This is a genomic window from Paenibacillus sp. J31R34, assembly GCF_059383715.1.
The window spans coordinates 57,672-115,342 of record NZ_JBXENU010000014.1 but is presented as its reverse complement, the minus strand read 5'-3'; the positions used below and the strand labels follow the sequence as shown (position 1 = coordinate 115,342).

The window sequence follows — 57,671 nt, the reverse complement described above, 5'->3', positions numbered from 1 at the left end:
TCGCTGAGGCGCTGTTTGGAATGACAATCTGCTTGGCCTCTGCCGTCTTGGTTGGCTCTAATTGAAGCCACAAATAAATAAATGCGCCGCCCACCACTGTAGTGATGACGCCTAAAATGCTTAAAAATACGTAAAAAGCGATACGAACCTTGCTAGGCTTAGATGACTGCCTCTTTGCGTTGTCCAACCTGCTTTCCTCCTAATTCCCCAATACGTCGAGAAAAAGAGCGGTGTGCACCGCTCTTTTTCTCGATGTATACGTATAATAAAGCTTGCTTAAGGTCGCTCATCGCCAGCAAATAACAAATCGTCATAAGCTTCGGACGCCAGTTCCCATTCTTCATCATCCTCAATCGTTTCCAGCTCCGGCTCTTCGCCAAGCTCGCCAATGACGCGGAAAAGCTCCACTTCATCCTCGCCCTTCATCGCTTCCGACTGGAGCGCCGCATAGACGTAGGAACCGAGTCTAAACTCAGCCTTAATGACGAATGTTTCCATAACGCCGCCGCCCGCAAGCAGCTCGATTTGAGGACCGAAGGCTTCCCGCAGCCGCTCAAGCGGCTGCGGGATTAGTACCTCGCCTTGATCCATTAATTTTCTTCCTCCAATTCGCCGAGCAGCGTATTAAACGTCTCCTCCACGATGTTCCATTCTTCTTCGTCTTCAATCGTGTACAGCTGGAGATCATCGCCATCTTCCTCGTAGCGGAAGGCGTAAACCTCATCTTCCTCTTCGCTCTCGCCAACGAGCGGAACGACCATCATATATTTCTGATCAGAGCCATCCACTTCAAACTTCATGATGACTTCGAATTCTTCTTCATTGCCGTCTTCATCCGGAATATAAATAATTTCCGGCTCTTCGAACTGCATATCATCCTTTGTCATCTTAACCCTCACCTTTTCGTTTTGTAATTTGCGCCAAAATAGCTTTCGCTCCTGTTAACGCAAGCCCTTAGAATCGAGATAATTTTGTAAAATGAGCGTTGCCGCCATTTTGTCCACTACCAGCTTTCGCTTCTTACGGCTGACATCCGCTTCTATGAGAGTACGCTCTGCGGCTACAGTAGTCAACCGTTCGTCCCAAAGGTGAACAGGCAAGTGTAGTTTCTGTCGAAGCTGCTCTGCGAATTCAATACTAATTTCGCCTCGCGGACCGATGGTGTTATTCATGTTTTTCGGCAGTCCCAAGACGATTTCACTAACCTCATACTGCTGCGCAATTTCTGCGAGCCGATCCAATTCGCCATTGTCCCGGCGCTTCTTCACGACCTCAAGCCCTTGCGCAGTCCAGCCAAAAGGATCGCTTACCGCAACACCAATGTTGCGATCGCCGTAATCGAGTCCCATTGTTCTCATTGCTTGTCCGGCTCCTGACTATTATGTTTTCTTATTGTTCAAATAAAACCGGACAAGCTCTTCAATGAGTTCATCGCGTTCCTTCTTGCGAATCAGGCTCCTGGCGTTGTTGTGCCGCGGAATATACGCGGGATCACCGGAGAGCAAATAGCCTACAATCTGATTGATCGGATTGTACTCTTTCTCCAGAAGTGCCTCATGCACAGACAGCAAAATGTCCTGTGAGGAGGTTTCCAAACTTTCCGGCAACACATCAAACTTCATCGTTTTGTCCATGGAACTCATCGCCAGCACCTCGCTTTCCAACTACATTTCAATGAGATTACTATCGATACACATTCCTATCATATCACATTTGCTTGGGCGAGAACCAGTTCTTCCGCAAGTTTCAGTGCTTCTTCCAATTTGGAAGCGTCCTTGCCGCCAGCCTGCGCCATATCAGGACGGCCACCGCCGCTTCCGCCGCACACAGCTGCTGCTTCTTTAATAATTTTGCCAGCGTGAAGACCCTTCTTCACCAAATCGGCCGATACCGACGCTACAAGGCTGACTTTATCCTCTTGAACAGCGCCAAGAATAATAACCGCAGAAGGCAGCTTAAGCTTCAGCTCATCAGAAATGCCGCGCAGCGCGTCTATGGATGGTGCATTTACTTGAGCGCTAAGCACCGTAATTTCGCCGATCTGCTTCGCCTGCTGCTCAAGCGAGCCTGCTTCGATCCGGCTCAGCTTCGCTTGCAGCGATTCATTCTCGCGGCCAAGCTCCTTCACCTGTGCATGCAGCGCATCAATACGCTTAGGCACATCTCCATTGCTCGATTTCAGCAATGCTGCTGCTTGCCCCAGCAAATCAAGCTGGCTTTCAGTGTAGCTGTAAGCATGGCGGCCTGTAACGGCTTCAATCCGGCGCACGCCGGAGCCAATTCCGCTTTCGCTGATCAGCTTGAACACGCCGATTTGCGAAGTGCTGGCTACGTGGCAGCCGCCGCAAAGCTCAAGGCTGTAGTCGCCGACTTGCACGACGCGGACGACATCGCCATATTTTTCTCCGAATAAGGCCATTGCGCCCATTTCCTTCGCTTCTGCAAGCGACTTGTTCGTAATGGTCACATCGGTGCTGTTCCAAATTTGCTCATTGACACGGCGCTCGATTTCTACAAGCTCCTCATCGGTAATGCTGCCAAAGTGGGAGAAGTCAAAACGCAAACGCTCCGCCTCAACAAGGGAACCGGCCTGATTAACATGTGTGCCCAGTACTTCCTTGAGCGCTTTGTGCAGCAAATGGGTTGCGGTGTGGTTTTTAATGACATCCTCACGAACCGCTTTCGCAACAGCCGCCTGTACTTTCTCGCCCGTCTTCACGGTGCCTGATACAACGAGCGCATGATGCACGCTTTGGCCATGCGGCGCTTTCGTCACATCTTTCACCTGCAAGGAGAAGCCTTGGCCCGAAATGATGCCGCGGTCGCCAATTTGTCCGCCGCTCTCCGCATAGAACGGAGTACGGTCAAGCAGCACAAACACTTCGCTGCCTTCGCTTGCGCTGTCAATCAGCGCATCCTCTTGCACAATCGCCGTAATGGCCGATTCAATTACCAATTCATTATAGCCAACAAATTCGCTTTTAACCGTGAATTCGCCTAGTGCGCCACCTTGAATCTTCATGCCGCCCGTATCCTGGCGAGCTGCCCGCGCGCGCTCGCGCTGAGCTTCCATTGCTGCGTCAAAGCCTGCACGGTCAACGGTCAAGCCGTTTTCCACTGCAAAGTCCTCCGTCAGGTCAAACGGGAAGCCATACGTGTCATACAGGCGGAATGCATCCTCGCCGCCGATTTCCTTGCCGCCTGCTGCGCGAGCGGAATCTACCAGCGTCGTGAGCAAAGCCAGGCCGTCGGATAGCGTCTCGTGGAAACGCTCTTCCTCTGTACGAATAACCTTCTCAATAAATTCGCGCTTGGACACAACCTCATCATAGTATACGCCCATCACTTCGCCGACAGTAGCGGTCAGCTCATGCAGGAATGGACGGTCGATGCCGATCGATTTTCCGTAACGAACCGCTCTGCGGAGCAAACGGCGAATAATGTAGCCGCGTCCTTCATTAGAAGGCATAACGCCGTCGCCGACAGCGAAAGCAACCGTACGAATGTGGTCAGCGATAACTTTCAGCGCCACATCGTGCTCAGCGTTCACATGATATTTCACGCCAGCAAGCTCACACGTACGCTCGATAATTGGCATGAACAGGTCCGTATCAAAGTTCGAATCTACATCCTGCAAAATCGAAGCGAAACGCTCCAGACCTGCGCCTGTATCGATGTTTTTGTTAGGAAGCGGCGTATAGCTGCCGTCTTTATTATGGTTGAATTGCGAGAATACGAGGTTCCATACTTCCAGAAAACGCTCGTTTTCGCCGCCCGGCCAGCATTCCGGATCATTCAAATCGCCGTATTTGTCGCCGCGGTCATAGAAAATTTCCGTACATGGCCCGCAAGGACCTTCGCCGATATCCCAGAAGTTTTCATCCAGCTTGTAGATGCGCTCCTCTGGCAGGCCGATTTTTTTATTCCAGAACTCGTATGCTTCCTCATCCTCCGGGTAAACGGTAACCGATAGGCGCTCTGGATCGAAGCCGATCCACTCCTTGCCCGTTAGAAACTCCCAAGCCCACGTAATCGCTTCTTCCTTGAAATAATCGCCGATGGAGAAATTGCCGAGCATTTCAAAAAAAGTATGGTGGCGGCGCGTTTTGCCGACATTTTCGATATCGTTGGTGCGAATGCACTTCTGCGAATTCGTAATCCGTGGATTTTCCGGAATGACGCGTCCGTCAAAATAAGCTTTCAGCGGCGCCATGCCTGCGTTAATCCATAGCAGCGATGGATCGTTGTGCGGCACGAGCGATGCGCTCGGCTCGATTGTATGTCCTTTGCTTTCAAAAAAAGCAAGCCATTTTGCCCGAATTTCACTAGCCTTCATAGTTGATACGCCTCCAATAGGTTTCATTATTTACGCCTGCATTTTGCAGCTAAACCTGCTTTAAAACATCAAAAAGTCCCTGTCAGTTATGACAGGGACGAAAACTCGCGGTACCACCCTGGTTATCGCCAGCTTCAGCCTTGCGCTATTTCTAGCGGCACAGCCTTACGCAGCAATCTCCTCGTATGGACAATAACGGGTCCTCCCGGTGAAGTTCATTCACACTCCGAAAGCAGCTTTCAGCCATCCTTCGCCATAAAAGCTCTTGCAGCCAACGCCGGATAACGGCGAAGAAGCTTCCTCTCTGTTTGACGGTCTATAGCTTACTTCTTTTTCATCAACGATTTCCATTTAAAATATAAGAATTTATAAGTTTTGCACTTATAAATGGGCTTATATTTCATCGCGAAACGGAGGCTTTGCCTCCAAAGGACGGCGAAAGCCGTTTACGCTTGAGTTGTACTAAAAATGAGTATATCGGCAGCAAGGCCCGCTGTCAAATAATCTTTCTCCGCACATAATAGGCAAACATATGCTGGACGATGACCTTCAGCGCCGCGAAAATCGGAACGGCGAGAATCATCCCCGCGACGCCCGCTACCTCTCCTCCAACCAGCAGGGCAAAAATAATCGCCAGTGGATGCATATGCAGCGTCCTCCCCACCACCTGCGGAGAAATGATATTGCCCTCTAAAATTTGGCATAGCGTATTGATTACCGCGACGAGAATCATCATTTTGACCGATATGGTCGAGGCCATCAGAATTGCTGGAATCGCCCCCAGAAACGGGCCCAAGTAGGGAATAATGTTCGTAATCGCTACAATGCCGGCAAGCAGCAGCGCATATTCCATTCCGATAATCGTGTAGCCGATATAGGCAAGCACACCGACGATCAGACAGACGAGAAACTGCCCGCGTATGTAGCTGCCGAGCGCCGAGTCAATATCCTTCATCAGCCGGACGGTGTTTTGACGATGCGACTTGGGCACGTACGTAATGATCGTCCGCTCGAACACCTCAAAATCCTTCAAAATGTAAAATGCCAGAAACGGCACAATAAAGGCAATAAACACCGTATTCAGCACCGAACCGATATTGTTGATAAAATGGATCAGCGTTTCCGACAGCTTCCGCTCCATATGAAGCAGCGACTGGTTCATCCCATCGCGCAGGCTGTCCGGCAGAAACGATGTATTGTTGATATCCGTCACCAAATTTTGCGCCTTCATCGTCAGGTCTGGCACCCGCTCGTTGAGCTCCTGCACCTGCATGGCAAGCATTGGAATGACATTGACGAGCAAGACGGTCAGAGCTGTGAAAAATACCGTATAAATGAGCAGCACCGCCATCGTACGCGGAACTTTACGTTCATGCAGCATCGTCACTACCGGGTTCAGCACGTAGGAAATAATCATGGCAACGATAAATGGCGCAAGAATCGCCTTGAGGAAAAAATAAATATTCATAAACATTGGTTTGACCAATATAAGCAAATACAGCGCCAGCAAACCTAGAATAATGTATACCAGCCATACAAACAAACGGCTTTTTGTGAACCGCTCCACTTTCCCTCACCCCCGCTCGCTTACCAAGGTGAAACGGCTGTCGCCGTCCTTTGACGGCGGCTGCGCGTTTCAGTCCGAGAAATATAAGTCCATTTATAAGTGTGAAGCTTATAAATTCTTATATTTCAAAAGAGGCCCCTAGGCCAATCTGCTACAGTATATGTACAAGCGGGGAAAATCATCCATGCTGCTGGCCAGTTATTGTTTACGAGTGTTAAAACGGCTAATTTCCTTCAGCAGCTGATCCGCATGATCGGACAATTCTCTGGCCGCATCGGAAATATTTTCAATCGATAGCGACTGCTCCATTGTGGAGGATGCCGCTTCTTCCGTCGAAGCCGCACTTTCCTCTGCAACTGCCGCAAGCCCCGTAATCACATCAGAGACCTGTGCAGCACCCGATTTCAGCTCCGTAATGCCTGAGGTCACCGAATTAATTTTTAGAATAATTTCATCTACAGATTCCCGAATGCGGTCAAAAGAAGCCGCTGTCTCCTCCATAGAATCCAGCTGGGCTGCACTGTTCCGGCGGAACTGCTCAAGCTCAGCTGCACTTTGCTCACCCGCTGCATGCAACTCACTCAGCAGTTGATCGATTCCGCTCACCGATTGCGAGGACTGCTCGGCGAGCTTGCGGACCTCAGTGGCAACTACAGCAAAACCTTTGCCATTCTCGCCAGCGCGGGCCGCCTCAATAGCTGCATTGAGCGCCAGCAAATTCGTTTGTGCGGCAATGGCCTGAATGCTACCGGTAATTTTAGAAATTTCACCGATTTTACTCAGCAGCAGCTCATTGGACTCTTCCACCCGCTCGGTAGATTCCTTCCCAGCCTCCGAAAGATCCGTCTGACGGGCAATGGCGCCTTTGCCGCTTTCCATCGCTTGATTAACATCCAAAATCGTTACCGATGCTTGGCGGGTCTCATCCGCGATTTGGTCAATGACCGTATTAATTTCGGATACCATCTCGGCACCCGATTGCACAGATTGTGCCTGATCACCAGCTCCCTTGGCAATTTCCTCAATGACGGTCGATATTTGCCCAGCAATTTCATTGCTGCCCGAAGCATCCTTGTACATCGTCTTGGAGGATGTTTGTACGAGCTGCGCAGATTGATCAACCTGCTGAATAAGCTGATTGAGGGAAGCGCTCATTGCATTAAACGAAGAACCCAGCTGGGCAATTTCGTCCTTGCCCTTAACAGGCACCTGCACCGTAAGATCGCCGGCGGCCAGCAGCTGTGCACTCTTTTTCATATTAAGCAATGGCTTCAGCGCTTTAAGGGATATCAAATAGGCGACAGCAGCCAGCAGTAAGGTGAACACGACGATAAAGCTTATATAAAGCTGCTTGGAGCTCGTAAGCTCAGCAAAGGCCGCTGATTTGGAAATGGAGGTCGCTACTAACCAATTGGTGTTTGGAACCTTTTCAAAATACAACAGCTGCTTGTCATTGTTATACATGTATTCTGCCCGGCCGGAAGGCTCACCGAGCATTTGCTCTACCACATTTTTATAGTCATTTTGCTCCGCAAGCTGCGTGTTCAGCAGGCTTTGATCAGGGTGGGAAAGAACGACGCCCGTCCGGTCCAGCAAAAAGGTAAAGCCGTCTTCCGTTTTAATCGAGCTGATTTTTTCCTTAATGGAATCGAGAGAAATATTTTCTGAAATGGCGCCTTGGAAAGCTCCATTCTGGTCATGCAGCGGCACGCCGATAAAAATAGCCTGTACTCCCGCCTTCGTAATATACGCATCGCTATAAGTGAGCTTGCCTGATTCCTTAATCGCTAAATACCACGGACGCTGGCGAGCATCAAACGTAGCATCCGGAATAAAGCCCGCGCCATCCATATAGGTGCCGTCTTCCAGACCAAAATAGATCGTATCGATATCCTCTTTATTATCAGGCAGTTGAAAGGCCATCAAATGGTCCATGCCGATTTCGTTCAGCGGTACGGTATCCTCAATCACTTTGCCTACGGTCTCGATTACTTTGGCCTGTTTTTGCGCCCAGCCATCTACTTCAGCAACCGCTTTTTGGACGGAGCTTTGAATTTCTCCATTTACCGAACTCGTTGCCTGCTTTTCAATTACATACAGTGCAAAATAACTGAGCGGAGTTGCGAGCAAAATACAAATAGCCGTTACAAACACAATAATTTTCACTTTAAGCGTCATTCCTACGCCTCTTTTCTCATTTTGTATAGCCCTTAAAAATTCAATTAAACATGAAGGGACTATAAATATATCGACAATTTCCCCAGTACCTTTATAGCTGAGAATTGGAAAATCAAAATAACTGTTGAATGCTTGCTCGGACTTGTATTTGCAGGAAAAACAAGCACTTTCATTTCCAAAATACCCGATTTTCTTTAATGAAATTACCAGCAATGAACAAGGGATACTCAAATCCATTGACAAAAATGTTTCCCAGGAGCAATATTGTTTCATAGCACAAACAAATGCAACAGCCAACACATCTGAGCGTAAACGAAAGAAGGGTTTTTATGAGCACACAGTCCGATCAACTGGATAAAAAATCAGGCTGGCTCCGCGCGAGTGGAAATGTCAGCCTTGAAGAAGTGAACTCCTCTATTCATATACCGAAAAATGCAAGCGGCTTTCGAAAATTTCTCGCCTTCGCTGGCCCCGGCATGCTGGTCGCCGTCGGCTATATTGATCCCGGCAACTGGGCAACATCCATTGCGGGCGGCGCAAGGTTCGGCTATACGCTGCTGGCCGTTATTCTGATCGCCAATTTAATTGCGATTTTGCTGCAAAATCTGTCGGCAAGGCTCGGCATCGTTACCGGCCGCGACCTTGCCCAAGCAACCCGCGACTCCGTCGGCATGAAAGGCGCTGTCATCCTCTGGCTGCTGGCCGAGCTTGCCATTATTGCAACCGATCTTGCCGAGGTTATCGGCTCCGCCATTGCCCTAAATTTGCTGTTTGGCCTCCCCTTAATAGGCGGTATTCTTATTACGACGCTAGATGTATTTTTGCTGCTGCTGCTGCAGAAGAAAGGCTTTCGGCTTATTGAATCCCTTATTATTGTGCTGATGGCTACGATATTCGGGGTATTTGTATTCGAGGTCATTATTTCGCGGCCGGATATATCAGCGGTGCTTTCCGGCTATGTTCCGAAGTTTGAAATCGTGAGCAGCCCCGCCATGCTGTTCGTATCACTTGGCATCCTTGGGGCAACGGTTATGCCGCATAATCTGTATTTGCATTCCTCCATCATTCAGACGAGAAAATATGAGCGGACGGAGGAGGGACGGCGGGAAGCGATTAAGTATTCCCAATGGGATTCCGGCGTTTCGCTGACCATCGCTTTTCTGATTAATTCAAGCATCTTGATTCTGGGAGCTGCGGCCTTTTATGGAACGGGCCTGAATGTAACGGAAATCGAAGGCGCCTATCAGCTGCTTAGCCCAACGCTTGGCGTCAGCATTGCCAGCACCTTATTCGCTGTTGCCTTGCTCGCTTCTGGCCAAAGCTCGACGATTACGGGGACTTTAACGGGGCAAATCGTTATGGAGGGTTTTATTAAATTTTCGATCCCGCCTTGGCTGCGCCGTATTGTGACACGATTGCTTGCTGTCATTCCAGCGCTCATCGTCACCTGGCTGTTCGGCACGCGCGGAACGGGCGAGCTGCTGCTGTGGAGCCAAGTCGTCCTGAGCTTGCAGCTTCCATTCGCCATTATTCCGCTTGTGCTGTTCACAAGCAGCCAAGCCAAAATGGGTGTGTTCGCCAACAAGCCTTGGGTCAAAGTGCTTGCCTGGCTATGCGTAGGGGTTATTACAGCGCTAAACCTGTTCCTTGTGCTGTATTTGTTCGCCACTGGGCATGAGCTAGGGTAATGAGCCGCTATGCCCAGCAGCTTTAAATTATTCAGACTCCACTTGATTAGCCGCTATCCAGTCTAGCGCTTCCTTTGCTGCGGAAGCCTCTACCGGGGTATCCGGCTTTTTTTGTACCTGCTTCAGTCTTTCGATTACGGAGTCCTCCACTAATGCCGGGTTAATAATCGATATCGCCCAGGCTGCCCAGAAGCTCGGCTTCTCCTGATTTTGCTCGGCAGTCCAGATCTGCTGGAGCGGTTTAACACTTTCACTGCCTATTCTAACCAAGGTCAATGCGGCGGCCATACGCAGCTTCTCATTGTCTGCATCAAGCAGCGCCGCAACCTGTTCAGCCGCAGCTCCAGACAGCGGGCCCAGCTCGCCGAGCACAATAACCAGCATCGTCCGCACAGGATCTTTTGCAGCCCGCAGCTGCACAAGCAACTCGGGTACGATTTTTCCGCCTTCGTTTTTCAGCGCCTGGATCGCTGCAAGCGCATCTAGCGGATTTTCGCTTGCAAGCTTCGCTATTTGGGCCTGCACCTCATTTAATTCGGCCACTTTAACCCCTCCTCGCCCTTCTATATCATTAAAAAAGAGAACAGCCACATGACTGTTCCCTTCTAATTGTATGTCAGTATGTAACCATGCATAACACTAGGTTGCATGGATTTGTGGCATTTCATCTTCAAAAAACAGATCATCAAGTGAACTAAGCGTCCCATCTTCCTCCACTTGGTACACGGACATCTTCTCTCCGTTGACAGTCAGTTCAATGAAGCAGCCCCAGCAATAAAATTGATGGGAACCTATTTTTCCTATATCTTTCGAATTGCAGTTGGGACATCTCATCATCTTTCATTTCTCCCTATTTTTCGAATTGGAAGCTGCGACAGGCTCCAATTCTGCTTCACTGACAGCAGGAACGATAATCGCGTCTTCCCCGAGCAGCACGGCATCTGAATCTTCAGGAGCTCTGAGCCACTTGCGCCCTTCCATTAGATCCGATATAAAACCGTCCGTAAGCTCAAAGCCTACTATTGGTGTACCCATAAATGGATGAAAATAAACGTCCGATACTTGTCCAAGCATCACGCCGTGTACCGTCACCATAGGCATACCCTTGAGCTGGACTTTACTGGTGCAAAAGGTTCTGCCCAGCTGCTCAAGCTTTGTTTTCTGCACAGCTGCTTCGTCGGAAATAATTATCGCGTCTACGCCGCATGTCAGCACCGCATTCCAGTCCACCGTCTTGACGACATTAGCAAACCAGCCGTTGCTTTCGAGCACGAGTCCTGTAACATTCCAGTGGGAGTCGAAAATCGCATCCTTGATCGTGCCTTCGCGCTTGCCGGAATGAATAACCAGCACGGGCAGACCGATCAATTGCTGTAGTTTAATCACGGCCGGGAAGCCTCCTAGGCGTTATTACGGATGCGCTGCACAATCGTTGCAACTTTTTGCGCTGCGGCACCCAGTTCCTCCTTAGTATTCCCCAAACCGAAGCTGAATCTTACGGCGGAAGCCAGCCTTTCCTCCGGCAGCTTCATCGACCGCAGCACATGGGAGCGCTCCAGCGCCCCTGACGTGCAGGCCGAGCCGCTTGCGGCTGCAATGCCTGCCATATCGAGATTCATCAGCATCGTCTCGGTATCGATCCCGATAAAGCTGATATTGACGATATGCGGAAGTGCCTGCTCCGCCGCGCCATTGATGACTATATCTATATCCACATTTTTCCTGAGCAGCTCTACCCATACCATACGAAGCTCGCTCAGAAAAAGTTGCTTGTTTTGCGCTTCTTTCACACAAATTTCAACAGCTTTGGCGAAGCCGACGATGCCGGCGACATTTTCGGTGCCTGCACGGCGCTTGCGTTCTTGCGAGCCGCCCTGCGAGCTCGCCTCAAATGGCGTGCCAGCAGCGATATATAACGCGCCAACCCCTTGCGGGCCGTTGATTTTGTGGGCGGAAAAGCTCATTAAATCGATTGGCAGCCCACTTAGCTGATAGCTCGCTGTACCCAGTGCCTGAACGGCATCGACATGAAAAATAACGCCTCGCTCATGCGCCAGGCGCCCGATGTCTTCAATCGGCTGCATACTTCCTACCTCATTATTGCCGTGCATAATGCTAATCAGCGCCGTATTTGGCTTTATTGCCACCGCTACATCAGCAAGCGACACTTGACCTTGCTCATCAACGGGCAGCAGCGTCAGCTCAAAGCCTTCGCGCTCAAGCGCTTCGCAGGGATGCAGCACCGCATGGTGCTCAGCCTCCGCTGTAATGATATGGTTTTTGCCTAGCAGCGCCTGCGCGCGGGCAACACCCTTGAGCGCCATATTGTTGCTCTCTGTGCCGCCAGACGTAAATACGAGCTCAGCAGGCTTGCAGCCGACAGCTGCCGCGATCTGGTCGCGGGAGCGATTAATATGCTGCCGCGCCGCGCGTCCGAAGGCATGCATGCTCGATGCATTGCCTCCCGGACCCTGCATCACTTCCAGCATCGCGCGCGCGACTTCTGGATGCATTGGCGTCGTTGCGGCATGATCGAAATAGTGCATAGCTTGTCTAGCTCCTTCTATATTAAATGTAGAACATATAGCTGTCTGCTTTGCCTGGATCTTGGAAGCTGACCATGTCCTGAAGTGTGGTCGAATCTAATACGGAGGCGATGCCGTCGCGAATACGCAGCCACAGATCGCGCTTCGCCGGATCATCCTCTTCGGTAAAATCGACTGGGGAGATTGGCCCTTCCAGCACGCGGATCACATCACCAGCTGTAATATGCTCAGGCTCCTTGGACAAAATGTAACCGCCATAGGCTCCACGAATACTTTTTACAAGTCCAGCGTTGCGAAGCGGCGCAACGAGCTGCTCCAAATAATGCTCGGACAAGCTATTGCGTTCAGCTATGCTTTTCAAAGAGATCGGTCCCTCGCCAAATTTCCCCGCAAGCTCCATCATTATCGTTAGGCCGTAACGGCCTTTGGTTGATATTTTCATAAAAGGGCACCTCGTTTTCATTAGTTGTGTTGCCTTGCGCACCCATGACTCGGTTTAAATCATGGTATTCCCATATAGCTTCTATGTTAGCATATAGTGCGTTCAACATGCGAGAAAAGCTTGTTATTCTTCTTAAAAAAGTTTTTTGTGCAGCGATAAATATATGCTACAATGAGAGATACTCGTTTTAGAGTTTGAATACAAGGCGGTGTAAGCAAATGGAAAAATCCAAACAAGAAACTAGAGTCGTTGTCGGCATGTCCGGCGGTGTAGACTCTTCCGTAACCGCACTGCTGCTTAAGCAGGAAGGTTATGATGTTGTCGGCATTTTCATGAAAAACTGGGATGATACCGATGAATTTGGTCACTGCACAGCAGAGGAAGACGCGGAAGACGTTCGCCGCGTATGCGACCAGATCGGCATTCCGTATTATACGGTTAATTTTGAGAAGCAATATTTCGATAAAGTATTCACTTATTTTCTAGATGAATACAAGCGCGGCCGTACGCCGAATCCCGACGTCATGTGCAACCGGGAAATCAAGTTCGGCGATTTTCTCAAAAAAGCGAATGAGCTAGGCGCCGACTATTTGGCGACAGGCCATTACGCGCGCGTAGAACGAACGCCGGATGGCGAAACGAAGCTGCTGCGCGGCGTGGACAGTAATAAAGACCAGACTTATTTCCTCAGTGCGCTGAACCAGAAGCAGCTCGCGAAGGCAATGTTCCCGATTGGCCATCTGCCGAAGCCAGAGGTAAGACGGATTGCTGAAGAGGCAGGCTTGTACACCGCGAAGAAAAAAGACAGCACCGGCGTCTGCTTCATCGGCGAGCGCAACTTCAAGGAATTTCTGAGCGGCTATTTGCCAGCCCAGAAAGGCGACATGGTCGACATTCGCAGCGGTGAAGTCAAGGGCAAGCATGACGGCCTGATGTATTATACGCTCGGACAGCGCCAAGGCCTCGGCATTGGCGGCTCCGGCAATGGCGAGCCTTGGTTCGTAACGGACAAAGACCTTGAGCGCAACATTTTGTATGTGGTTCAAGGCGAGCAGCATCCGAGCATGTATTCGACTGGTCTAATCGCCAGCGGCATGAACTGGATTGCACCTCAGCAGCCGGAAGGTCCTTTTCGCTGCACGGCCAAGTTCCGCTACCGCCAAGCAGATCAGGGCGTTACCGTGACATCTGGCGCTGACGGAACCGCACATATAAAGTTCGATCAGCCGCAAAAGGCGATCACGCCAGGCCAAGCCGTCGTTCTCTATGATGGCGATGTTTGTCTCGCAGGCGGCACAATCGATATCGTAGAGAAGATTGAAGTCGACGAAGCGGCATTCCTTGCCGCTCGTTAAACATTACCCAGCTTGAACGACTAGCAGTCAGCAGTCTTTGAAACAAGAGCTTCAATCCCAATCAAACAGGGCAAGTTAAGGCAAGGCAAGGAACCTTTTCACTGATGGGCAGCGCCCGGAGGAGAAGGTTCCTTTTTTTATATGCACAGCGCCCTTACGTCCCTGTCCCCTTGCCGTCAGCATTACCAGCGTCTCCCTTCACATCCTCTTGCTCCTTGTCTGAAGGATAAGCAGCGAGCCGGCTCACGCGAATACGGGAAATGCGGTAATGATCCGTTTCCTCGATGACAAACTCGAAATGATTGGCTTCTTTTACACGATTGCCTTTGCGGGGCAGGTTTTCCAGTTGGGAATACATCCAGCCGCCAATCGTATCAAAGTTGTCACAGCTAATATTCGTGCCGAGGCAGCTGTTTACCTCCTCAATGAGCATCATCCCGCTAATCGAGTGGCTCCCTTCGCCGAGCTGCTCAATCATCGCTCGCTCCTCGTCAAACTCATCCTGAATTTCACCAACGATTTCCTCCATAATGTCTTCCAGCGTTACAATGCCTGACGTACCGCCATATTCATCTATTAAAATCGCAATTTGCGTTTTGCTCTCCTGCATTTGCCCAAGCAGCTCCCGTATGAAAATCGACTCCGGCACCGTCATAATTGGGCGCAAAATTTGCTCGATGTCGGTCAGCGTATGCTGCGCATCCTTCCATAAATCTTTGATATGGACAAAGCCGATAATATCATCCTTGTCGCTTTCACAGACGGGATAACGCGTATGCATTTCGGCAAGCGCCATCTGTTTATTTTCCGCAAGCGACAGCTGGGTGTACAAGCAGATGATCTCTCGCCTTGGAATCATAATTTCTCTCGCATGCGTTTCTGTAAATTTGAAAATATTATCAACAAGCAGCAGCTCCGTATGATGAATGTGTCCGCAACGCTGGCTTTCCTTGAGCAGCAGTCGAATGTCTTGACTGGAATATGCATGGGCTGTACCTGCGCCCACCCGGGCCTCACCATCCTGAACCATCCAGTTGGACAGTACGTCCAGCAGCCGTGCCAACGGATACATGATTTTATGAAAATAAAACAGTGGTGCGGCCGCGAGCGCAACGACCCGCTTCGCACGGTGTCCCGCAATGGCTTTCGGAACGAGTGCGCCGCAAACGCTGTGCAGCACGGCAGCCAGCAGCAAAGCGGCTGCGACAGCGCACACTTCCGCTACGATTGGAGCGATGGGGACTCGCCCACTCATTCCAGTCAGCCATGAATCGAAGAGCAGACGGAATGCCGGAATACCCATCCAGCCCATCCCCAGCGACGCGAGAGTTATTCCAAGCTGGCATATGGTTAAATAAGTTTGAGGCTCACGCAGCATCGCAGCAGAAGCAGTTGCCCTTTTTGATGAACGGCGCCCGCTCTGCAGCTTATGCAGCTGATCAGGCCGCAAACGCAGCATAGCCGTCTCCGCCGCTGTGAAAAAACCGTTAGCCAGCAATAACCCTGCAAACAGCACAAACTGAATCGTTTCACCCAATGCGGCTTCGCCTGCCCTGCCCCAGAATATGCTCCGGTGACGGTAGGCGCACCCCCTCGTCCATCTCTCGCCGTTTTTAAGTGACGGTAATTATGTTTATTCATCGTAGTCCGTACATTATTCAGCATAGACCTAGCGTTTTTTTGCAAAAGTTCATAAAGTCGCCTATAATTTGCCGCAGAGCAGGCCGTTTGTCACACCCCAATATCTGATATAATGCTAACAGCTTGCTACAACATACTTAAGCTTCAGCTTACAAGGAGGAACAATATGAAACGTATTATTCTAATTATGCTGGCTGTTATTTGGCTAGTTCCCGGTGCCGTTTTTGCCCATTCCAAAATCGAGCAGGCCACACCTGCCGTAGACGAGACGGTAACCGCATCACCTGCTCAAATCTCACTTTCTTTCAATACGGATATCGAAAAGCTCAGTACATTCAAGCTTTTGAACGCGGCTGGCGAGCAAATTGCCACCGATGAAGTAACTGTAGACGGAAAAACGATGAGCGGTGCGGTTCCAACGGCGCTGGAGAACGGGATATACACGGTGAAATGGGCGATTATCGGCGCTGATGGCCATGCGATTGAGGGCGACTACAGCTTCACCGTCAACGCGCCGGAAGCTGCTGCAAGCGAGCAGCCTGCATCGGCATCCCCTTCGCCTGAAAGCACATCAACGCCTGAAGCTGCGGCTACCGAGTCGCCTGTCCTTGAAACGGCAAGCCCTGCGGCAAGCGTTGCTCCAACAGCAGATCCTGCAGCCCCTACGGAAGGTAAGGATAGCAGCTCCACAACGAGCGTGATCATTATTGTCGTTGTCATTCTGCTTATTGCCGTTATCGCTGCCGCTGCGAGAAGACGTAAAAAATGATTTATTTGAGCGAGACGCTTCTTTATGTTTGCTTTGCGTTGTTAATGGGCGCATTTACTTTGCGTCTCGTGCCGGAGGGCAAGCGTCCGCAGGTTGTTGTCCCTGATCGCTTGCTGCTGGCCTGCACGCTTTCTATCCCTGTTCTTTCGTTTGTTCCGCTTGATCAAACGGCACGTACCTTCGCCGCCGACTTTGAACTTAGCTATGGGCAAATGATGAAAAGCCTGCTGCTTGATGCCGTAGCAGGCAAAGCCTTCGTGTGGACGCTGCTTAGCTCCCTCGGCCTGTCCGTCCTGCTCGCAATGAAATCCTTCCGGCAGGACCGCCATATGCCGAAGGTTGGGCTGTTCATAGCCTTGCTGCTGGCTGTATGGCTCGGTTATGCCAGCCATGCCTCAGCGCTCTATGGGCTGAAAGGGGTCGTCATTCACAGCGCCCATTTTATAGCCGTCACCATTTGGCTGGGTATTGTCGTTACGATAAGCTGGTTTTCGAAGGACGAAAACCATTGGGAGCCGTTTTTATCATGGTTTTCAACGCTCGCCTTCGGCTGTTTTTTCGTAACGATATCAGCGGGCATTACATTAATGACCTTTACGACACCAGAATATGTTAACGCCTGGATGCTGCCGTACGGGCAAATGCTGTTGATTAAGCATTTATTGCTGCTGCCGCTGCTGCTGCTCGCGTATACGAACAGCTTTGGCTACAAAAACAAGCTCAAGCAAGATGCCGCTTTCCGCCCGCTCCCTTGGTTAAAGGCAGAAAGCCTGATCGCCTTGCTGATTTTTATCGCCACAAGCGTGCTGGGCCAGCAGGCCCCGCCTCATGATGTGAAGGAAACGCTGCAAACAACAGCACCATCTTCTTTGTTCACAACGATTTATAAAGGAAGCTTCAGCCCTGATATTACGCTTCATTTTTCGCTTGGACTTGATAGCTGGCTGCTGCTTGCATCAGCTGCTATTATGATTGTCGGCTTTTTCCGGATGTACCGCAGCAATTCGCTGATGCCTGCTTTTGCGATGGGACTGCTGGCTGCCGCATTTGGCTACGGCGCACTCCTGTTTGCCATTGCGTAAGGCGATGGACCTCTGAAGCACTTATCGGTTTTATCGAAAAAAAGCAAGGACGCTGGCGGCATTAGCCTCGGCTTCCTTGCTTTTTTATACTGGTTATGATTCCAGAACCATTAGATTCGTCAAGTTGCCAAGCTTTTCGATTTCGATCGTAACATGGTCTCCTGCCTTGAGATAGCTTTGCTTGTCCACCGGATAACCGAGCATGACGCCTTCAGGCGTACCCGTCAAGATGACATCGCCCGGCGACAGCGTCATATGGCGCGAAACATAGCTGACGATTTCCTTGCAGTTAAAAATCATGTCGCTCGTGTTCGAGTGCTGGCGCACCTCGCCGTTTACGATACATTTCATCTCCAGCTCATTCGGATTGCCTACCTCGTCCGCTGTTACGAGATAAGGGCCGAGCGGTGCAAATTTGTCGCAGGTTTTGCCCAGCAGCCACTGGCCTGTCCGCATTTGCAAATCGCGAGCCGACAAATCATTGGCAGCGCAGTAGCCGAATACGTAGCTGAGCGCTTCCTCCTCCGTCACATGCTTCGCTTCTTTGCCAATGACAATCGCTAGCTCTGCCTCGTAATCCACCTTCTCGGAGGCAATAGGAAGCGGTACTTCTTCTCCATGGGCGGCGAGCGTATTGCTAAATTTGCTGAACAGAATCGGCACCTCGGGAATGGCCGCATTGGACTCCTCCGCATGCTTGCGGTAATTGAGGCCGATGCAAAGGATTTTGCCAGGGCTTGTCACAGCAGGGGCAAACACCAGCTCCGCTTCATCGAGAAATACCGGACCAAGCTCAGCGGCACGGCTTAACGCTTCGTCCGCCAGACGGTGAAGGGCTTCAACGGCCTCCGCCCCGCCTTCAATGACCTGATGGATATTTTGAGGTACGGATGCACTGCCTTTACAAGCTACGCTGGCTGCCGCCACATCGAGAATGCCTTGCTCCGTCTTTACTCCCAAACGCTCTGCACCTTGCTCCGTAAATGTTAACAGCTTCATAGGTTTATACAGCTCCTTTGTTTGGTATTATTTTGCGGTATCCGGGTCGGCGGCCCAGAAAAAGGTTTCTGCCGTGTCATCTTGGTCGCACCCGCGTAAAGTGTAGACCTCATCCCCACGATCCGTCTGCTTCGTTCCTATTCCTTCGCAGATCGTGCTTGGCCTGCCTAAATCGGAGCCAAACGCTTTTTTAAATACAGTGAAATAAAAAAATGAATGATGGATAGCGATGAACAAATAATAGAAATCGCTATATTCAAAAATATACTCGAATAGCTAGTAATAAAAGATACGACCACTGTATTCAGGATATAGAATATAATCGCTATTGGAGCTATTGCCTCTGCTTTTTTCACTATTAATAACAATAGTTGTACGAGTATAGAATAAAACATAAGAAAGAAACCAGGTAAAAAAAACAATATGGTTGTAATATCAGTAAAAAGCACGAACTCATTGTCATTGTAATTCGGGTAAAAAGACACCATCCATAAAGAAACTAAAAAAGATACAAGCAACCACATATAATATATTTTAAACACCTCAATATAATAATAAACCAAAGAGAAAAGAACAGGGAACGGGATACAACAGAGTCCACTCGACAAAGAGTTGTGGTTCTCGCTTTGCAATTTGCCTGAGCCTCCATACGAAGGCCGGCATTAGAAGGTTTCCATCCTATCCTTCAAACGGCTACTTCTTCCCCTTCGGACGCTTCCGCAGCTCTTGGTTTTGCCGGATTTTATCCTCCATGCCCTGCTCGGTTGCCTGATAAAAGCTCATTTCTCGCAGCTTGTCCGGCAAATATTGCTGCTGCACATAATGCCCCGGATAATCATGCGGGTACTTGTAGCCTTCGTGACCAAGCTGCGCCGAGCCTTTATAATGCGTATCGCGCAAATGCAGCGGCACTTCGGCTGCGCCCAGCCCCTCCATCATCGTCATCGCCTTGCCGATGGCCATCGCTGTTGCATTCGATTTTGGGCTTTCTACCGCGAACAAAATCGCTTGTGACACATTGTATTTCGCCTCCGGCCAGCCGATTTTGTGATAAGCATCCATCGCCGTTACCGCCTGCACCATCGCTTGCGGATTCGCAAGGCCAATGTCCTCGCTGCAAGCGACGATCAGCCGGCGGATAAACGTCATCGGGTCCATTCCCAGCTTCTCCACCGCGTACAAAAACCAGAACAGCGCTGCATCGCTGGAGCCGCGAACGCTTTTATGAAACGCTGACAGCACATCATATTGCGTCGATTGATCCGCTTTGACCGCACGGTTGCGTATCGATTCCTGCGCCACCTCCAGCGTAATATGTACCGAGCCGTCCGGCTCAGAAGGCGTCGTCACTGCGGCCAGCTCCAGTGCGTTCAAAGCGCGGCGAATGTCGCCGCCTGCCATATTCGCGATATGTGCCAGCGCCTCCTCGTCGCAGTGCAGCTCCATAAAGCCCAGCCCGCGGCCTCTATCGGCCAGCGCCCGCTTCATGGACTCCAGCGCATGCTGCGGACCGAGCGGCTCCAATTGAAACAGTGTCGAGCGTGACAGAAGCGCTCCATTTACATGGTGAAATGGATTTTCCGTCGTCGCGCCAATAAAAATGATGATGCCCTGCTCAACCGCTGGCAGCAGCGCATCTTGTCTTGCCGTGTTGAAGCGATGCACCTCGTCGAGGAACAAAATTGTTTTTTTGCCATACATCGTCTTGCTCAGACGGGCTTGCTCAATAACTTCGCGCACATCCTTCACCGAAGCGTCAACGGCGTTCAGCTTGACGAACTCGCCCGCTGTCCGCTTGGAGATAATGTTGGCAAGCGTCGTCTTGCCGCAGCCCGGCGGGCCGTACAGCAAAATGGACGACACCTGATCCCCTTCAATCGCCCGGCGCAGCAGCTTGTCCTCTCCAATGATATGCTCTTGCCCAATATATTCATCCAGCGTCTGCGGCCGCATGCGGTCGGCTAGCAGCCTCGCCCGCGGCGTCTCCGCTTCCTGATAAGAAAATAAATCCATATGCCTCACAACCTTCTTTTCTATTCCTATCGATCATAGCATATTCGCTTTTTATTGCGCCATGGGATTGGCTGTTGAGAAAGAAGGTTTTTTTGATTATAATAAACGGTAATTCATTGAAAAGGGGGTCGGTATGGATGGCAATAAGAGATTGCCGGATTGGCACAGCCCACTGCAGAGCTTGTTTTAGAAGCGATACTTTGCAAGGGCGTACTCATAACTGATACGTTATCTCCCAGCCACGCTTATGTCGTTTCTAATACTTGGCTTTGCACCTTATTTTCTGCATGATCAAAACAAATAAGGGGCTGAACCTAAATGCGTGAACCATTTATTAGAAACCATCAATATAATGAGATAAAAAAACAAGCCGGCATTTTGCAGCATGCGCTTGCCACAGTTGTCGATTTGAAAATTTTGGAGTCCGTTAAATATACGACAGAATCTAAAATTGTGGAGATGTTCCCAGGCGCCACCGCCGAGCAGAAGCACATGCTTGAGGCCGTTTCAACGCTGAGGACGAAAGAGGATTTTGCCAAGTATTTGCGGGATCTGGAAGCCTATTTGACGGAGTTTCCAGCCATTACGGCCAAACAGATACAGAAGCTTTTTCCCAAAAATAAAAAGCTCAGGCTGCCCGATCTAGCCGCTATCGACTATCGCTATGTCACTTATTTAAGCTGGATTGATATTGCGAGCAATAAGCTGTTTATCGTTTATCCGGTAAATGGGCAGTTTGTTGGCGTCGAAGGCCGCTACAACCGGGCGAACAAGAAAAACTATTGCTTTGTGTGCAATCGGTTCGAGGAGCTTGCTTTATTTTCCGCCATAACGAAAAAAAGGCCCGCGGGCACATCACCCGACTACTACAAAGCCGTCGGAAATTATATGTGCGCCAAAAGCGATGATTGCAATAAAAACATTACAGATACGGCCGCACTAGAAAAGTTCATTGATGCGGTAATCGGATAATTTAAAGACGGGTTTACCTAAAGCGTGTACCGATATTCAATCGGTATGCGCTTTTCATTTTGCTCATTACTGAAAAGCTGGCACAAAATAGGCTCCACCACAGGCACGGCTTTTGTCATATCGCTCCCCTATAGGGATGAATGCACTGCTGGATTTTAACACTTGCCAGTTTTTTGTGAAGCGCTTACAAAAAGTCTTTGACAAAACGTCCGCCTAGCAGCAAAATGAAAGCAGCAACGGTGCGCGTGAACAGCTGGACTTATTTTATTAGTCGTATGGCATACCTTTGGTCCTCAACTTTACAATTGCTCTGAAGGCGGGGCCGCTATTAGAATTGGTGGCAAACAAAACCGGCAAAGGGAGGCATTCGCTCATGGCTCAAGCAAACGTCATTAAAGTTGTTATTGCCGAAGACGAAGATATCATCCGAGGTACGCTGGTGCGCAAGCTCGAAGGTCTGGATCAGGCCATTCGAATTGTCGGCTCCGCCCAGGATGGCAAAGAAGCGCTCGAGCTTGTGAAGCGGGAGCAGCCGGATCTGCTCATTACCGATATTCGGATGCCCGTCATGGATGGCATTGAGCTCATTGGGTCCATCCACCGCTATTATCCACGCATGTGCAAAATTATTACAAGCGGCTTTGCGGATTTTGAATACGCGCGGCAAGCGATTCGGTACAATGTCATTGAATATTTGCTGAAGCCGATTGCAACCTCTGAGCTTGCGCGGGTATACAATCGCGTAAAGACGCTAATTGAGGCGGAACGGACTGATTATACCCCCCCGGTGAAAAGCCTCCAGCAAAGCGGAGCGGACACGGATACGGATGAATTGGTGCAAATGGTGCAAGGCTTCATGCGCGAGCATTACAGGGAGAATCTCAGCCTGGAGCAAATTGCCCGCAGCTTCAATTTTACCGCCTCCCACTTGAGCAAAGTTTTTATGAAGCATACGGAGGAGTCCCCTTCCCGCTATTTGATGTCGCTGCGTATCCACGAAGCGAAATATTTGCTTCGCAATCATGCTCATCTGTCCGTTAAGGAGGTCGGGGAGCAGGTCGGCTATTGCGACCCGTTTTATTTCAGCCGCATCTTCAAGCAGATGACGGGCTTTACGCCGAAGGAGTTTCAGAAATAAGCATGCTTATGCAACAAAAAAACCAGAGCCCATGATATGCCTGTGCATATCCGCTCTGGTTTATTTTATTTGGCTGTAAGCCGGGCTTGCCTAGACTGTAATATCTGCCTTCGCCAGCAGATCCTGCACGACCACACTGACCATAATCAGTCCCGCCACTGGAGGAACAAATGCATTGCTCGCTGGCGGCTGCTGTGCCTTGCGAATTTCCGGCGCGTTCTCGGGCACGATGCGCTGCGTCACATCTTGACGCGGCTTCTTCGGCGTCTCCGAGGAGAACACAACCTTCACGCCTTTATGAATGCCTTCCTTGCGCAGTCTCTGCCGCACAACGCGGGCAATGGGATCGGTGTGGGTTTTGGAAATATCCACAACTTCAAATTTCGTCGGGTCCATTTTGTTAGCGGCGCCCATGCTCGAAATAATCGGAATTTTGCGCTCCAGGCACTGCTTGATCAAATGGATTTTGTACGAAATCGTATCGGAAGCATCGACCACATAATCAATCGGATATTCAAAAAATTTCTCGAACGTCTCTTCCGTATAAAACATGCGCAGAGATACCGCGTCGCACTCTGGGTTAATGAGCTTAATGCGGTCGCGCATCAAGTCTGCCTTCGGCTCGCCAACGGTCGTCGTAAGCGCATGGATCTGGCGATTGACGTTTGTAATATCGACAACATCTTTATCGACCAAAATAATACGGCCAATGCCTGTACGGGCAAGCGCCTCAGCAGCAATGCCGCCCACGCCGCCGATACCAAGCACCGCTACCGTACTCCCTTTCATCAGCTCGAGGCCTTCCGGCCCGATTGCCAGCTCCGTGCGTGAAAATTGGTGCAGCATCTAAAAATCGCCGTCCCTTCCGTTATCTATTCCATGCATCTAGGGTGAGAAGGCGGGCAATTTCGCCCGCCCATTCCATTAAGCCTGTGGTGCCTGTGGTGCTTGTGGCGCTTCTGGTGCTGCTCCTACCGGTGCAGGCTGTTTTGCAGGCTTAGGCACTGTACGGATATGAAGCTGCTCTAATTGGGATAGCTCAACCTCGGACGGCGCATTGCATAGCAGATCGGTTGCGTTCGCTGTTTTCGGAAATGCAATCGTTTCACGCAGGTTCGTACGGCCAGCCAGCAGCATGATGAGACGGTCGAAGCCGAAAGCGATGCCGCCATGCGGAGGCGTACCGTATTCAAAAGCATCCAGCAGGTAACCGAAGTTCTGCTGTGCTGTTTCTGGCGACAAACCAAGCGCATTGAACATTTTCTCCTGTACTTCACGCTTGTAAATACGCATCGAGCCTCCGCCTACTTCATAGCCGTTCAGGACAATATCATAAGCTTGTGCGCGGATTTTGCCTGGATCTGTATCAAACAGGTGCAAATCATCCTCATGCGGACGTGTGAACGGATGATGCTCGGCTACATAACGCTGCGCATCCTCATCCCAGCCAAGAAGCGGGAAGTCTACGACCCATACGAACTTAAATTTAGTGTCGTCGATCAAGCCAAGCTCGCGGCCCACTTTCAGGCGCAGATTGCCCATAACATCAACAACAACTTTTTGCTTGTCAGCAGAGAATGTAAGCAAGTCGCCATCTTCAACTTGAAGACGCTCAGTCAATGCCGCGATTTCCTCCGGTTTCAGGAATTTCACGATTGGACCGCGCCATTCGCCATCCTTCACCGTAATCCAAGCTAGGCCTTTACCGCCATAACGAGCAGCGAACGGCTGCAGATCGTCAAGCTCTTTACGGCTCCAGCCGCCACAGCCTTTAGCGTTGAATGCCTTCACGACGCCGCCGGATGCTGCTACGCTTGCGAATACCTTCACTTCGCTTGTCGCTACAATATCGGTAATATCTTGAATTTCCATGCCGAAGCGCAGGTCAGGCTTATCGGAGCCATATTTATTGATGGCATCTTCATACGTAATGCGTTGGAACGGAAGCGCAAGCTCCACGCCTACTGTCTCGCGGAACAATCTTGCAGCAAGCTGCTCCATCATGCCCAGCAATTGATCCTGCGACAGGAAGGAAGTTTCAATATCGACTTGTGTGAACTCAGGCTGACGGTCTGCGCGAAGATCCTCATCGCGGAAGCAGCGAGCGATTTGATAATAACGCTCAATGCCGCCGACCATTAGCAATTGCTTGAAAATTTGCGGCGATTGCGGCAGGGCAAAAAATTCGCCTTCATGCACGCGGCTTGGTACCAAATAATCACGGGCACCTTCTGGTGAGCTCTTGGTCAAAATTGGCGTTTCAACGTCAATAAAGCCTTCTCCGTCAAGGAAGTCGCGGAAAATTTTAGCTGCTTTCGAACGGAGCAGCAATGTTTTTTGCATTTCCGGACGACGCAGATCAAGGTAACGGTATTTCAAGCGCAGCGACTCGTCAACTTCGACGCCGTCTTCGATTGGGAATGGCGGTGTTTTTGCCGCGTTCATAATTTCTATTTTTTCAACGCGCACTTCGATTTCGCCTGTTTCCAGGTTCGCGTTAACGGTCTCTGGGTCACGCTCAACAACTGTGCCTTGAACAGCAAGTACGAACTCGTTGCGGGCACGGTCAGCAATCGCCAGCGCATCGCCGGAAAAATCAGGGTTAAATACCGTTTGCACAATACCTGTACGGTCGCGAAGATCAATAAACAATACGCCGCCTAGGTCACGACGACGCTGTACCCAGCCGTTCAAAATGACCGTTTGTCCAATATCGCTTTTTGTTAATTTTCCACATGGGTGAGTTTTCAACATAATGGTTATGCTCCTTTTATTTAAAAGATTTAGTAAACTCAGGAGCTGAGAGGAAATTAGTACCCGGTGCGGTACTTTATTTCGTCGCAGTCTCTAAGCTTGAATCGCTGCTGCAAGCTCGCTGATTGCTACGGTGCGCTGCTCGCCGCTTTCCATATTTTTCAGGGCAATTTCGCCGCGCTCCAGCTCGTCATCGCCGAGAATGGCGGTAAAACGTGCCTTAAAGCGATCCGCTGACTTCATCTGCGCCTTCATCTTGCGATCTGTGTAGTCACGGTCAGCGCGCAAGCCTGCTGCACGCAGGTCATGTACGATCTTAGTCGCCTCACGCTCTGCTGCCTCGCCAAGGCTGATGACATAAACGTCAACCTGGCTCGTTTCCTTGATGCCTTCCGTCTTCTGGTGCTCAAGGAGCAATATCGTCCGCTCCAGCCCGAGGCCAAGACCGACGCCCGGCTGATCCGGTCCGCCAATATCGGCAACGAGCCCATTGTAGCGTCCGCCGCCGCCAATCGTATCGATGGCACCGATGCCCTCCGCTTTATATTCAAAAGCGGTATGCGTGTAATAATCAAGCCCGCGCACCAGCTTCGAATTGACATCAAACGGAATATTCATCGCCGTCAAATACGCTTTAACCTTTTCAAAATGCGTTGAGCATTCCTCATCCAAACTATCCAAAATCGACGGAGCACCTTCAAAATGCTTCTGGTCGACTTTGCAGTCCAGCACGCGCAGCGGGTTGCGGTCCATCCGCGACTGGCAATCTTTGCACAGCAGCTCGCGCTTCGGCTCAAGGAAAGCAAGCAGGCGCTCGCGGAAGGCAAGCCTTACTTCCGGCGTTCCGACGGAATTGATTTCGACGCGTACCCCTTTAAGGCCAACCTCGGTATAAAACGTGTAGCCCAAAGCGATAACCTCGGCATCAAGCGCCGGATTCACCGAGCCCATCGCCTCAACGCCGAACTGGTGAAACTGGCGGTAACGCCCCGCTTGCTGGCGCTCATAGCGGAACATAGGACCGATGTAATACAGCTTCGTCAGATCAGGCTCGCCATACAGTTTATTTTCAACGAACGCCCGAACGACACCGGCTGTGCCCTCTGGACGCAGCGTCACGCTGCGATTTCCGCGATCCGTGAACGTATACATCTCTTTCTCTACAACGTCCGTTGTTTCGCCTACGCCGCGCTGGAACAGCTCGGTCGCTTCGAAGATCGGCGTGCGAATTTCACGAAAATTAAAGCGGCGGCATATTTCGCGCGCCTTCTGCTCGACGAACTGCCAGCTGTCGATTGAGCCCGGCAGCATGTCCTGCGTTCCCGGTAATTTTTGAAATGCCATGTCATTTTCCTCCTGACCTGCTGCTGAAAAACATGAAAACAAGCAAAACAGCACTCGCCGTGTGATGACGGCAGGGCTCATTTTGCGGTGAAATATAAGCCAGTGGTAAGTGTAAAACTTATAAAGTCTTATATTTAAAGCAAAAAACTCCCGCCCCTGAACAGCAAATATTGCTGTCAGGGACGAGAGTATAGCTCCCGTGGTACCACCCACATTCCGAGACAGCTGCCCTAAGGCAGAAGCTCGCTTGAAGACGGTTAACGCCCGTCACCCGCAGTACGGCTACTGAAACAATCGCTTGCCTAGGACTTATGCCCCAGCAGGCTGACGTTCACCGTCTGTTCTCCGGAAAGTCTGTTCATCCCGCCATTATAAGAATGCTTGCAGCCTAAGGCATTCCTCTCTGCATATATGCGCATGGATTACTTTGTTCCATCATGAAATCATTATAGTGAATGGTGCTGATGCTTCATTTTACTTGGGCGTCGTCAGAAAGTCAAGATGCGATTCAGCTGTAATCAGCCCGATTGTATAGAAACAGCCGTATGCCCGCCAGAAGACAGAAAAAAACCTGCAATCACATTGCAGGTCCAAAAGTAAATTATATTTAAAAAAAGGGGGTCGAGTTCTATTATAGGCTTGCGATGTTAAAATAGCGTTATCGTTTGATTACAGTAACATTACAGTTTAGAAAGCGTTTTATTTCCTGCTATTTCGACCTTTCCCCTGCTTTTGCGCCAGCGTATGCGGACAAGCGTTTAGCCTATGGCTTATGGCTTATGGCATCGTATTGTACCCTGCTTCCAATTCTTTGCCGCGCGGGTACCCTATCTGCATTCGGCTCCATATTATGTGTCCCTTATGTCGCTCCGCTTGCCAGCAGTAGCTGGAAAGCCTGCCCATTCCTCTGCCGCCTCCATGTCTTCCTCCAGCTGTGACAGCCTGATGGCTTCATGCCGATCTGCATGAAGCAGCTTGCGGCTAATCCGCTCCAGCCCTTGCTCCTTGCGGGATTGATGCATGCGTTCATTCGCCTCCGGTACAAAATAAATAGGCGCTCAGCCACGGCCAATCGCTGCCGAATGCTTTAAGCGCGCCCATTCTCTCCCCTATTGTATCCAGAAGGTCTCCCCACTAATCTTCATCCCAGCATGATTGCTTGTCCAATTGCCATTCATGCGGCTGGAAAAGATACACCTCGAACCTTTCATCTTTTATTTATTTGAAATAAAATCCAAAATATGAAACATATTCTGTTTTTTGATCGTCATAAAGTTACGTCCAATTCGTACGCAATCGTATCCTTAAAGCGCTTAGTCGTGCAAAGAAAATGGTATACAAAGAATTATCAGTAAGAAAAATCAAAAAAGGGGCATGAAATGATGAGGAAAAAATCTTTGCTGACCGCTACAACCTTACTACTATCGGCTCTCATTTTTACGTCAACCGCTTTCGCCTATACGTTTACCGGTCACAAATGGCCCAAGTCCGTTAATAATACTTACAACGTTTATGTAAAATACGCTACCACTAATACGACTTATAAAGCTGCTTTTGATTCCGCCGTCTCTGATTGGAATAGTGCCCAAAGTAAAATAAAATTTAATCTTTCGGCGCTCAACACTTCAACATTCAGCACCGTTGGCACTCAAAATGTCGATGATCCTTCGATGTATGGGGTATGCATTACTTATGTGAGCCCAGGTACAGCTTCAACTAGCTACTTTACCGCGGATATCAATATAGGGAACCCAAGTGTTGTAAATTATCCCCAAACAAGAAGGAGCACTGCAGGACATGAATTAGGGCACGCCCTTGGTCTGGGTCATAGCTCTGTTCCTGTGACGGCCCTTATGAATTCAAGCAGAGACAGGGAAAACATATACTTGCCGCAAACCGATGATAAAAATGGAATAAATACCCTTTATCCAAAATAATTAAAGGAGGAAATCATAATGACGATACGATGGAATCTTCGTATGATCCTAATTACAGTGTTATGCGCAGCGCTCATGACCGCAGTGGTTTTATTTATAACAAAAGAGCAGGAAATGCCAGCTACGTATAATGTAAATTATGCACCGGATTATGCAGTAAGCGGGGATGTTGCAGGATTAGTTCATCATTCCGATTATGTGGTATCCGGCCGCTACGAGAAATTTATTGAGAATTGGAACATGGGAGAAAACCATTTTAGCGAGGTGTATTCGTTTGTAGTCGAGGAAGCCTTGTTAGGCGAGATTGAAGGCACCATTCATATTTCCATTCCACATAACATTTTATTAAAACATACGGTAGATGAAGTGGAATATGAAGCGGTGCTCAATTCGCCCAACTACAGCAAACCTGATTTTGATCAAACGTATGTCTTGTTTTTGAAAAAAGCACAGACTAAGGATGTGTTCGGCCCCTCTTCAGTACCCTTTCAAGTGGAAGTGGATTCTTTTGGCAGCGTTGCTTTGAAAGTGAATACAGAAAACAAGGAGCTTTCCTTAACAACTGAGCAAAACGATACGATCCATTTCCAAACGGAACAGATTGAGCTAGCCTCTATTGATAAAATAACCGGTATGACTAAAGAAGAATTATTTACAGAAATTAAAACGGAGGTTGCTGCCCAAGAGGAAATGAATTAAGGAATCCCTCTGCGAATGCAATTCTTCTTTACGGCTCTATTCCTTGCTGTCCAAAATCAATGTGACAGGACCCCAATTGACGAGCGACACATCCATCATAGCACCAAAACGCCCCGTCTCCACTTGCAGCCCATGCTGCTGACGAAGATAGGCATTAAACTGCTCGTAGAGCGGCTCAGCCTGTTCTGGGCGCGCAGCAGCCATAAAGTTAGGTCGCCGGCCTTTGCGACTGTCTCCATACAATGTAAACTGCGATACGGACAAAATAGCGCCACCGGTTTCGACGATGGACAAATTCATTTTGCCAGCCTCATCTTCAAAAATTCGCAGGCCCGCGATTTTATCGGCCATCCATTTGATGTCTGCTTCTGTATCTTCATGGGTAATCCCAACAAGCAGCACGTATCCGAAGTTGATTGCTCCTGTTATTTCACCTTCGACGGTCACTCTCGCCTGCTTGCTTCTCTGTATCACAACCTTCATGCTTTCCCATCCTCCCTTAAAAAAGAAGAAGGCGGCTAAGTACGCCGCCATCCCTCTGTCATTCATCCCTGCTTCGCGCATGCGAAGCAGGTGTAATCAATGTATGCCTGTTGAACTACACAATAACAGTCAACTAAGTGTAGTGATTATCTTTTGACTTTATCTTTATCTTTAGCTTGTTGCCTACTGGCAATAGCAAAACTTGCTTTTAAAACCTTTTTGGGGAAGAGGAGGGGGAGAGAGTGGAGTGAAAGGTTTGGAATTGAGGAGCGGAGCGTTCGCTTTTGCTGATGGATTTTAACCGCTACGGTTATATTACAAAAATCCATCAGCAATGGCGACCGAAACCCAAACCTTTCACGCAGCGCCCCCCCGCCCTTCCCCACCAAGGCTTTTACAGCAGCAAAATCAGCTATTCATAATCCTTTGGACGGAATATATATCCTGCACCCGTTTAATCTTCTCCACCACAGATGAGAGATGCTCAACGTTCTTAATCAGCACGGTCATATGAATCATGACCATTTTATTTTTCACGGAACGCCCGGTCACTGCTGAAATATTCGTCTTGCTTCCGGATACGACTTGCAGCACTTCATTGAGCAGACCATTACGGTCATGACCGGTAATTTCAATATCGACGCTGTAATTTGCCTCGACAGATTCTTCCCACTCCACCTCAATGACGCGATCTGCTTCCTCTCCGTCCATGCCAAACGGAATGTTCTGGCAATCCATACGATGCACCGAGACGCCGCGTCCACGCGTAATGTAGCCAATAATAGCGTCGCCAGGCACCGGATTGCAGCAGCGAGCAAAGCGAATGAGCAAATTATCAATACCTCGTACCGTAACGCCATGGTGCTGGCGATTTTTGCGGCTGACTCCCGATTTCGCATCTTTATCCGTACCGAGCTCAATCGTATTGTTTTTCTCAGCTTCCTTGCGCAGCTTCTCCGTTAGACGGGTACAAATCTGTGCAGCGGTCACGCCGCCAAAGTTAACGCCCGACAGCATGTCCTCCACATCGTTAAATGAGAACTTGGACGCAACCTCCTGCAGCTTGTCCTCGGTCAGCCAAGCCGAAGGCTCTAGACCAAGGCGCTTGAGCTCACGCTCGACAGCCTCACGGCCCTTCGCCACATTTTCCTCGCGCTGCTCCTTCTTAAACCACTGCCTGATTTTGCTGCGCGCATGCGAAGATTGTGCGATTTTCACCCAATCCTGGCTCGGTCCGTACGAATGCTTGGAGGTGAGAATTTCAATAATATCGCCGGTTTTGAGCTTACAATCAAGCGGCACAATACGGCCGTTCACCTTGGCGCCAATCGTGCGGTTGCCAACCTCCGTGTGAATGCGGTAAGCAAAATCCAGCGGCACAGAGCCGGCTGGCAGCTCAATGACTTCACCGCTCGGCGTAAATACAAATACGAGATCGGAGAAGAAATCCATTTTCAGCGATTCCATAAACTCCGATGCGTCGCGAGCGTCATTTTGCAGCTCCAATATTTCGCGGAACCAAGACATTTTATCTTCAAAATTGCGGTTTGGCACGACCGTGCCTTCCTTGTACGCCCAATGCGCCGCAATCCCGTATTCTGATGTACGATGCATATCCCATGTCCGAATTTGCACTTCGGTCGGCTCGCCATTCGGCCCTACAACCGTCGTATGCAGCGACTGGTACATATTCGCCTTCGGCATCGCGATATAATCCTTGAACCTTCCCGGCATCGGCTTCCACAGCGTGTGGATAATGCCGAGCGTCGCATAACAATCTTTAATATTTTCGACAATAATCCGGATCGCCATGAGATCATAAATCTCATTAAACTGCTTGTTGCGGTCGGTCATTTTTTTGTAAATGCTGTACAAATGCTTCGGGCGCCCGGAAATATCGCCTTCAATGCCCATTTCGCCAAGCTTCTCTTCAATGCGCTCAATAACATCGGCAATAAACTGCTCGCGCTCTGCCCGTTTTTTCTTCATCAAGTTGGCGATGCGATAATATTGCTGCGGATTTAAATACCGAAGTGCAATATCCTCCATCTCCCACTTAATCGCGGAAATACCAAGCCGATGCGCAATGGGGCAAAAAATTTCCAGTGTCTCATACGCAATCCGACGCTGCGCTTCCTCTGACTGGAATTTCAGCGTCCGCATATTGTGCAGGCGATCGGCAAGCTTAATCAAAATAACGCGAATATCCTGTGCCATCGCCACAAACATTTTTCGATAATTTTCGTTTTGCTGCTCTTCCTTGGAACGAAAACGGATTTTCTCCAGCTTCGTCAGTCCGTCAACCAGCATCGCGCAGGTTTCACCGAATTTCGCCCGAACCGTCTCCAGATCGACTGTCGTATCTTCAACCACATCATGCAGTAAAGCTGTAATAATGGACAGCACATCCATCTGCATATCCACCAATATATCTGCTACGGCAATCGGATGTAAAATGTAAGGTTCGCCTGATTTCCGCACTTGTCCATGATGAGCCTGATCTGCAAAATGATAGGCTTCCCTTATGCGTAATAAGTCCTGTTCCTTCATATAGGCCGATGCCTTTTCAATTAACTGCTCTATGCCCATGAACATCCCTTTCCGAAATGAGCCCTGCTTCGGCTCCCCTTCGCGCATTTTCCGAGTTTTCTAATATTATGCCTGTAAGCATAGCATGACGTCAACTACGCTGTCGATTGAAGTGTCGATTTAAGTCATGGAAATTCAAATTTCCCAACCGGTAATGCAGACTTTATAATGCAAAAGCCAACCAGCAGCAGCTGGTTGGCTTAAACGTTCAAACGATATTAATTCATCCTTTAAGCTATTTCTAGTAAGTAACGAGTGAAACGACGTCCATATCGCCAAGCTTCTCGCGGCCTGTCAAATAAGACAGCTCGATGAGAAAAGCCGAACCGACAATTTCCCCGCCAAGCTGACGAATCAAATTAATGGAAGTTGCGATCGTGCCGCCCGTTGCAAGTAGATCATCGGCAATCAGAACGCGCTGTCCCGGCTGGATGGAGTCCTTGTGCATAGCGAGCACATCTTTGCCATACTCCAGGTCATAGCTCGCTTCAATCGTTTCGCCGGGCAGTTTGCCGCTTTTGCGAATGGGCGCAAAGCCTACGCCTAGTGCAAGGGCAAGTGGAGCGCCGATAACGAAGCCGCGCGCTTCCGGTCCTGCAACGATATCAATTTTCAAATGCTCAACCGCTTTGCGCATTTCTTCAATGGCAGCACGGTAAGCTGGGCCGTCCTTCAGCAAAGTAGTAATATCCTTAAAGCGAATGCCTGGCTGTGGGAAATCGGGAATGACCCGAATGTAATCTTTAAAATTAATTTGTGACTCGCTCATCAATTATTCGTCCCTTCTGTCTATCGCCATTCTGGTGCTGTCAAACCAATATTGTAGCTGCAAAGAGTGGAGATTGCAATTGCTCTGCTTTACTTTTTGCCTCCTGATAGGAAGGCGCTGTGCTTAGCTCTCGCTTCTCCGGTGCCTCTGCTACAATTGCAATTCCATCTTCAATGCTTATAAACGCAAGCTCGGTAAACACGCGCAGCATAACCTCGGTCATTTCCTGCGGCCATCCGCTCAGCTCCGCGAGGCGCTTCGCAAGCCCCTCAAGCGGTGCCTGCTTCATTCTCCGCAGCAGTTGATACACTTGACCGAAATGCTCACGTTCAGGAAATTTTGCATACGCTCCTCCGCTGAACAGGTCATGAATATGCAGCTGCGGCTTGCGCTGGCCGTTCCATTCATTAATAGACAGCGCGCCTACCAGATCAACCGTGCTGCTCGCAATTAGCCGGTCGGCGATGGCTCCCATGCTGAAGCCTACCGCTTCCAGCACAGCCTGCCCACTCTTCACTGTCAGCTTGAGATGCTTCGCTTCCTTGCCCATCGTTCGCTTGTCTGCAAGCGCGGCGCCCTGAAAGAGCAATCGTGGCGATGGATTACCCGCCCCGAACGGCTCCAGCTGCGCTAGCTCATTGATCGTTTGCAAATTAGCTTCTTCAACCTTGCACTCTAGATCAATGCCCGTTTTTGGAATCCAATCCTGCTCGCTGAGCCATTCCAAAGCAAGCTCGCTCAGCTGGCGTTCAAAATCAGCCAGCTGGTCACGATGCAGGCTCATGCCTGCCGCCGCCTGATGGCCCCCGTAATGGTCCAGCAGCTCATCGCAGGCGGTAAGTGCTGCATGCAGGTCGTAGCCGTCAATGGAGCGCGCAGACCCCTTGCACATGCCGCTATCTCCATCTATGCCTAGAATAATGACGGGCTTGTAATGGCGTTCCAGCAGTTTGGAGGCAACAATGCCGATAACGCCCACATTCCAGCCTTCTCCCGCCAGTACAATAACCGCCGGTTCCGCCTCGCCCGCATCCGCAGCCTGCGCTCGCTTCTGCGCCCATTGCTCCTCCGCTTCCTTGACGATGCCTTCCACGATGCGCTGCCGCTCGCGGTTGAGCATATCGAGCGAAGTTGCTGCCAATATAGCCTCGTCGTAGTTGTCGCTTATGAGCAGCTCTACAGCGCGCCGAGCATGATCGAGCCTGCCAGCCGCATTAATGCGCGGTGCCATGCCGAAGGCGACAGTCGTAGATGTAATCGACGGCAGCTCTATGCCCGTCGACTCGGCAAGCGCGAGAAATCCGGTATTCGTCGTCTGGCGAAGCCGTTCCAGCCCGCTTTTGACTAAAATCCGGTTTTCGCCAGTCAAAGGCATTAAATCAGCAATCGTTCCCAGACAAACGATGTCCGTCAGTTCCATAGGCGGGCGTTCCAGCAGCGCTTGCGCCAGCTTGAATGCGACACCAACGCCTGCCAGCCCTTCAAATGGATAAGTGCAATCATGCCGCTTCGGGTTAACAACGGCGCAGGCATCCGGAATACGTGCTGGCGGTTCGTGATGGTCGGTGACAACAACATCAAGCCCAAGCTCCTTAGCGTAAGCAATTTCATCGTAAGCGCTAATGCCGGTATCAACGGTCACAATTAAGCCAACGCCCTCAGCGACCGCCTTCTCCAGTGCCGCCTTGTTTAATCCATAACCCTCGAGTGCCCGATGGGGAATATAATAATCAAAATGAAGGCCGAGCTCGCGAAACACATGCACGAGCAGCGAGGTGCTGGATACGCCGTCGGCATCATAATCGCCATAAATACGTACTTTTTCGCCAGCTGAGGCCGCCTCCCGAATACGGGCGACAGCCTCCCTCATATCTTTTAGCAAATACGGGTCATGCAAATGCTCAGAGCCGCCTCTTAAAAACTGCTCCGCCTGTGCAACCTCCCTATAGCCGCGCTGCACCAAAAGCTTGGCGGCAAGCGGCGACAGGCGCAGAGCTGTCGAAAGCTCCTGCGCCGCCGCGTCTGCCTGCTCGTCCCAAGGTGCAAGATTCCAACGTGTTTTAGCTTGAATCACGCCGACTTCAACTCCTTTCTGCCTTGCTGCGCTATTGCAGCAGCGTAGGCATATGTTCCTGATTCGGATCGTGATTGGATTTATAAGGATAACCGGGGTCATACGGCTCGACATAAACGGTTGCGTCCGTTAAGTGGGTAAAGCGTGTCAGCAGCAGTCGTTTCACCCTTTTTGCCACTTCATGGCCCTCAAGTACGGTCACGCGCGGATTAACACTGATAACGGCCTCCGCAACGACATAATGGCCCTGCTCGCGTGCGTGCAGCGACTGTACCGTGACGACGCCTTCCACCCGTTGAACGAGCTGCATGAGCTCCTCGGTATTTTCGCTATATACCTCTGTAGATGCTTCCTCCTTGCGAGAGGACGGCACAATAATGCGATAGCCGCCGTTCATGACGATAACCGAAATGACGATAGCTGCTGCCGAATCAAAATAATAAAGCACCGGAAGCGAAATCAGCTTGCCCAGCCACGCGGTCCCTGCACCAATGAATACCGCAAGTGTCGCATACAAGCTGCTCCCATGCTCTCTCTGTTTCCAGATGAGCTCCTTCACGAGCAGGCAACCAGCCAAAGCAGCAAGCGCGCTCCAATGAGGCGGCTTGCTGATCCCCTCAGCAATGTCGCGAACGGCCGAAATGCCAATCTCCAAACCAATTAGAAGCAGGGCTGCTGCTAAAACAACATTCATGAAGGTTTCTGTCTTCCTTGTTTCCTTGTGCTTTACAGCAGCAGCGCTGCCAGAAGATGTTTCGCTGCCATTGCCACCGCGCTGCAAAACGACCTTTTCCGCGAAAATAGCCGCCGCCTCCGCAGCAGATCGGCAACCATCTGCAAGCAATGCTTTGCTGCCGGACAGCCAGCCTGCTGCCCCTTTCAACAACGCCAACGCCGCATTACCCCATATTCCTGACCAGCTGGCCGGTTCTGCTTTTGTATATCGTTGGTTCATTGTCATGACTGCCTCCTCCTACGCTGTTAGACCGCAGTCTTGGCAGGCTGCTTTGCTTTAGGCTTTTGTTTGCTTTTAAGAAGAAGCCAAAGCGGGCTCGCAATACAGATCGACGAGTATGCGCCGCTTGTCAGACCGATAATTTTTGCCAAGGCAAACAGCTTGATCGACTCGCTTCCGAACAGGAACAAACAGACCGCGATAACGAGAACGGCAAGCACCGTATAAATATTCCGCGCCATCGTCTGCCAAAGGCTTTGATTGACCATTTCTGCGAGCTGGTCACGCGTTTTCAGCTTGCCAAAACGAAGATTTTCACGAATTCGGTCGAAAATAACGATTTTATCATTAATCGAATAACCGATTGTCGTGAGCACCGCCGCAATAAATGGCAGGTCGACTTCCAGACGGAAAATGGAAAACACAGCGACTACAACAAAAGCGTCATATAAAATGGCAATGTTCGCTGCTAAAGCAAAGCGCCATTCGAAACGAATCATCACATAAATCATGATCGCAATACTTGCAATAATAACGGCATAAATCGTCTTAAAGCCTAGCTCACGCGCCATATCTGGAGATACGACACTGACCTCTGCCGATACTTGATCGCCAAATTTTGCTTTAAAGGCATTTTGAATTTCTGTTACCTTCGCTTGCTCCAATACTTCTTCAAACCGAGCAGAAACGCGGTCCCCGTTCGTGCCGCCAACCGTCGGTGTAACATTCGTAATGCCAGCTGTGCCCAAAACTTCCTTCGCATCCGCCTGAGTAAGGGCTTTGCCGACTACGATATCCATATTCGTACCCGCTTTAAAATCGACGCCATAGTTCAGATTGAACAGGAACAGCGAAATAATCCCTATTACCGTTAAAATAATAGAAGCCATGAAAAACTTTTTGCTATGCTTGATAAAGTCAAAATGCACCGTTGTTTTAAAGTTCACGGATGTCCGCCTCCTTCACGCCGAAATAGCTAGGTTTAGTAAACAGGTTGCTGCGAATCAGCAAATGAATCAGCAGGCGTGAGAAGAAAATGTTTGTAACGATACTGACCAAAATACTCAAAATCATCGTCAGTGCAAAGCCTCTGATCGCACCGTTGCCGATGTAATAAAGTACGCCGCAGGAAATCATGTTTGTAATATTCGCATCCATAATTGTGCGGAACGAGTTTTTGGAGCCGGCTTTAAGCGAGGAAAGCAAGCTTTTTCCGCTGCGGATTTCCTCTTTAATCCGTTCATACATAATAATATTCGCGTCAACCGCCATCCCGATCCCGAGAACAAATGCGGCAATACCCGGCAGCGTTAAAGTCACATTCAACATCTCGAATACGAGAACCAGCATCCAAGTAAAGGTAATAACCGTAATACCTGCTACAACGCCCGGTATGCGGAACAAAATAATCAGGAACACCAAAATAATCGCCGAGCCGATGATGCCGGCACGAACGGTATCTTCAAGAGACTGCTGTCCAAGCTTTGCGCCTACGCTTTGCGTGTATTTCTCAGTCAGCTTAAGCGGCAGTGCGCCCAAATTAATCGTATCTTTCAAGTTATTTGCCTCATCAAGCGTGAAGTTACCGCTAATTTGCGCGCTTCCGCCGCTGATTGGCTGGTTGACGTTCGGATTCGACAGCATTTCATCGTCGAGATAAATCGCTAGCGTCTTGCCTGTCAGTCTCCTCGTAACATCCTCAAACTTCTTTGCATCTTTCAGCTTAATCGAAACGACCGGATTATTCAGCGAATCATATTCGACCGTAGCTGCATTTTGCACAAAATCATCACCTTGAAGCTCTACCGTGCCATCTGGCGCTTTAAATGTCAGATTAACCGGCTTCTTGATGATGTCTCTTACCTCATCCTCATTCGTCACGCCAGCAAGCCTGACGCGAATGCGGTTCGTTCCTTCAGTCGTAATCTCCGGCTCGGAAATACCGATCTTGTCGGCACGAGCCTCCAGGCTTTTCGCCGTATCCTTCAGCAAAGTAGGCGTTACTTTATCGCCGGCCGTAAGCGGTTCAGCCTCATAAAGCACCTCGAATCCGCCCTTCAAATCCAGGCCTAGCCGAATGCCGTTTACCAGCGATGGGCTTGTCCAAGCGATCACGCCAAACATGATGACTACGATCCCAAGGAAGGCAAATAATCTTTTCCCGTTCATATTTCCTAAGTCCCCCTTATGATCTCAATATTCCTATTATACTTGCGAGCAATTTTTGAGTCAAAAAAAAGAAACCCTTCCCTTAGAAATGGGTTCCCCGGTAAGCGCTAATCGTCAAAAAGTTCATAAAGCTCGTCACCTTCAGCGACAAAATGTCGTTGACCAGCTTGTGCAGCTCCGGCTGCCCGCTCTTTTTATAACCCGCGCTTACGCATGCCCAAATATCTTTGCCATTCGCATGTTCATAGCCAATAAGCTGAAACTCCTCTGCCTTGCTGTTGCACAGCTGTTCAATTACCTGAGCCAGGTCCTGTTCCTCCATAGCCGCGCCTCCCGTGCTTTTTTGCCTTGACTGCTACTATTCGCTGCCTAGGGCGCATATTCCTGCACACGAAGAGATGTTCATAATCCAATCATGATTCGGACATGCCGTGCATAACTATGATACTGCAACAATACGGCTAATGGAATGAGGGGCGAGTATGACCAAGCAAACGTTTATAAAAGGGGCCATGATTTTACTTGCGGCGGGCGTCATCAATCGAATTCTCGGCTTCGTTCCGCGCATCGCGCTGCCGCGCATTATAGGCGCCGAAGGCGTGGGGCTGTATCAGCTGAGCTATCCGTTTTTGGCCGTCATGCTGACAATTATTACCGGCGGCATTCCGCTCGCCGTTGCCAAATGGATTGCCGAAGCCCAGTCAAACGGGGACGAGGGACGGGTCCGCCATATTTTTCGCAGTGCCATGCTGCTTACGATCTTTCTTGCCATTACGCTGACCAGCCTGCTGCTGCTATTCTCGCCTTGGATAACCGCGCATTTGCTGCCGGACAAGCGTGTACAGCGCACGTTTCTGTTCATGACTCCGATGCTGCTGATCGTCGGGATTTCATCTGTATTTCGCGGCTACTTCCAGGGCAAGCAAAATATGATTCCATCTGCTGCCTCCCAAATTGTGGAGACGGTGCTGCGCATTATTTTCTCGCTTGGCTTCGCGATGCTCCTCATGCCCAAAGGCTTGGAATGGGCAGCGGCCGGCGCCATGCTTGGCGTTGTGGTTGGAGAAATAGGAGGCCTAGCTGTACTGCTATGGAAATATGCAAGGGAAAAAAGAACTCCCGCTCAGCTGGCTGAGGCAAGCAAGCCATCTACAACTGAAGATAAGGCACCCATTATGGGCAAGCTGCTTAGCCTTTCCATACCCGTTACAGCCAGCCGCCTTGTCGGCTCGCTCTCCTATTTGCTGGAATCCATTTTCACCGCTCGCAGTCTGGCTACGGCAGGTATCGCTACAGGCATTGCTACAGCGCAATACGGGGCGCTGCAAGGGATGGTCATACCGCTCATCCTGCTGCCTACCGCTTTGACCTACTCCCTTGCCTCCTCGCTTATTCCGTCGCTTTCCGAAGCGGCGTCAAGGGGGGATATGGCTACAATTCATAAGCGTTTGCATCAATCCATGAGGCTGGCACTTGTCGCAGGAGCACCCTTCGTCGTTATTCTTGGCCTATTTGCCGAGCCGATCTGCCGGATGCTGTACAACCACAGTGAAATTGCTCCTATGCTGCAACTGCTTGCCCCTGTCGGCCTTTTTATTTATTTGCAGGCTCCACTGCAAGCCACTCTCCAGGCGCTGGATAAACCGGGAAAGGCGCTTATGAACACGTTAATAGGGGCCGCTATTAAGCTGGTCTTCATTATTTATCTCGCCTCCAAGCCCGAATTTGGCATATACGGCGCTTTGATTGCGATTAATTTGAATATTGTACTAGTCACTGCGCTGCATGGCATTAGCGTTCTCAAGCTAATCGGCTTCCGCATGAAGCTGCGCGATTTTATGAAGGTCATCTCTGCTATGGTGATTATGGGGGCTGCTGCTCGCTTCGTCATGAACCGTGAGCCGCTCGCCACGGAATGGGTGAATTTGCTCGTTGCCTGTGCATGCGGGGCTATTGTATATTTGGCGCTAATGGTATGGACCAACATTATTGACCGGCATGACCTCACCCGCCTGCCCAAAATTGGTCATTGGTTTTCGCGGACCTAGGGGCATACATGTACAAAAAAAAGCCGCGAGCAGGTTGGGACATTATGGCTCCCAAACTACCTTCGCGGCTTTTTCGTTTTATCCAAAAACAGCTTGCCTTTATGGTCTATTGTACACAGGAATACTTCCTTGAAGTCGGTCACACCTTCATCCTGCAGCACATTTTTCAACCAAAAACGGGTTTTCTCCAGCTTCTCTAAATTTTCATCCTGTACTTTGCCATCCATAATGAGCGGAATGGGCAAAATTTCAAAACGATATTTAGGGGGAATGACTTTTGAATCTTGCCTCGCGCTAAGTTTGCTTGTTAATTCCGGAATTTGCTCAGTCCTGGTGCCTTCTTCCATCTGCTGCTGTTGCTCTGCTTCGCTGCTGCTCAGCTGCGGCTCAGCAAACAAATGCTCCTCCGACATTTCCGGCGGGGCCCCATCGGAATTTTTAGGAATAACCGACAGCTTGCCGCTCGTCTCCAAAATCGCAAATTCCACATCCGAGATCCTTGTAATTTGATTTTCTCTAAGCTGGAGCATAAAATCATCCAGATTGTAGCGCTGCTTGCGCATCACATCGCGATTGAGCTTGCCCTTCGCCATAATGATGCTGGGCTTTCCGTCAAACAAGAGCCGCAGCTTGCGATTTTTCAGCGCCACAAAAGCCATGCCTACCTGCACGAGCATTAAAATAACCATCGGCACAATGCCTTCCCACATCGTTCGATCCAAATCCTCTATAACGATCACGGCTATTTCGGCAATCATGACCGAGATAACCAGGTCAAAAACCGACAGCTTGCCGATTTCCCGCTTCCCCATAAACCGCATAATGAGAAATACGATGAAATAAATCAATACGGTACGCAGCACAAGGGTCAGAAATTCCAAGTGATCCCGCCTCCTTCATCGCTCGCGCCTGCTGCATTTTGGCCTGAGCAGTCTGTACACGTATTCTCACCTGCCGCCATGTCCCTCATACGAAACGGCCAGGCACGAATTTATGGTAAAGGCGGGAAAACATAAAATTATGGAATCAGAATAAAATACACGTAAGCTGTGGAGACGAGCAGCGACATGAATGCAATCGGCGCTCCAACTTTAAGAAAAGCTCTAAAATGAAAGCTTTTGCCTTCCCGAAGAGCAAGGCCAGCGGCAATTACGTTTGCGGAGGCGCCAATGAGCGTGCCGTTGCTGCCGAGATTTGCACCAAGCGACAGCGACCACCACAGCGGCTCCATTTGACTCGCGCTCAGTCCAAGCTCAGCACCCATCGCGTGAATGACTGGCACCATTGCTGTCACAAACGGCACATTATCCATCGTAGCGGAGGCTATACCGGAAATCCACAATAGCAGCACTGATGCTATATCCGCATTACCGGAAGTCATTTGCAGTAGAACCAAAGCGATTTGGCTTGTCCAATTCGTCGCCGAAAGCCCCGCTACCATAATAAATAAGCCGATAAAAAATAAAATCGTGCCCCAATCCACCATGCGGAAGGCGATTTCTGCCTCCTTGCGCTTTAGACCGATAACCATGAGCAATGCCGCGCTGCCGAGCGCAATAGCCGCCGGCTCTATGCCTAATATGGAATGGAGCGTAAAGGCAATGATGGTTAGCAAAAATACGATGACTGATTTGATCATCAGCGGGCGATTTTTAATATAGGAGCTGGCGGAAAGCTTCATCAGCTCGCTAGCTTCCTTGCTTTTATGCGTAGGCTTAAAATGCTTGCGGTACACAAACAAAAATAAACCAATAGTAACGATCAAAATAAACAACGAAACGGGTCCTAAATGGACGATAAAGGCATTAAACGTCAGCTGCTTGTTGGCAGCGCCAATAATCATATTAACCGGATCACCGATTAAAGTAGCAGCTCCACCAATGTTCGAAGCCGCAATTTCTGCAAAAATAAACGGGTAGGGATTCAGCTTCAGCAATTTTGTAATCGACATCGTTATCGGAATAACGAGCAGCATAATCGTTACATTGTCCAAAAACGCTGAGCTAATGCCAGTTAAGGCAACAAGCAGTATAAATATTTTCCACGAGCTTCCTTTGACCCACTGGGCCAGCTTAATCGCTATGTATGGGATGACGCCTGCCCGGTTCAAAATGCCGACAAGCAGCATCATGCCGATGAGCAGCATAATAACGCGCCAACCGACCGCCTCCGTAAATGCATACCGCAGATCCAATATGCCCAGCACCAATATGAGAAATGCGCCTGCCAGCGCCGCCGCTGCCCGATTGATTTTATCCGTAATGACAAAGGCATAGGTTACCAAAAAAATAACTGCTACTGCGATAACCTGCCAAGCCGCCGGATTGTAAAGCATTCCTGCTGCCTTGGTTTCCATCTCGCTTCACCCTTTCTTATCCCTCACATTATACGTAATCGGATAGAATTTCGTCCACCCTCCCACTTGTTTGTACTATTCCACACAGCCTGGCCATATGGTTTAAGTAAAAGGAATTTAAGGAGGAAATCGATGAATCCCATTAAACATGTGCCGCGGCCGCCCCAGATCGCTTCGCCTATGCTGGCGGGTCTCCTTTATGCCATCGTTTGGCTTGCTTTAGGCGCTTTGCTGCTCTCGCTTCTGCTGCACTTCGGCAATATGAAGGAAAGCAGCCTGCCCACCTTCGCAACGTGTATTCATGGCTTGTCCGCTTTTGCCGGCGGATTAACGTCGGGCAAGCGTTCCGGTATGAAAGGCTGGTACCAGGGCGGATTGCTGGGGCTGCTCTATGGTGTGACCATACTGTTAATCGGCTTTCTTGCTGCCGATGCCGGCTTTTCCCTGCATACCGCGATTGTGCTTGGCATTACTTTGCTGCTTGGTGCTTTCGGGGGCGTTATTGGCGTCAATCTCAAGAAGTAATTCGGTGGCTGGCAATGCTAACGTTTCGAGGATGAAATATAAGCCCATTATAAGGGAGTAACTTATACTTGCTTATATCTTAAAAAAAGCTTGCGCCTTGAAGGTTAGACCTTCAAGGCGCAAGCTTTGTGGAGCTACCCTACTAATCTTTCGAAATCGTAGGCGCACTGCTAACGACCGAGCTAATTGCGCTGCGTTCAAACGTCAGCTTAACCGTATCACTGACGCGAAGTACGACTGTGTCATCCGTCAATTCTGTGATTGTACCGTGCATACCGCCGATTGTTGAAATTTTATCGCCTTTTTTCAGCTGCGACAACAGCGCTGTACGCTGCTTCTGTTTCTTCTGTTGCGGACGAATAAGCAAGAAGTAGAACACGGCGAACATGAGTAGTATCGGCCATGCCATTCCCCAAATGCTATTCGTTGGCGCTCCAGCTGCATCTGCTAACCATAGTGACATTGAAATCCCCCCTTTCTAAAATCCTTTATCGTTATCCCGCAACCCATAGCTGTCAAAAAACTCATCGCGAAAATCAAGGAGCCGATCTTCGGTAATCGCCTGACGCACATCCCTCATGAGTTGAAGCAGGAAATGTAGATTATGATAAGTCGTCAATCTCATACCGAATGTTTCATCGGCCTTCATCAAGTGGCGAATATAAGCGCGTGAATAATTCGTGCATGTGTAGCAAGAGCATTTTGGATCAAGTGGCCCAAAGTCCTCTGCATACTTGGCATTGCGAATAACGAGTCTTCCCTCGCTTGTCATCGTAGTTCCGTTGCGCGCAATTCTCGTAGGAAGCACACAGTCGAACATATCGATGCCGCGAATGGAACCTTCCAGCAGCGCATCGGGCGAACCAACTCCCATTAAATACCTTGGCTTGCCGGTTGGAAGCAGCGGTACCGTATACTCAAGTGCTTGATACATCAAGTGTTTCGGCTCTCCGACACTTAGTCCTCCAATAGCATACCCCGGGAAATCCATGGAAGTCAAATCTTTCGCGCTCTGGATGCGCAGGTCCTCATACATGCCTCCCTGGACGATTGCGAACAGACCTTGGTCATGTGGACGAGCATGGGATTCAAGGCAGCGCTCAGCCCAGCGTGTCGTGCGCTCAAGCGACTGTTTTACATAAGCATGCTCAGCCGGATATGGCGGGCATTCGTCAAATGCCATCATAATATCAGAGCCGAGCGCATTTTGAATTTCCATCGCCTTTTCCGGTGACAAAAACATCTTATCTCCGTTCAAATGGGAACGGAACTGGACGCCTTCCTCGGTAATTTTACGCATTTCGCTCAAGCTGAACACCTGAAAGCCGCCGCTGTCAGTCAAAATCGGACGGTCCCAGTTCATAAACTTATGCAATCCGCCTGCGCGTTTAATCAAATCATGTCCGGGACGCAAAAACAGATGGTACGTATTGCTCAAAATAATATGAGCATCCATCGTCTTCAGCTCTTCCGGGCTCATTGTCTTTACCGTCGCCTGAGTTCCCACCGGCATAAAAGCCGGCGTCTCTATTACGCCATGGGGCGTATGGACGCGGCCGAGCCGCGCTCCAGACTGCTTGCACACTTTTAACAATTCATAGGTTACAGCCACAATTCACGCTTCCTGTCCTCTTTAATTTTGTTGCTCTACTATTAATAAATAAACATCGCATCGCCGAAGCTGAAAAAGCGGTATTCCTCACGAATCGCTTCCGCATACGCGCCCATCACCGCATCGCGCCCAGCAAGCGCGCTGACGAGCATAACCAGCGTCGACTTGGGCAAATGGAAATTGGTCAGCAGCGCATTAACAAGCTTGAAGGAATAGCCCGGAAAAATAAAAATATCAGTCCAGCCGCTGCATGCCTGAATGAATTCATTCTCAAAGCGGGTCGCAACGGTTTCCAGCGTCCGCGCAGAGGTTGTCCCCACCGCAACGATTCGCGCGCCCTCGGCCTTCGCCTGATTCAGCAGCGCCGCCGTCTCCTCGCTAAGCTCGTAATATTCCGAATGCATGACATGCTCTTCCACAACGTCTACCGACATCGGCCGAAACGTTCCGAGTCCTACATGCAGCGTCACATAGGCAATTCGCACACCTTTATCTGCAAGCTGCTTCAAAAAATCGGCTGTAAAATGCAGCCCCGCCGTTGGTGCGGCTGCCGAGCCATCATGCTTGGCATAAACGGTCTGATAGCGCTCACGCTCCTCCAGACGTTCCCGAATGTAGGGGGGAAGCGGCATTTCGCCAAGCCGCTCCAGCAGCTCCTGAAAAATGCCGGAATAGGCAAACCGAATCGTGCGGCCGCCCATATCGCCTTCCTCTTCTACAAAGGCACGCAGCAGAGGCTGGCCGCTGCCATCGTCGCCAAACCAAACCTCTGTACCGATCTTCATGCGTTTGGCTGGCTTCGCGAGCGCCTCCCAGCGGTCTCCTTCAAGCTGCTTAAGCAGCAGAAGCTCGATCTTTGCCCCCGTATCCGCCTTTGCGCCAATTAAACGAGCAGGCAGTACCCTAGTGTCATTAAGCACCAGCACATCGCCGGCATGCAAATGCTGAGCCAGATCGGTGAAGCTTTCATGGTTCACCGCGCCCTTGCTGCGATCCAGCGTCAAGAGTCTTGATGAGGTCCGCTGCAGCAGCGGCGTCTGGGCGATTAAATGCTCCGGCAGTTCAAAATCAAACATTTCTACGTTCATCTGTCAGTCATCATTCCTTAGCGATAGTTACATCATTATAATAGTATTTCAGAATATAAGAGTAGTCATACCCTTGCTCGGCAAGGCCTAGCGCTCCATATTGGGACAAACCGATGCCATGACCGAAGCCTGTACCAACGAAACGGAAGCTCGGCGTCTTGGTTGCTTCACGGACTTGGCCTTTGCCGCCCATAATATACAGCTTGGCATCCATTTGCTTCACTTCGCCGCCTGCCCCAACCGTATAGATCGTACCTGCGCTCTCCGGCTTTGTTGTCGTTTTCTTATTCGCTCCAAGTACGGTCACACGTGCCGTCTCATCAATTTGGAACAGGGTGCTTGGCAAGCTCCCAAGCGCCGTCCTCAGCATATCTGGATATTTAACCTCAAGCTTTTTGCCGTTTGCCAGCAATTCCGTAGCGCGTCCAGACTGTCCTGTCTTGCTCACTTGAAGCGAATAAATCGGTCCGGATATCGTGGTGACGCTCTTGAGTGAAGCGACCAGCTCTTCTGAGCTGAACGGGCCTCGTACCCAAGACATCGGGCCCGATTGCACCGATTTTTCCAAAACAACAACCTTAGCGCCCGAATTAACCTGGCCTACTAGCGGAACCTCATCCTGAATGAGCGGTATTTTCCGTACCTTTACGCCGTCCGTGTTAACCTTCATCAGCTTAATTCCTGCGGGATTCGTTTCGCTTGTTGCCGTAAGCAAATCCTCGCGAATATAGCCTGTCAAGCCGCTTGGGAGCACGACGCGGTACCAGCTGAACAGCCCTTTTTCCGCCGAGCTGTCGGTCGGGCTTTTGACGCTGGTCAAATAGGGGACTGCATTGCCCCATACTTCCTTCGCATCCGCTGTAGCCCCGCCGCCATTAGAGGAATAAAGCGCCTCGATCAGCTTGCCCTTGTACAGCACAACCTCGCCTTGCGTCGCATCTACCGCTTGAATCGTTGATTGCTTCTCCGTGCTTGTGCCAGCATAGGCTTGGCTGCTCACACTATCGACCACATGGGCGATTTGAAAACCTGAGCCCTGATAGAGTGCATACGTTCTAGCGGCTACCGCCTGGGCTTTCAAAGCCTCCTGCGGCCAAGAGGAAACCATTTCCGCACCTACAACCGAATACAAATACTGCTCAAACGGAAGTTCATTTACGACTGCAAGCTTGCCATTAAAATCACTGAATTCAAACGCCCCGCGATACGTGCGGCTGTAACGCTCCGTCAGCTTAATGGTTTCTTTACCTGCCGGCTCTACCCACACTTTGGCGCTTGTTACAGGGAACGTGTACATCGTAAGCGGGCTTCCCGTCTTGCCTGTCAGCGTGTGATCGCTCTTCAGCAGCAAATACGGCGTTTTGACATCGGCCTGCAGCAGGCTGACGCCAGCTGCTCCAGTCGCTACCTTAATAAGGTCTAAGTCAGCACTGCTGGCAGCAGCACCTACCATAACCGAATAACGCAGCCCGCTTGCAGGCTTGCGTACAGCGATATACGTATCAATACCTGCTGCCTCGAATGCTGCGGCCGCCTTGACAGCCTCAGCTTTAGAAGCGTAGCCTGTGCTTTCCAGATGAAGCGGACCTTGCAGCTCCGGCTGGGAGCCGCCTGCAAGCTTCGTTAGCTCGCTGTCTGACTTCCATTTGCTTAGCGCTGTTTTTGCTTCATCAACGGTTTTGTAGGTACCTTCTGTTACCTGGTACACCGTCTTGCTTTTCTTCGTTAAGGAAGTAATAAAACCGCTGCCCTTGGCCGCTTGCACTCGTTTATATGCGCTTAGGGCCGTTTCGAAGCTGGTCGTTTCGAGCACCTTGACCTTATAATCATCCTTCGCAAAGCGGGCCTGTACATTGCCTGATTCCCGCAGCCATTCCTCCGCGCCGGACGGCTGCTTCATGCCAATGGACAAGCCGCCCGCGGAGCTGAGTGTAGCCGCGGTCGTATTCACCTGATATTTCCCCGGAAATTGCAAAAAAATAGCGACTCGTATCGAATCAAGCTGAGGTACGGCTCCTTGAGAAGGCTGTACATGCCACATTGAAATGAGCAATAACCCAGCTAAAGTTAGAAGCGACAGCCGTCTGATCGAAAAGCGGGTGTTCATCTCACCTTCCCCCTTCTGGGTGATTATTGTTCTGCCTTGGCGGCTTCCACTCGCAGCCGTCCACCGAGCAGCTTTGCTCCGTTCTGCCAAACCATTCATAACGCCGGCTCGCAATGATGCGATAAATAGCATCCGTTATTCGGCTCATGCCTGGTATTCGGTAAAGCAGAGAAAGCACGCCCAGGCCTTTAACCGTGCGCAGCACACGAATAACGCCTTCTGCTCCGGCATAAAGCGCGCCATTGCTATCCGCAACATGCATTTTCTCATAAAGCTGCTGCACACTCACCTGCTGAATGCCGGGGACGCTCACCGTCCCTTGCTGCTCCAATTGCTGAATTTGCACAAATTGCAAATCAGCCCGCGACGGTAGCTCCTTGAGCCTTGCAACCGTCGCAATGCAGAGATTGCACTGGCCATCATAGACGACAAACAGCTTTTCTGCTGAACGCTGCCTTGCACCAGCCATTCTAATTTCTCTCCGGATAAGGGATCCCTAAATGGCGATAAGCCTGTTCAGTTGCCATCCGTCCGCGCGGTGTTCGCTGGAGGAAACCGATCTGCATTAAATAAGGCTCATACACATCTTCTATCGTCTGGCTTTCCTCGCCAATGGTAGCCGCAATTGTATCCAAGCCTACCGGGCGCCCGGCAAATGTCGTCATCATGGATTGCAGCATTTTATGGTCGATGCTGTCCAGTCCCATCGGATCCACCTGCAGCAGCTCCAGAGCTGAGCTTGCTATTTCGTCTGTTATAATGCCATCGCCGCGCACTTGGGCAAAATCCCTTACCCGCTTAAGCAGGCGGTTGGCAATCCGCGGTGTTCCACGGGAGCGCAGCGCAATTTCCTGAGAGGCTTCGCCTACGATGGAAATATCAAAAATTTCCGCCGAGCGCGAAATAATATAAGCAAGCTCATCGACCGTATAAAACTCCAGCCGGCTGATGACGCCGAAGCGATCCCGCAGTGGAGCGGAAAGCAGCCCCGCCCTTGTCGTCGCGCCAATCAGTGTAAATGGCGGCAAATCAAGCCGTACGGACCTTGCGCTTGGGCCTTTGCCAATCATAATGTCGAGCGCGTAATCCTCCATTGCCGGGTAAAGCACTTCCTCCACTGTACGGTGCAGCCTATGGATTTCATCGATAAACAGCACGTCGCCCTCCTGCAAATTCGTCAGAAGAGCAGCGAGATCGCCTGGTCGCTCAATGGCTGGTCCCGATGTCGTGCGCAGGTTTACGCCAAGCTCATTGGCGATGATGTTCGACAGCGTTGTTTTCCCAAGTCCGGGCGGTCCGTAGAGCAATACATGATCGAGCGCCTCCTTGCGAAGCTTTGCTGCGTCTATGTACACTTTCAAATTTTCCTTCGCCTTCGATTGACCGATATATTCAGCCAAATAACGAGGACGCAGACTTAGCTCCACCGCCTGATCATCCATCATAAGGTTGGCGGAAATAATTCTTTCGTCCATCCGTGCTCAGCTCCTTTTCGTCAACCTTTAAACAGCTGCTGCAAAGCGCGCTTCATGAGGGAATCGACCGTCTCCTCTGGAACCACCGTCTGCTGCAAGCCATGCCAAGCCCGATCAAGCTCCGCAGCTGTATAACCGAGCGCTGCGAGCGCCTCACGCGCTTCTTCCCAAGCGGTTCCCGCTCCCTGGCCGCTGCCGCTTTGGAATAAATCGGGCTCCAGGTAAGCGCCCGCCGCCGACAGCACCGCCGCATCGCTTGCGATGCCCGCAAGCTTGTCCTTCAAGTCCAAAATCATCCGCTGCGCCGTCTTCTTGCCAATACCGGGCAGCTTCGTAAGAAACGTAATATTTTCCTGCTGAATGGCAGCAATAACCGTTTCCGGCTTGCCTCCTGCGAGTATGCCCAGCGCCACGCGCGGACCAATGCCCGATACTTCCAGCAGCTTGCGGAACAGCGTCTGTTCCTCGCGCGTTGCAAACCCGTACAACAAAATCGCATCCTCACGGACGGAATGATGAATATAAAGGGTGACGGCTTCTTCCTTTTTCGCTAACGCATACGGATTCGGCGTAAACACCCGGTAACCGACATCCCGTACATCCAGCACCACATACTCCAACTCGACATGGGACACTATACCTCGTAAAAAATCAATCATGATCGTCCCGCCTCATTTATTTTTTGGACTAAAACCGCCGAATGGGCATGGCAAATAGCCACTGCCAGCGCATCTGCTACATCATCGGGTTTCGGAATGGCCGATAAATTCAAGAACATTTTAACCATCTCCTGCACTTGGCGCTTCTCCGCCTTGCCATAGCCTACAACGGCCTGCTTGACTTGCAGCGGCGTATATTCCGCAACCGGAAGCCCGCGCTGCGCCGCCGCCAAAATAATAACTCCACGCGCCTGCCCAACCGCAAACGCCGTTGATACGTTCCGGTTAAAGAACAGCTTCTCCACCGCAACCGAATCGGGCTTGTACTTATCCATTAGAGCGACAGCCGAATCATAAATTTGAATGAGCCGCTCCTCGGGCGGCGTATGCGCCTCCGTCTGAATACAGCCATACTGAACGGGCTTAAGCTTATGACCCTCTTTATCAATGAAACCAAAACCCGCTATCGCAATACCGGGATCTATGCCTAGAACGCGCAAACCGCCAACTCCTTATTCCTGCCGTTTATTTCTCCTATTATACCAAAAGACAGAAAGGATGAGAACATGCGTTTGAGGAAAGTGCTTAGGAGCAGTCGCTTTTCTTTGCACCATCATCCATTATACAACAAGAAGAGGACGTCCTCTATAAGAACGTCCTCCGGGCTGCTATTTTCATCTAATAAGCGGATCGTTTAGTGGATTTGCCATGTCCCAGCTCATAGTCGCTAAAGGTAGACAGGACGCTGTTAAATTCATCGATGTCATTAATTTTAATCCCATGCGACAGCTGTTCTACTTTATCGCGAGGCAAGCTGCTTTCCAAATACCGAATATCCAGTTGAAAAAAAGTTCGCAGCACCTTCTCCTGCTGGGGCGCCCCTTCAAACAGCGATAAATTCCCCTGCTTATCCACGCCCATATACGCTTCATTCTGGCAATGCTTCGAAAACTCATCCACCGTCTGCTCCACCAGCACCCGGTTCTTCGTTTTATCGAAGGTGGCGTGCCAACCGCTATTTGCCTCCAGCAGCCGGATTAGCTGGAGCGAGGTCATGCGGCCAAGCGGCCTGCTCTCCTGCCCACATAAATAGTAGCGGCGCAGCATGACGCTCACTGGCTCCTGCTGCTCTCGCAGCTCACGACGCAAGTCAGCAGAGGGGCCACTGACAGCTCCTGAACTAAAAGCTGCTCCTACGGCATTAGCGGCAGACGCTGAATCGGCAAAATTGGCGACGACGCTTGTCAATCGGACAGCCGCAGCCGCTTTCCCAGGAGGCCAGACAGCACCCGCTAGCGTTACAGCAAGCAAGGCGATACTGCCCAGCGTCCATAGCGGACGGCGGCGAAGCTTTCTTTTTAGCTGCTTCCATAAGCTCATTAGCATTATGATTGAACCCCTTTGTGCTCTTTTATTGCATAGGGTTCCACTGAGCTTCCAATATTATGCGCGTAAGAGAAACGCAGCATGCGAGCTAGCTTTTATTCGTTCTACCGACAACCTTCTACTCAGCGTTCTTCGCGCATTCAGCAGATCCCACATTTACAGCCTCAGCAAGCGTCGCAAATAAAGCATGGGTATACGGATGCTTGAGCTTTCCTTCCTCCCACTGACTGAACGTTTCTACGATTTCGCCCTGATACATGACGGCAACTCGGTCGCACAGCTGACGGGCAAGCCCCAGATCATGCGTAATGAATAAGTAGGACAGCTCTTGCTGCCGCTGAATTTGCTGAAGCATCTCCACAATAGATGCCTGTGATAAAGGATCGAGACTGGCTAACGACTCGTCGAAAATAATCAAATCCGGCTGCACGGCCAGCGCTCTTGCGATGCATACACGCTGCTTCTGTCCGCCGCTTAGCTGATGCGGCAGCTTCTCCAAGAAGCTTTCATCCAAGCCGACGGCACGTATAAGCTGCACGCTGGCCTCCCGAATTTCCGGCGGACGCTTCGCGTCAAAATTGCGCAGCGGCTCCGCAAGCACTTCCTTCACAAGCATTCGGGGATGCAGCGAGGATGCGGAATCCTGAAGCACAAGCTGTACGCTTTTGTATACCTGCAGATCCTTCATATGAGGTCCATGAATAGACTGGCCGCCGAGCAAAATTTGCCCGGAGCTCAGCGTTTCAAGCTTCATAATGAGCTTGGCTAATGTGCTTTTCCCGCTGCCGCTTTCTCCAACAAGCCCAAGCGTTTCACCAAGGTGCAGCGCAATATCTACCTGCTTCACAGCTTGAACGGACGCCTTGCCGTCCTGCGTCTTGAGCCCTCTTCGCCTTCTCAGCAGCCGCAGCGGATATGCCTTGGACACCTGACGCAATTCCAATATGATCATAGGGCGCTCCCTTTCGCATGGACTGAGGTTATCCCGCTGGGCTGCATCGTAATCACACGATCCGCGAATTTGCGGACGCTTTGCTCGTCATGCGAAATGAGCAGCACCGTCAGGCCAAAATCCGCCTGCAGCTGCTTCAGAAGCGTTAGCACCCGGTCGCGATTGAGGGCATCCAGCGCCGTCGTTGGCTCATCGGCAATAAACAGCGTCGGCTCCGTGCTCAGCATCATCGCAAGCAGCACCCTCTGGCGCATGCCTCCGCTTAGCTCAAAAGGGTATGCGTCCAATATCAGTTCCGGGTCCGCAAAGCCAATACGTTGCAGCAGCATATACAAATACGATTCCATTTCTTTGCGCGATCGCTTCGCCTGCAGCTTCAGCGTCTCGACCATCTGCCTCCGCACCGTGCGGATCGGATCAAGTCCGCTTAGAGAATGCTGAATGAGCAAGGCGATTTCCTCTCGGCGAAGCTGCTGCATGCGGCGCTCATCATAACGGGAAATATCATCGCCCCCGTAAAAAATTTGCCCTCCTGTCAGGCGCAGCCCGGTTTCCAGCAGTCCGACAAGCGCATGGGCCGTCATACTTTTGCCACAGCCGCTTGGCCCTACAAGCGCAGCCATTTCACCAGCATGAAGCTCCAAGGAAACATTTTGGACGATAGGGCACCATTTTCCAGCCTGCTGCCGGGAAATTTCTATATTTTGAACGCAGAGCAGCGGTGCATCGTTAAGGTTGGCGCTGTTGATAATGTTCGTGCTGCTTTCCGCCATCTTACACCTCTTTCGGAACGTAAGCGTTCTGCTCTTTAAATCGGTCGCCAATTAATTGGCATGATAACACGAAGCTCACGATCGCAAGCCCCGGAAAAATCATGACATGCGGCGCCAGCTGAAAATAACGCGTAGCATCATGCAGCATGACGCCCCATTCAGGAGTCGGCGGCTGCACGCCTAGGCCGAGAAAAGATAGACCGGCGATGAGCAGCACGATTTTGCCAATGTCCAGCGTACTAAATACAGCAATTGGCGCTGCAATCTGCGGCAAAATATAACGGCGCATAATTCGCAAATGAGAATTACCGGACATGCGGGCTGTAATTAAGTAATCCTCTTTGCTTACCTTAAGCACAAGCCCGCGGATAAGCCGGACATAATTGGCCCACCTCACGATAACAATCGCAAGGATCATATTCGTAAACCCGGGTCCGAGAATGCCCACAATCGCAATCGTCAGCACAAAATCGGGAAAAGCGAGCGTGCCGTCCATCAGCCGCATGAAAAAATGATCGGTGCGTCCGCCAAAATAGCCGGTCAACAGCCCGATCGGCAAGCTAATGCATAAGCTCAATCCCAAAATAACAAAAGCAATCGAAACAGTCGTCCGAATGCCGTACAAAATACGAGATAAAATACAGCGCCCCAAATGATCGGTGCCAAAAGGGTATTCGCCGCTCGGCGACAGAAGCCGATTGGATAAATTGACCTGCAGCGGGTTATGAGGCGCGAGCCATGGGGCAAGCAAGCCCAGCAGTACGATGACTGCAAATAGGCCGATGCCAAGCAGCAGGCTTGTATTCTTTTTCTTAAAAAGGGTCCGCATAAAAAAGGGTACCTCCTAGCTTGCCCGCAGCCGCGGGTCCAAGCGCACATAAAAAACTTCAACCGCCAAATGGATCGCGACAAACAAGAAGGAGGTGAATACCACATAACCTTGAATGACCGGATAATCCCGCGCCGTTATCGCTTCAATAATATATTTGCCTACGCCGGGCCAGGAGAAGATCGTCTCAACGATCACATTCCCCCCCAGCATAAAAGCAAAGCTTGTCCCCAGCATCGATAAAATCGGCAAAAACGCATGCTTAAACACTTGGAAGATTAAAATCCTTCCCTTGGACAAGCCTCGCGCACGCGATGCCTTGACGAAATTCTGGCTGTTCATCTCGAGCATATTCGTCCGCAAAACCCGGGCATATACCGCACCAAGTCCGAGCCCAAGCGTAACCGCCGGCATTAAGAGGTGAGCAAGGCCGCCGCGTCCCATGGAAGGCAGCCAGCCAAGACGGACCGAGAAAAAATAAATCAATAAAAAACCGAGCCAAAAGGAGGGGATCGAGGCGCCAAGCAGCGCCAGCAATCGGCCCATCCGGTCAAGCAGCCCTGTTGAAAAGATTGCGGTGGCGAGGCCGATGAGGCAGGTTGCCAGCAGCATGACAAATGCACCAGCAGAGGCCAGCTCCAGTGTGGCGGGCAGCCTTTTAAGCAGTTCGCCAGCAACTGGCTCCTTGGACATATAAGATGTCCCCCACTGCCATGTAAATACATCGCCAAGCCAGCGTATATATTGGCTCCATAAGGAGTCTGTCAGCCCCATTTCCTCCCGCAGTGCGTCAATCGCCTCCTGTGAAGCCGGGATATTGTGCGTGGTCAGCAAAATTCTCGCCGGATCGCCCGGAGACACCCTCATTAAAATGAAGGTAAGCGTCGCTACGCAAAAAATGACAAGCAGCATTTGCATGGCGCGTTCGAGCCAAAAACGAAGCATACTTAGGTACACCCTTTACTTAGGTGATATCGACTTCAGCTGTCACATAATAATATTCTATCGGATGCGGAATAAAGCCCGTTACCCCTTTTTTCACGCCAAATACATTGTCGGGGTGTACGATAAACGACTGCGGCAAATCTTCATTAATAATGTCCTGAGCTTCTATCGCAAGCGCATTGCGTGCTTCTGTAGCAGACGTTTCGTTCAGCTTGTTAATAACCGTCTCAAGCGGCTTCGATACATAATGGCTGACATTCGATTCGCTAGCTGATTGATAGAAAATGTTCAAGAAATATTGCGGATCGCCCGTGTGTGCCGTCAGCATGCTGTACATAGCAAGATCCCAATCGGACTTCGCCAGCTCAGCATCAATATTTTCAACCTTGCGTATTTTCACGGTAATGCCTTCATTAAGCAGTTGGTTCTGAATAACCTCTGCCATTACGGACAGCTCTGGGCGGTGCGGGAACGTAAGGAGCGTCGCCTCGAATGGCTTGCCTTCCTTCTCCCACATGCCAGCCGCATTTTTCTGCCAGCCGCCAGCGGTCAGCAATTGCTCCGTCGTTTCTCCTGCTGCTTGCTCCGCTACTTTGCCAAATGGCAAAATTTCCGGGAACGGGCTTTTCGCTTTCGTGCCATAGCCACGCATTACCGATTCAATAATTGCCTCGCGCGGAATGGCTTGATCTACAACCTCGCGGTTTGCTTTTTCTTTAAACAAAGCAGAATTCATATTAAATAATACCATATGTGTACGAACCGATGGTGCAGATAGCACTTCCAGCTTGCTGTCCTTCTCTACCAGCTCAATGCTGTCAATCGGAATGTCCGTTGCAACATCTACTTCGCCAGCTTGCAGCGCCATCAGGCGGGTATTGCCATCGGTTACAAACTTCATTGTCACTTCCTTAAGCTTCGCCGGTTGTCCCCAATAACCATCATAACGCTCAACAACAAGCGATACGTCTTTCGTAAACTGCTTGATTTTGAAAGCTCCCGTCATGGCCGGGTAGCTGCCCGCTTCCTTCATGCTGTCGACATCAAGAATAATCGTGCTTGGATCAGCCAAGCTGGAAATGATAGCCGAGTTCGGCTGTGTTGTTATAATTTTCAGCTCATCCGGTGCAACCACTTCCATATCTTTCACCAGCAGCAAATCCTTCGCCAGATGGCTATTTTCAATGGAACGAAGCAGCGAAGCCTTCACGCTTTCTGCATCCATCTTTTTGCCGTCGTGAAACGTTACGTTGTTCTCCAGCTTGAGCGTCCACGTGTTAGCATCCTCCTGCTTCCACTCCTTCGCAAGCCAAGCGGCCGGCTGCAGCTGCTCATTCAATTTAATAAGCGTTTCCCCTGCGCCAGAGCGCATAACGTCCCAGCTGTCATCGCCATGCGGATCAACGCCTGCTGGGTTCCAGGTGTACGCCATTGTCAGTGTTTTATTTGCGGCAGAAGCATTGTTTTCCCCGGCAGCATTGGTGCCCTTCCCTGCGTTTGAGTCAGCATTCGTGCTGCATCCTGCAAGCACCAGCATCAGGCAAACGATCATCATTCCAAGTGACAAGCTAAATGGCTTCTTCGTGTTGTTCATTTTTCTTTTGTCTCCCCTTCTAGTAAGCGTAAACGGCCGAAAGCCGTCCTGTGGCGGCAAAGCTACCGTTTCGCGTAGAAATATAGAGAAAGGATAGAAAAATCATATCCTTTCCTATATTTTAAAAAAAGCATCCCCGACCCTTAAGAAAGCAGTCAGAAATGCTTTTATGATAAATAACTAAACCTTATCTGCGTCTGCTCGTCATGGAGCAGCAAATAATCGTTAGACATTTTGCAATAAATGGGCATAACCAACCACCTCCCTAAGCACCGTAGGTCAAACAGTGATGTTAAAACAGGCAGGTCTCCTGACTTGGGGCCTCCCTCTCTTCCCTTCCCGGCTAGGGCGAGCATCTGCAATTCGTCCTGCGACGAAAAGAAGCTCATCAGCCAGTGGTTCATTTGTGAGGGGAGCGCAGCTTAATGAGTTGATTAGCTGCTGCCCTATACAGTGGCGGGTCCGTGTCGGCCTTTAACCGAACTTCCCTTTTAAGCGAACTAAGGCCTATATGTCCTTGCCTTCGTGCCGCACCTATTTTCATACAATTATGAAGTTTTGCAGGCTAATCAGCCTATCTTGTCCGTAATCCACTCTTAATCTTAGGGAGGAAGTGCTGATCTGTCAACATTTTGATTTAGATAAGCTTTAGTTCCATCATAATGCACACGCCCCAGTGTCTTAAACAAGCTAAATGAAAGGTTTTTCAATATAAAACTTTCATATTTTTTCCAGTAATGATATATTGAAAATACTTCACGCATGATGAGCTTATTTATTAAGTTAGTCCAATAGATACTCTATCAAATAGAAAAGGAATGAT

Annotated in this window: 54 protein-coding genes and 1 riboswitch (1 of these 55 only partly in view); of the genes, 10 read left to right on the top strand and 44 right to left on the bottom strand. The window is 50.3% G+C overall.

Going from position 1 to position 57,671, the window contains the following annotated elements; all coding sequences use genetic code 11:
* The 8 genes from mltG to AC50YG_RS28560 form a co-directional block, all read right to left on the bottom strand.
* On the bottom strand, positions 1–187 hold the 5' end (the start) of the coding sequence (gene mltG / locus AC50YG_RS28595; protein WP_494831942.1) for an endolytic transglycosylase MltG. Its footprint begins 911 nt before the window's first position; 187 of the gene's 1,098 nt are visible here — the first part of the coding sequence; its start codon is at positions 185–187; its stop codon lies off the left edge, out of view.
* An 89-nt stretch (positions 188–276) separates the two neighbouring features.
* On the bottom strand, positions 277–591 hold the full coding sequence (locus AC50YG_RS28590) for a DUF1292 domain-containing protein (RefSeq protein ID WP_341281816.1): 315 nt from the start codon (positions 589–591) through the stop codon (positions 277–279).
* The gene (locus AC50YG_RS28585) at positions 591–887 is read right to left on the bottom strand and encodes a DUF1292 domain-containing protein (protein WP_338555341.1); all 297 of its coding nucleotides are present in this window, start codon (positions 885–887) and stop codon (positions 591–593) included. Before AC50YG_RS28585 ends, AC50YG_RS28590 begins: the two co-directional genes overlap by 1 nt.
* Positions 888–941: 54 nt before the next feature.
* Entirely contained in the window at positions 942–1,358 is a 417-nt protein-coding gene (ruvX, locus tag AC50YG_RS28580) for a Holliday junction resolvase RuvX (protein ID WP_341281815.1), read from the bottom strand.
* A 21-nt stretch (positions 1,359–1,379) separates the two neighbouring features.
* A complete protein-coding gene (locus AC50YG_RS28575; RefSeq protein ID WP_056040153.1) occupies positions 1,380–1,643 on the bottom strand; it encodes an IreB family regulatory phosphoprotein in 264 nt (87 codons plus the stop codon).
* A gap of 59 nt (positions 1,644–1,702) precedes the next feature.
* Positions 1,703–4,336, bottom strand: coding sequence for an alanine--tRNA ligase (gene alaS, locus AC50YG_RS28570; RefSeq protein WP_494831939.1), 2,634 nt, complete (start codon positions 4,334–4,336; stop codon positions 1,703–1,705).
* A 496-nt stretch (positions 4,337–4,832) separates the two neighbouring features.
* On the bottom strand, positions 4,833–5,903 hold the full coding sequence (locus AC50YG_RS28565; protein WP_473761644.1) for an AI-2E family transporter: 1,071 nt from the start codon (positions 5,901–5,903) through the stop codon (positions 4,833–4,835).
* 198 nt (positions 5,904–6,101) lie between these two features.
* Positions 6,102–8,081 (bottom strand): methyl-accepting chemotaxis protein, encoded by a 1,980-nt coding sequence (locus AC50YG_RS28560; protein WP_494831937.1) that lies wholly within the window; start codon positions 8,079–8,081, stop codon positions 6,102–6,104.
* Positions 8,082–8,410: 329 nt separating this feature from the next.
* On the opposite strand from AC50YG_RS28560, the gene AC50YG_RS28555 reads away from it, so the two are divergent.
* Entirely contained in the window at positions 8,411–9,769 is a 1,359-nt protein-coding gene (locus AC50YG_RS28555; protein ID WP_341281812.1) for an Nramp family divalent metal transporter, read from the top strand.
* Between the two features lie 27 nt (positions 9,770–9,796).
* Here AC50YG_RS28555 and AC50YG_RS28550 read toward each other — a convergent pair whose 3' ends face one another.
* The 5 genes from AC50YG_RS28550 to cymR all read right to left on the bottom strand — a co-directional run bounded on the left by AC50YG_RS28550 (position 9,797) and on the right by cymR (position 12,757).
* The gene (locus tag AC50YG_RS28550; RefSeq protein WP_473761653.1) at positions 9,797–10,312 is read right to left on the bottom strand and encodes a HEAT repeat domain-containing protein; all 516 of its coding nucleotides are present in this window, start codon (positions 10,310–10,312) and stop codon (positions 9,797–9,799) included.
* A 96-nt stretch (positions 10,313–10,408) separates the two neighbouring features.
* Positions 10,409–10,606 (bottom strand): YrzR-like zinc ribbon domain, encoded by a 198-nt coding sequence (locus tag AC50YG_RS28545; RefSeq protein WP_046234401.1) that lies wholly within the window; start codon positions 10,604–10,606, stop codon positions 10,409–10,411.
* 3 nt (positions 10,607–10,609) lie between these two features.
* Positions 10,610–11,155, bottom strand: coding sequence for a PRC-barrel domain-containing protein (locus AC50YG_RS28540; protein WP_494831934.1), 546 nt, complete (start codon positions 11,153–11,155; stop codon positions 10,610–10,612).
* Positions 11,156–11,169: 14 nt separating this feature from the next.
* Entirely contained in the window at positions 11,170–12,315 is a 1,146-nt protein-coding gene (locus tag AC50YG_RS28535) for a cysteine desulfurase family protein (protein WP_494831932.1), read from the bottom strand.
* 22 nt (positions 12,316–12,337) lie between these two features.
* Positions 12,338–12,757 carry a cysteine metabolism transcriptional regulator CymR gene (gene cymR, locus AC50YG_RS28530; RefSeq protein WP_341281803.1) on the bottom strand — a complete coding sequence of 140 codons (420 nt, stop codon included), beginning with the start codon at positions 12,755–12,757 and terminating at the stop codon, positions 12,338–12,340.
* Positions 12,758–12,975: 218 nt separating this feature from the next.
* On the opposite strand from cymR, the gene mnmA reads away from it, so the two are divergent.
* Positions 12,976–14,112 carry a tRNA 2-thiouridine(34) synthase MnmA gene (mnmA, locus tag AC50YG_RS28525; RefSeq protein ID WP_494831931.1) on the top strand — a complete coding sequence of 379 codons (1,137 nt, stop codon included), beginning with the start codon at positions 12,976–12,978 and terminating at the stop codon, positions 14,110–14,112.
* A 154-nt stretch (positions 14,113–14,266) separates the two neighbouring features.
* Here mnmA and AC50YG_RS28520 read toward each other — a convergent pair whose 3' ends face one another.
* The gene (locus AC50YG_RS28520; protein WP_494831929.1) at positions 14,267–15,649 is read right to left on the bottom strand and encodes a hemolysin family protein; all 1,383 of its coding nucleotides are present in this window, start codon (positions 15,647–15,649) and stop codon (positions 14,267–14,269) included.
* A gap of 270 nt (positions 15,650–15,919) precedes the next feature.
* On the opposite strand from AC50YG_RS28520, the gene AC50YG_RS28515 reads away from it, so the two are divergent.
* Positions 15,920–16,522, top strand: coding sequence for a copper resistance CopC family protein (locus tag AC50YG_RS28515; RefSeq protein ID WP_494831927.1), 603 nt, complete (start codon positions 15,920–15,922; stop codon positions 16,520–16,522).
* Positions 16,519–17,604, top strand: coding sequence for a copper resistance D family protein (locus AC50YG_RS28510; protein WP_494831925.1), 1,086 nt, complete (start codon positions 16,519–16,521; stop codon positions 17,602–17,604). The genes AC50YG_RS28515 and AC50YG_RS28510 overlap by 4 nt, the downstream gene beginning before the upstream one ends.
* 93 nt (positions 17,605–17,697) lie before the next feature.
* On the opposite strand, the gene AC50YG_RS28505 is transcribed toward AC50YG_RS28510, so the two are convergent.
* Both AC50YG_RS28505 and AC50YG_RS28500 read right to left on the bottom strand, forming a co-directional pair.
* Complete coding sequence (locus tag AC50YG_RS28505) at positions 17,698–18,603, bottom strand: fumarylacetoacetate hydrolase family protein (protein ID WP_494831923.1); 906 nt, start codon at positions 18,601–18,603, stop codon at positions 17,698–17,700.
* A 693-nt stretch (positions 18,604–19,296) separates the two neighbouring features.
* A complete protein-coding gene (locus AC50YG_RS28500; protein WP_494831921.1) occupies positions 19,297–20,616 on the bottom strand; it encodes a replication-associated recombination protein A in 1,320 nt (439 codons plus the stop codon).
* A 318-nt stretch (positions 20,617–20,934) separates the two neighbouring features.
* Between AC50YG_RS28500 and AC50YG_RS28495 the strand changes: the two genes are divergently transcribed.
* Positions 20,935–21,588: a FusB/FusC family EF-G-binding protein gene (locus tag AC50YG_RS28495; RefSeq protein WP_494831919.1), complete on the top strand. Its 654-nt coding sequence runs from the start codon at positions 20,935–20,937 to the stop codon at positions 21,586–21,588.
* A 373-nt stretch (positions 21,589–21,961) separates the two neighbouring features.
* Positions 21,962–22,726, top strand: coding sequence for a response regulator transcription factor (locus AC50YG_RS28490; RefSeq protein ID WP_494831917.1), 765 nt, complete (start codon positions 21,962–21,964; stop codon positions 22,724–22,726).
* Positions 22,727–22,816: 90 nt separating this feature from the next.
* Here the strand turns inward: AC50YG_RS28490 and AC50YG_RS28485 are convergent, their stop codons facing one another.
* From AC50YG_RS28485 to AC50YG_RS28470, 4 genes are all read right to left on the bottom strand, one after another.
* Complete coding sequence (locus tag AC50YG_RS28485; RefSeq protein ID WP_341281794.1) at positions 22,817–23,572, bottom strand: tRNA threonylcarbamoyladenosine dehydratase; 756 nt, start codon at positions 23,570–23,572, stop codon at positions 22,817–22,819.
* 78 nt (positions 23,573–23,650) lie between these two features.
* Entirely contained in the window at positions 23,651–25,480 is a 1,830-nt protein-coding gene (gene aspS / locus AC50YG_RS28480; protein WP_494831915.1) for an aspartate--tRNA ligase, read from the bottom strand.
* A 93-nt stretch (positions 25,481–25,573) separates the two neighbouring features.
* Positions 25,574–26,824 (bottom strand): histidine--tRNA ligase, encoded by a 1,251-nt coding sequence (gene hisS / locus AC50YG_RS28475; protein WP_473761680.1) that lies wholly within the window; start codon positions 26,822–26,824, stop codon positions 25,574–25,576.
* An 848-nt stretch (positions 26,825–27,672) separates the two neighbouring features.
* The gene (locus tag AC50YG_RS28470; RefSeq protein WP_494831913.1) at positions 27,673–27,846 is read right to left on the bottom strand and encodes a hypothetical protein; all 174 of its coding nucleotides are present in this window, start codon (positions 27,844–27,846) and stop codon (positions 27,673–27,675) included.
* 357 nt (positions 27,847–28,203) lie between these two features.
* On the opposite strand from AC50YG_RS28470, the gene AC50YG_RS28465 reads away from it, so the two are divergent.
* Positions 28,204–28,761, top strand: coding sequence for a M57 family metalloprotease (locus tag AC50YG_RS28465; RefSeq protein WP_494831911.1), 558 nt, complete (start codon positions 28,204–28,206; stop codon positions 28,759–28,761).
* A gap of 18 nt (positions 28,762–28,779) precedes the next feature.
* On the top strand, positions 28,780–29,460 hold the full coding sequence (locus tag AC50YG_RS28460) for a hypothetical protein (RefSeq protein ID WP_494831909.1): 681 nt from the start codon (positions 28,780–28,782) through the stop codon (positions 29,458–29,460).
* A gap of 36 nt (positions 29,461–29,496) precedes the next feature.
* Here the strand turns inward: AC50YG_RS28460 and dtd are convergent, their stop codons facing one another.
* From dtd to AC50YG_RS28420, 8 genes are all read right to left on the bottom strand, one after another.
* Positions 29,497–29,943 (bottom strand): D-aminoacyl-tRNA deacylase, encoded by a 447-nt coding sequence (gene dtd / locus AC50YG_RS28455; RefSeq protein WP_494831907.1) that lies wholly within the window; start codon positions 29,941–29,943, stop codon positions 29,497–29,499.
* A 408-nt stretch (positions 29,944–30,351) separates the two neighbouring features.
* On the bottom strand, positions 30,352–32,532 hold the full coding sequence (locus AC50YG_RS28450; RefSeq protein WP_473761692.1) for a RelA/SpoT family protein: 2,181 nt from the start codon (positions 32,530–32,532) through the stop codon (positions 30,352–30,354).
* Positions 32,533–32,773: 241 nt separating this feature from the next.
* A complete protein-coding gene (locus AC50YG_RS28445; protein WP_338556641.1) occupies positions 32,774–33,286 on the bottom strand; it encodes an adenine phosphoribosyltransferase in 513 nt (170 codons plus the stop codon).
* A 55-nt stretch (positions 33,287–33,341) separates the two neighbouring features.
* Positions 33,342–35,375 carry a single-stranded-DNA-specific exonuclease RecJ gene (recJ, locus tag AC50YG_RS28440; protein WP_494831905.1) on the bottom strand — a complete coding sequence of 678 codons (2,034 nt, stop codon included), beginning with the start codon at positions 35,373–35,375 and terminating at the stop codon, positions 33,342–33,344.
* 31 nt (positions 35,376–35,406) lie between these two features.
* Positions 35,407–36,336 carry a cation diffusion facilitator family transporter gene (locus AC50YG_RS28435; RefSeq protein ID WP_494831903.1) on the bottom strand — a complete coding sequence of 310 codons (930 nt, stop codon included), beginning with the start codon at positions 36,334–36,336 and terminating at the stop codon, positions 35,407–35,409.
* A gap of 20 nt (positions 36,337–36,356) precedes the next feature.
* A complete protein-coding gene (gene secF, locus AC50YG_RS28430; RefSeq protein WP_494831901.1) occupies positions 36,357–37,277 on the bottom strand; it encodes a protein translocase subunit SecF in 921 nt (306 codons plus the stop codon).
* Positions 37,267–38,499 carry a protein translocase subunit SecD gene (gene secD, locus AC50YG_RS28425; protein ID WP_341281784.1) on the bottom strand — a complete coding sequence of 411 codons (1,233 nt, stop codon included), beginning with the start codon at positions 38,497–38,499 and terminating at the stop codon, positions 37,267–37,269. Before secD ends, secF begins: the two co-directional genes overlap by 11 nt.
* A gap of 82 nt (positions 38,500–38,581) precedes the next feature.
* Entirely contained in the window at positions 38,582–38,821 is a 240-nt protein-coding gene (locus tag AC50YG_RS28420; RefSeq protein WP_473761705.1) for a post-transcriptional regulator, read from the bottom strand.
* Between the two features lie 160 nt (positions 38,822–38,981).
* On the opposite strand from AC50YG_RS28420, the gene spoVB reads away from it, so the two are divergent.
* Positions 38,982–40,547, top strand: a complete 1,566-nt coding sequence (gene spoVB, locus AC50YG_RS28415; protein ID WP_494831898.1) for a stage V sporulation protein B — start codon at positions 38,982–38,984, stop codon at positions 40,545–40,547.
* Between the two features lie 56 nt (positions 40,548–40,603).
* Here the strand turns inward: spoVB and AC50YG_RS28410 are convergent, their stop codons facing one another.
* Together AC50YG_RS28410 and AC50YG_RS28405 are read right to left on the bottom strand one after the other, a co-directional pair.
* A complete protein-coding gene (locus AC50YG_RS28410) occupies positions 40,604–41,368 on the bottom strand; it encodes a DUF421 domain-containing protein (protein ID WP_494831966.1) in 765 nt (254 codons plus the stop codon).
* Positions 41,369–41,565: 197 nt separating this feature from the next.
* Positions 41,566–42,903, bottom strand: a complete 1,338-nt coding sequence (locus AC50YG_RS28405) for an ArsB/NhaD family transporter (protein ID WP_494831896.1) — start codon at positions 42,901–42,903, stop codon at positions 41,566–41,568.
* Positions 42,904–43,035: 132 nt separating this feature from the next.
* Between AC50YG_RS28405 and AC50YG_RS28400 the strand changes: the two genes are divergently transcribed.
* Positions 43,036–43,428 carry a TIGR04086 family membrane protein gene (locus AC50YG_RS28400; protein WP_473761714.1) on the top strand — a complete coding sequence of 131 codons (393 nt, stop codon included), beginning with the start codon at positions 43,036–43,038 and terminating at the stop codon, positions 43,426–43,428.
* 142 nt (positions 43,429–43,570) lie between these two features.
* Here the strand turns inward: AC50YG_RS28400 and yajC are convergent, their stop codons facing one another.
* The 14 genes from yajC to AC50YG_RS28330 all read right to left on the bottom strand — a co-directional run bounded on the left by yajC (position 43,571) and on the right by AC50YG_RS28330 (position 56,848).
* Complete coding sequence (gene yajC / locus AC50YG_RS28395; RefSeq protein WP_341281779.1) at positions 43,571–43,891, bottom strand: preprotein translocase subunit YajC; 321 nt, start codon at positions 43,889–43,891, stop codon at positions 43,571–43,573.
* 15 nt (positions 43,892–43,906) lie between these two features.
* On the bottom strand, positions 43,907–45,043 hold the full coding sequence (tgt, locus tag AC50YG_RS28390; RefSeq protein ID WP_430164054.1) for a tRNA guanosine(34) transglycosylase Tgt: 1,137 nt from the start codon (positions 45,041–45,043) through the stop codon (positions 43,907–43,909).
* A gap of 38 nt (positions 45,044–45,081) precedes the next feature.
* Complete coding sequence (queA, locus tag AC50YG_RS28385; protein ID WP_494831890.1) at positions 45,082–46,128, bottom strand: tRNA preQ1(34) S-adenosylmethionine ribosyltransferase-isomerase QueA; 1,047 nt, start codon at positions 46,126–46,128, stop codon at positions 45,082–45,084.
* Between the two features lie 10 nt (positions 46,129–46,138).
* Complete coding sequence (locus AC50YG_RS28380) at positions 46,139–48,235, bottom strand: SpoIID/LytB domain-containing protein (RefSeq protein WP_494831888.1); 2,097 nt, start codon at positions 48,233–48,235, stop codon at positions 46,139–46,141.
* 1 nt (position 48,236) lies between these two features.
* Positions 48,237–48,704: a thiol-disulfide oxidoreductase DCC family protein gene (locus AC50YG_RS28375; RefSeq protein ID WP_494831885.1), complete on the bottom strand. Its 468-nt coding sequence runs from the start codon at positions 48,702–48,704 to the stop codon at positions 48,237–48,239.
* A gap of 1 nt (position 48,705) precedes the next feature.
* Entirely contained in the window at positions 48,706–49,710 is a 1,005-nt protein-coding gene (ruvB, locus tag AC50YG_RS28370; RefSeq protein WP_341281775.1) for a Holliday junction branch migration DNA helicase RuvB, read from the bottom strand.
* A gap of 20 nt (positions 49,711–49,730) precedes the next feature.
* Entirely contained in the window at positions 49,731–50,369 is a 639-nt protein-coding gene (ruvA, locus tag AC50YG_RS28365; protein ID WP_473761724.1) for a Holliday junction branch migration protein RuvA, read from the bottom strand.
* Positions 50,366–50,869: a crossover junction endodeoxyribonuclease RuvC gene (gene ruvC, locus AC50YG_RS28360; RefSeq protein WP_341281773.1), complete on the bottom strand. Its 504-nt coding sequence runs from the start codon at positions 50,867–50,869 to the stop codon at positions 50,366–50,368. The genes ruvA and ruvC overlap by 4 nt, the downstream gene beginning before the upstream one ends.
* Before the next feature lie 178 nt (positions 50,870–51,047).
* Positions 51,048–51,755 (bottom strand): BofC C-terminal domain-containing protein, encoded by a 708-nt coding sequence (locus AC50YG_RS28355; RefSeq protein ID WP_494831876.1) that lies wholly within the window; start codon positions 51,753–51,755, stop codon positions 51,048–51,050.
* Between the two features lie 118 nt (positions 51,756–51,873).
* Positions 51,874–52,707, bottom strand: a complete 834-nt coding sequence (locus AC50YG_RS28350; protein WP_494831874.1) for an ABC transporter ATP-binding protein — start codon at positions 52,705–52,707, stop codon at positions 51,874–51,876.
* On the bottom strand, positions 52,704–53,480 hold the full coding sequence (locus AC50YG_RS28345) for an ATP-binding cassette domain-containing protein (RefSeq protein WP_494831873.1): 777 nt from the start codon (positions 53,478–53,480) through the stop codon (positions 52,704–52,706). Before AC50YG_RS28345 ends, AC50YG_RS28350 begins: the two co-directional genes overlap by 4 nt.
* Position 53,481: 1 nt before the next feature.
* Positions 53,482–54,309, bottom strand: coding sequence for a nickel transporter permease (gene nikC, locus AC50YG_RS28340; protein ID WP_494831872.1), 828 nt, complete (start codon positions 54,307–54,309; stop codon positions 53,482–53,484).
* Between the two features lie 15 nt (positions 54,310–54,324).
* Positions 54,325–55,254, bottom strand: a complete 930-nt coding sequence (gene nikB, locus AC50YG_RS28335; protein ID WP_494831871.1) for a nickel ABC transporter permease — start codon at positions 55,252–55,254, stop codon at positions 54,325–54,327.
* 19 nt (positions 55,255–55,273) lie between these two features.
* Positions 55,274–56,848, bottom strand: a complete 1,575-nt coding sequence (locus AC50YG_RS28330; RefSeq protein ID WP_494831870.1) for an ABC transporter substrate-binding protein — start codon at positions 56,846–56,848, stop codon at positions 55,274–55,276.
* A gap of 283 nt (positions 56,849–57,131) precedes the next feature.
* A riboswitch (cobalamin riboswitch) is annotated at positions 57,132–57,401 on the bottom strand.
* Positions 57,402–57,671 lie beyond the last annotated feature (270 nt).

Bases quoted from the DNA above. Each gene is read 5' to 3' on its own strand.
- AC50YG_RS28590 (WP_341281816.1), bottom strand. From the start codon at position 591: ATGGATCAAGGCGAGGTACTAATCCCGCAGCCGCTTGAGCGGCTGCGG.
- AC50YG_RS28585 (WP_338555341.1), bottom strand. From the start codon at position 887: ATGACAAAGGATGATATGCAGTTCGAAGAGCCGGAAATTATTTATATT.
- ruvX (WP_341281815.1), bottom strand. From the start codon at position 1,358: ATGAGAACAATGGGACTCGATTACGGCGATCGCAACATTGGTGTTGCG.
- AC50YG_RS28575 (WP_056040153.1), bottom strand. From the start codon at position 1,643: ATGAGTTCCATGGACAAAACGATGAAGTTTGATGTGTTGCCGGAAAGT.
- alaS (WP_494831939.1), bottom strand. From the start codon at position 4,336: ATGAAGGCTAGTGAAATTCGGGCAAAATGGCTTGCTTTTTTTGAAAGC.
- AC50YG_RS28560 (WP_494831937.1), bottom strand. From the start codon at position 8,081: ATGACGCTTAAAGTGAAAATTATTGTGTTTGTAACGGCTATTTGTATT.
- AC50YG_RS28555 (WP_341281812.1), top strand. From the start codon at position 8,411: ATGAGCACACAGTCCGATCAACTGGATAAAAAATCAGGCTGGCTCCGC.
- AC50YG_RS28545 (WP_046234401.1), bottom strand. From the start codon at position 10,606: ATGATGAGATGTCCCAACTGCAATTCGAAAGATATAGGAAAAATAGGT.
- AC50YG_RS28535 (WP_494831932.1), bottom strand. From the start codon at position 12,315: ATGCACTATTTCGATCATGCCGCAACGACGCCAATGCATCCAGAAGTC.
- cymR (WP_341281803.1), bottom strand. From the start codon at position 12,757: ATGAAAATATCAACCAAAGGCCGTTACGGCCTAACGATAATGATGGAG.
- mnmA (WP_494831931.1), top strand. From the start codon at position 12,976: ATGGAAAAATCCAAACAAGAAACTAGAGTCGTTGTCGGCATGTCCGGC.
- AC50YG_RS28515 (WP_494831927.1), top strand. From the start codon at position 15,920: ATGAAACGTATTATTCTAATTATGCTGGCTGTTATTTGGCTAGTTCCC.
- AC50YG_RS28510 (WP_494831925.1), top strand. From the start codon at position 16,519: ATGATTTATTTGAGCGAGACGCTTCTTTATGTTTGCTTTGCGTTGTTA.
- AC50YG_RS28505 (WP_494831923.1), bottom strand. From the start codon at position 18,603: ATGAAGCTGTTAACATTTACGGAGCAAGGTGCAGAGCGTTTGGGAGTA.
- AC50YG_RS28500 (WP_494831921.1), bottom strand. From the start codon at position 20,616: ATGGATTTATTTTCTTATCAGGAAGCGGAGACGCCGCGGGCGAGGCTG.
- AC50YG_RS28495 (WP_494831919.1), top strand. From the start codon at position 20,935: ATGCGTGAACCATTTATTAGAAACCATCAATATAATGAGATAAAAAAA.
- AC50YG_RS28490 (WP_494831917.1), top strand. From the start codon at position 21,962: ATGGCTCAAGCAAACGTCATTAAAGTTGTTATTGCCGAAGACGAAGAT.
- AC50YG_RS28485 (WP_341281794.1), bottom strand. From the start codon at position 23,572: ATGCTGCACCAATTTTCACGCACGGAGCTGGCAATCGGGCCGGAAGGC.
- aspS (WP_494831915.1), bottom strand. From the start codon at position 25,480: ATGTTGAAAACTCACCCATGTGGAAAATTAACAAAAAGCGATATTGGA.
- hisS (WP_473761680.1), bottom strand. From the start codon at position 26,824: ATGGCATTTCAAAAATTACCGGGAACGCAGGACATGCTGCCGGGCTCA.
- AC50YG_RS28470 (WP_494831913.1), bottom strand. From the start codon at position 27,846: ATGCATCAATCCCGCAAGGAGCAAGGGCTGGAGCGGATTAGCCGCAAG.
- AC50YG_RS28465 (WP_494831911.1), top strand. From the start codon at position 28,204: ATGATGAGGAAAAAATCTTTGCTGACCGCTACAACCTTACTACTATCG.
- AC50YG_RS28460 (WP_494831909.1), top strand. From the start codon at position 28,780: ATGACGATACGATGGAATCTTCGTATGATCCTAATTACAGTGTTATGC.
- dtd (WP_494831907.1), bottom strand. From the start codon at position 29,943: ATGAAGGTTGTGATACAGAGAAGCAAGCAGGCGAGAGTGACCGTCGAA.
- AC50YG_RS28450 (WP_473761692.1), bottom strand. From the start codon at position 32,532: ATGGGCATAGAGCAGTTAATTGAAAAGGCATCGGCCTATATGAAGGAA.
- AC50YG_RS28435 (WP_494831903.1), bottom strand. From the start codon at position 36,336: ATGACAATGAACCAACGATATACAAAAGCAGAACCGGCCAGCTGGTCA.
- secD (WP_341281784.1), bottom strand. From the start codon at position 38,499: ATGAACGGGAAAAGATTATTTGCCTTCCTTGGGATCGTAGTCATCATG.
- AC50YG_RS28420 (WP_473761705.1), bottom strand. From the start codon at position 38,821: ATGGAGGAACAGGACCTGGCTCAGGTAATTGAACAGCTGTGCAACAGC.
- spoVB (WP_494831898.1), top strand. From the start codon at position 38,982: ATGACCAAGCAAACGTTTATAAAAGGGGCCATGATTTTACTTGCGGCG.
- AC50YG_RS28410 (WP_494831966.1), bottom strand. From the start codon at position 41,368: ATGCGGTTTATGGGGAAGCGGGAAATCGGCAAGCTGTCGGTTTTTGAC.
- AC50YG_RS28405 (WP_494831896.1), bottom strand. From the start codon at position 42,903: ATGGAAACCAAGGCAGCAGGAATGCTTTACAATCCGGCGGCTTGGCAG.
- AC50YG_RS28400 (WP_473761714.1), top strand. From the start codon at position 43,036: ATGAATCCCATTAAACATGTGCCGCGGCCGCCCCAGATCGCTTCGCCT.
- yajC (WP_341281779.1), bottom strand. From the start codon at position 43,891: ATGTCACTATGGTTAGCAGATGCAGCTGGAGCGCCAACGAATAGCATT.
- queA (WP_494831890.1), bottom strand. From the start codon at position 46,128: ATGAACGTAGAAATGTTTGATTTTGAACTGCCGGAGCATTTAATCGCC.
- AC50YG_RS28380 (WP_494831888.1), bottom strand. From the start codon at position 48,235: ATGAACACCCGCTTTTCGATCAGACGGCTGTCGCTTCTAACTTTAGCT.
- AC50YG_RS28375 (WP_494831885.1), bottom strand. From the start codon at position 48,704: ATGGCTGGTGCAAGGCAGCGTTCAGCAGAAAAGCTGTTTGTCGTCTAT.
- ruvB (WP_341281775.1), bottom strand. From the start codon at position 49,710: ATGGACGAAAGAATTATTTCCGCCAACCTTATGATGGATGATCAGGCG.
- ruvA (WP_473761724.1), bottom strand. From the start codon at position 50,369: ATGATTGATTTTTTACGAGGTATAGTGTCCCATGTCGAGTTGGAGTAT.
- AC50YG_RS28355 (WP_494831876.1), bottom strand. From the start codon at position 51,755: ATGCTAATGAGCTTATGGAAGCAGCTAAAAAGAAAGCTTCGCCGCCGT.
- AC50YG_RS28350 (WP_494831874.1), bottom strand. From the start codon at position 52,707: ATGATCATATTGGAATTGCGTCAGGTGTCCAAGGCATATCCGCTGCGG.
- AC50YG_RS28345 (WP_494831873.1), bottom strand. From the start codon at position 53,480: ATGGCGGAAAGCAGCACGAACATTATCAACAGCGCCAACCTTAACGAT.
- nikC (WP_494831872.1), bottom strand. From the start codon at position 54,309: ATGCGGACCCTTTTTAAGAAAAAGAATACAAGCCTGCTGCTTGGCATC.
- nikB (WP_494831871.1), bottom strand. From the start codon at position 55,254: ATGCTTCGTTTTTGGCTCGAACGCGCCATGCAAATGCTGCTTGTCATT.
- AC50YG_RS28330 (WP_494831870.1), bottom strand. From the start codon at position 56,848: ATGAACAACACGAAGAAGCCATTTAGCTTGTCACTTGGAATGATGATC.